Annotated in this window: 41 protein-coding genes, 1 tRNA gene, 2 rRNA genes and 2 pseudogenes (1 of these 46 running past the window's edge); 14 read left to right on the top strand and 32 right to left on the bottom strand. The window is 61.1% G+C overall.

The genetic code is table 11. The features are described from left to right. A pseudogene (locus AD665_RS00260) lies at positions 1 to 3,278 on the top strand (LapA family giant adhesin); its annotated part reaches 4,542 nt to the left of the window's first position; the annotation flags it as partial. A gap of 121 nt (positions 3,279 to 3,399) precedes the next feature. After that, positions 3,400 to 3,738 carry a hypothetical protein gene (locus AD665_RS00255; protein ID WP_024780723.1) on the top strand — a complete coding sequence of 113 codons (339 nt, stop codon included), beginning with the start codon at positions 3,400 to 3,402 and terminating at the stop codon, positions 3,736 to 3,738. Positions 3,739 to 3,874: 136 nt separating this feature from the next. Here the strand turns inward: AD665_RS00255 and AD665_RS00250 are convergent. The 3 genes and pseudogenes from AD665_RS00250 to lapG all read right to left on the bottom strand — a co-directional run bounded on the left by AD665_RS00250 (position 3,875) and on the right by lapG (position 7,458). Beyond that, positions 3,875 to 4,206 (bottom strand): annotated as a pseudogene (locus tag AD665_RS00250) (DUF6124 family protein). Positions 4,207 to 4,873: 667 nt separating this feature from the next. Continuing rightward, positions 4,874 to 6,820, bottom strand: a complete 1,947-nt coding sequence (lapD, locus tag AD665_RS00245; protein ID WP_053190498.1) for a cyclic di-GMP receptor LapD — start codon at positions 6,818 to 6,820, stop codon at positions 4,874 to 4,876. A gap of 14 nt (positions 6,821 to 6,834) precedes the next feature. Beyond that, entirely contained in the window at positions 6,835 to 7,458 is a 624-nt protein-coding gene (gene lapG, locus AD665_RS00240; protein WP_231995073.1) for a cysteine protease LapG, read from the bottom strand. A 296-nt stretch (positions 7,459 to 7,754) separates the two neighbouring features. On the opposite strand from lapG, the gene AD665_RS00235 reads away from it, so the two are divergent. The 5 genes from AD665_RS00235 to AD665_RS00215 all read left to right on the top strand — a co-directional run bounded on the left by AD665_RS00235 (position 7,755) and on the right by AD665_RS00215 (position 14,880). Then, the gene (locus AD665_RS00235) at positions 7,755 to 8,444 is read left to right on the top strand and encodes a GntR family transcriptional regulator (protein ID WP_024780879.1); all 690 of its coding nucleotides are present in this window, start codon (positions 7,755 to 7,757) and stop codon (positions 8,442 to 8,444) included. Positions 8,445 to 9,131: 687 nt separating this feature from the next. After that, the gene (locus AD665_RS00230; RefSeq protein ID WP_053190496.1) at positions 9,132 to 9,908 is read left to right on the top strand and encodes a DUF3050 domain-containing protein; all 777 of its coding nucleotides are present in this window, start codon (positions 9,132 to 9,134) and stop codon (positions 9,906 to 9,908) included. Continuing rightward, entirely contained in the window at positions 9,905 to 10,837 is a 933-nt protein-coding gene (locus AD665_RS00225; protein ID WP_053190494.1) for a diiron oxygenase, read from the top strand. Before AD665_RS00230 ends, AD665_RS00225 begins: the two co-directional genes overlap by 4 nt. A 10-nt stretch (positions 10,838 to 10,847) precedes the next feature. Then, positions 10,848 to 14,384, top strand: a complete 3,537-nt coding sequence (locus AD665_RS00220; protein ID WP_053190492.1) for a non-ribosomal peptide synthetase — start codon at positions 10,848 to 10,850, stop codon at positions 14,382 to 14,384. 31 nt (positions 14,385 to 14,415) lie between these two features. Continuing rightward, positions 14,416 to 14,880, top strand: coding sequence for an SRPBCC family protein (locus AD665_RS00215; RefSeq protein ID WP_024780875.1), 465 nt, complete (start codon positions 14,416 to 14,418; stop codon positions 14,878 to 14,880). A 194-nt stretch (positions 14,881 to 15,074) separates the two neighbouring features. Here the strand turns inward: AD665_RS00215 and AD665_RS00210 are convergent, their stop codons facing one another. Next, on the bottom strand, positions 15,075 to 16,955 hold the full coding sequence (locus AD665_RS00210; RefSeq protein WP_053190491.1) for a methyl-accepting chemotaxis protein: 1,881 nt from the start codon (positions 16,953 to 16,955) through the stop codon (positions 15,075 to 15,077). Between the two features lie 293 nt (positions 16,956 to 17,248). Beyond that, positions 17,249 to 18,322 carry a fatty acid desaturase gene (locus AD665_RS00205; protein ID WP_024780873.1) on the bottom strand — a complete coding sequence of 358 codons (1,074 nt, stop codon included), beginning with the start codon at positions 18,320 to 18,322 and terminating at the stop codon, positions 17,249 to 17,251. A gap of 100 nt (positions 18,323 to 18,422) precedes the next feature. Here AD665_RS00205 and AD665_RS00200 point away from each other — a divergent pair, with 100 nt between their 5' ends. After that, on the top strand, positions 18,423 to 19,427 hold the full coding sequence (locus tag AD665_RS00200) for an AraC family transcriptional regulator (RefSeq protein ID WP_024780872.1): 1,005 nt from the start codon (positions 18,423 to 18,425) through the stop codon (positions 19,425 to 19,427). Positions 19,428 to 19,539: 112 nt separating this feature from the next. On the opposite strand, the gene AD665_RS00195 is transcribed toward AD665_RS00200, so the two are convergent. Beyond that, on the bottom strand, positions 19,540 to 20,226 hold the full coding sequence (locus tag AD665_RS00195; protein ID WP_024780871.1) for a Crp/Fnr family transcriptional regulator: 687 nt from the start codon (positions 20,224 to 20,226) through the stop codon (positions 19,540 to 19,542). An 85-nt stretch (positions 20,227 to 20,311) separates the two neighbouring features. Here AD665_RS00195 and AD665_RS00190 point away from each other — a divergent pair, with 85 nt between their 5' ends. After that, complete coding sequence (locus AD665_RS00190) at positions 20,312 to 20,836, top strand: Mpo1 family 2-hydroxy fatty acid dioxygenase (protein ID WP_053190489.1); 525 nt, start codon at positions 20,312 to 20,314, stop codon at positions 20,834 to 20,836. A gap of 69 nt (positions 20,837 to 20,905) precedes the next feature. Here AD665_RS00190 and AD665_RS00185 read toward each other — a convergent pair whose 3' ends face one another. From AD665_RS00185 to dibA, 9 genes are all read right to left on the bottom strand, one after another. Beyond that, positions 20,906 to 23,125 carry a GMC family oxidoreductase gene (locus tag AD665_RS00185; RefSeq protein ID WP_024780869.1) on the bottom strand — a complete coding sequence of 740 codons (2,220 nt, stop codon included), beginning with the start codon at positions 23,123 to 23,125 and terminating at the stop codon, positions 20,906 to 20,908. Beyond that, complete coding sequence (locus tag AD665_RS00180; RefSeq protein ID WP_053190487.1) at positions 23,122 to 23,640, bottom strand: sorbitol dehydrogenase; 519 nt, start codon at positions 23,638 to 23,640, stop codon at positions 23,122 to 23,124. The genes AD665_RS00185 and AD665_RS00180 overlap by 4 nt, the downstream gene beginning before the upstream one ends. Further along, entirely contained in the window at positions 23,637 to 25,001 is a 1,365-nt protein-coding gene (locus AD665_RS00175; protein ID WP_024780867.1) for a hypothetical protein, read from the bottom strand. The genes AD665_RS00180 and AD665_RS00175 overlap by 4 nt, the downstream gene beginning before the upstream one ends. 281 nt (positions 25,002 to 25,282) lie before the next feature. Beyond that, positions 25,283 to 26,272: a sulfate/molybdate ABC transporter ATP-binding protein gene (locus tag AD665_RS00170; protein ID WP_024780866.1), complete on the bottom strand. Its 990-nt coding sequence runs from the start codon at positions 26,270 to 26,272 to the stop codon at positions 25,283 to 25,285. Between the two features lie 3 nt (positions 26,273 to 26,275). Continuing rightward, positions 26,276 to 27,145, bottom strand: a complete 870-nt coding sequence (cysW, locus tag AD665_RS00165) for a sulfate ABC transporter permease subunit CysW (RefSeq protein ID WP_024780865.1) — start codon at positions 27,143 to 27,145, stop codon at positions 26,276 to 26,278. 12 nt (positions 27,146 to 27,157) lie between these two features. Then, positions 27,158 to 27,976 carry a sulfate ABC transporter permease subunit CysT gene (gene cysT, locus AD665_RS00160; protein WP_024780864.1) on the bottom strand — a complete coding sequence of 273 codons (819 nt, stop codon included), beginning with the start codon at positions 27,974 to 27,976 and terminating at the stop codon, positions 27,158 to 27,160. A 176-nt stretch (positions 27,977 to 28,152) separates the two neighbouring features. Next, positions 28,153 to 29,166 (bottom strand): sulfate ABC transporter substrate-binding protein, encoded by a 1,014-nt coding sequence (locus AD665_RS00155; protein ID WP_053190485.1) that lies wholly within the window; start codon positions 29,164 to 29,166, stop codon positions 28,153 to 28,155. Between the two features lie 81 nt (positions 29,167 to 29,247). Continuing rightward, complete coding sequence (gene oscA, locus AD665_RS00150) at positions 29,248 to 29,430, bottom strand: sulfur starvation response protein OscA (RefSeq protein ID WP_053190482.1); 183 nt, start codon at positions 29,428 to 29,430, stop codon at positions 29,248 to 29,250. A gap of 237 nt (positions 29,431 to 29,667) precedes the next feature. Further along, entirely contained in the window at positions 29,668 to 31,575 is a 1,908-nt protein-coding gene (gene dibA, locus AD665_RS00145) for a phosphodiesterase DibA (RefSeq protein WP_024780861.1), read from the bottom strand. Positions 31,576 to 31,721: 146 nt separating this feature from the next. Here dibA and desA point away from each other — a divergent pair, with 146 nt between their 5' ends. Then, positions 31,722 to 32,906, top strand: coding sequence for a delta-9 fatty acid desaturase DesA (gene desA, locus AD665_RS00140; RefSeq protein WP_024780860.1), 1,185 nt, complete (start codon positions 31,722 to 31,724; stop codon positions 32,904 to 32,906). A 200-nt stretch (positions 32,907 to 33,106) separates the two neighbouring features. Further along, entirely contained in the window at positions 33,107 to 34,096 is a 990-nt protein-coding gene (locus AD665_RS00135; RefSeq protein WP_053190481.1) for a GGDEF domain-containing protein, read from the top strand. A 126-nt stretch (positions 34,097 to 34,222) separates the two neighbouring features. Here the strand turns inward: AD665_RS00135 and AD665_RS00130 are convergent, their stop codons facing one another. The 3 genes from AD665_RS00130 to gabD all read right to left on the bottom strand — a co-directional run bounded on the left by AD665_RS00130 (position 34,223) and on the right by gabD (position 38,480). Beyond that, entirely contained in the window at positions 34,223 to 35,440 is a 1,218-nt protein-coding gene (locus AD665_RS00130) for an HDOD domain-containing protein (protein ID WP_024780858.1), read from the bottom strand. 141 nt (positions 35,441 to 35,581) lie between these two features. Continuing rightward, complete coding sequence (gene gabT, locus AD665_RS00125; protein WP_024780857.1) at positions 35,582 to 36,859, bottom strand: 4-aminobutyrate--2-oxoglutarate transaminase; 1,278 nt, start codon at positions 36,857 to 36,859, stop codon at positions 35,582 to 35,584. 178 nt (positions 36,860 to 37,037) lie between these two features. After that, entirely contained in the window at positions 37,038 to 38,480 is a 1,443-nt protein-coding gene (gene gabD, locus AD665_RS00120; RefSeq protein ID WP_053190479.1) for an NADP-dependent succinate-semialdehyde dehydrogenase, read from the bottom strand. A gap of 349 nt (positions 38,481 to 38,829) precedes the next feature. On the opposite strand from gabD, the gene AD665_RS00115 reads away from it, so the two are divergent. Then, positions 38,830 to 38,906: transfer RNA gene (locus AD665_RS00115), tRNA-Arg, on the top strand. A gap of 62 nt (positions 38,907 to 38,968) precedes the next feature. Here AD665_RS00115 and AD665_RS00110 read toward each other — a convergent pair. The 4 genes from AD665_RS00110 to AD665_RS00095 form a co-directional block, all read right to left on the bottom strand. Beyond that, positions 38,969 to 39,583 (bottom strand): hypothetical protein, encoded by a 615-nt coding sequence (locus AD665_RS00110; protein ID WP_053190477.1) that lies wholly within the window; start codon positions 39,581 to 39,583, stop codon positions 38,969 to 38,971. Then, the gene (locus tag AD665_RS00105) at positions 39,580 to 40,152 is read right to left on the bottom strand and encodes an RNA polymerase sigma factor (RefSeq protein WP_053190476.1); all 573 of its coding nucleotides are present in this window, start codon (positions 40,150 to 40,152) and stop codon (positions 39,580 to 39,582) included. The genes AD665_RS00110 and AD665_RS00105 overlap by 4 nt, the downstream gene beginning before the upstream one ends. Positions 40,153 to 40,390: 238 nt before the next feature. Then, complete coding sequence (locus AD665_RS00100; RefSeq protein WP_024780367.1) at positions 40,391 to 42,070, bottom strand: vWA domain-containing protein; 1,680 nt, start codon at positions 42,068 to 42,070, stop codon at positions 40,391 to 40,393. A gap of 180 nt (positions 42,071 to 42,250) precedes the next feature. After that, entirely contained in the window at positions 42,251 to 43,252 is a 1,002-nt protein-coding gene (locus tag AD665_RS00095; RefSeq protein ID WP_053190474.1) for a zinc-dependent alcohol dehydrogenase family protein, read from the bottom strand. Positions 43,253 to 43,359: 107 nt separating this feature from the next. On the opposite strand from AD665_RS00095, the gene AD665_RS00090 reads away from it, so the two are divergent. Beyond that, positions 43,360 to 44,238 (top strand): LysR family transcriptional regulator, encoded by an 879-nt coding sequence (locus AD665_RS00090; protein ID WP_024780369.1) that lies wholly within the window; start codon positions 43,360 to 43,362, stop codon positions 44,236 to 44,238. A 38-nt stretch (positions 44,239 to 44,276) separates the two neighbouring features. Here AD665_RS00090 and AD665_RS00085 read toward each other — a convergent pair whose 3' ends face one another. Together AD665_RS00085 and AD665_RS00080 are read right to left on the bottom strand one after the other, a co-directional pair. Further along, positions 44,277 to 45,590 (bottom strand): MFS transporter, encoded by a 1,314-nt coding sequence (locus tag AD665_RS00085; protein ID WP_024780370.1) that lies wholly within the window; start codon positions 45,588 to 45,590, stop codon positions 44,277 to 44,279. A gap of 175 nt (positions 45,591 to 45,765) precedes the next feature. Further along, positions 45,766 to 46,326 carry a YbhB/YbcL family Raf kinase inhibitor-like protein gene (locus AD665_RS00080; RefSeq protein WP_053190472.1) on the bottom strand — a complete coding sequence of 187 codons (561 nt, stop codon included), beginning with the start codon at positions 46,324 to 46,326 and terminating at the stop codon, positions 45,766 to 45,768. Positions 46,327 to 46,464: 138 nt separating this feature from the next. Here AD665_RS00080 and AD665_RS00075 point away from each other — a divergent pair, with 138 nt between their 5' ends. Then, positions 46,465 to 48,000: an FAD-dependent oxidoreductase gene (locus AD665_RS00075; protein WP_024780372.1), complete on the top strand. Its 1,536-nt coding sequence runs from the start codon at positions 46,465 to 46,467 to the stop codon at positions 47,998 to 48,000. Between the two features lie 105 nt (positions 48,001 to 48,105). Here AD665_RS00075 and pgaD read toward each other — a convergent pair whose 3' ends face one another. The 8 genes from pgaD to rrf (AD665_RS00035) all read right to left on the bottom strand — a co-directional run bounded on the left by pgaD (position 48,106) and on the right by rrf (AD665_RS00035) (position 57,547). Then, positions 48,106 to 48,633, bottom strand: coding sequence for a poly-beta-1,6-N-acetyl-D-glucosamine biosynthesis protein PgaD (pgaD, locus tag AD665_RS00070; protein ID WP_053190471.1), 528 nt, complete (start codon positions 48,631 to 48,633; stop codon positions 48,106 to 48,108). Then, positions 48,630 to 49,985, bottom strand: coding sequence for a poly-beta-1,6-N-acetyl-D-glucosamine synthase (gene pgaC / locus AD665_RS00065; RefSeq protein WP_024780374.1), 1,356 nt, complete (start codon positions 49,983 to 49,985; stop codon positions 48,630 to 48,632). The genes pgaD and pgaC overlap by 4 nt, the downstream gene beginning before the upstream one ends. Position 49,986: 1 nt before the next feature. Then, the gene (pgaB, locus tag AD665_RS00060) at positions 49,987 to 51,984 is read right to left on the bottom strand and encodes a poly-beta-1,6-N-acetyl-D-glucosamine N-deacetylase PgaB (protein ID WP_024780375.1); all 1,998 of its coding nucleotides are present in this window, start codon (positions 51,982 to 51,984) and stop codon (positions 49,987 to 49,989) included. A 12-nt stretch (positions 51,985 to 51,996) separates the two neighbouring features. After that, a complete protein-coding gene (gene pgaA / locus AD665_RS00055; RefSeq protein WP_053190469.1) occupies positions 51,997 to 54,477 on the bottom strand; it encodes a poly-beta-1,6 N-acetyl-D-glucosamine export porin PgaA in 2,481 nt (826 codons plus the stop codon). A 236-nt stretch (positions 54,478 to 54,713) separates the two neighbouring features. Continuing rightward, entirely contained in the window at positions 54,714 to 56,219 is a 1,506-nt protein-coding gene (locus AD665_RS00050; protein WP_053190467.1) for a YdgA family protein, read from the bottom strand. 159 nt (positions 56,220 to 56,378) lie between these two features. Next, on the bottom strand, positions 56,379 to 57,014 hold the full coding sequence (locus AD665_RS00045) for a hypothetical protein (RefSeq protein ID WP_024780378.1): 636 nt from the start codon (positions 57,012 to 57,014) through the stop codon (positions 56,379 to 56,381). Between the two features lie 194 nt (positions 57,015 to 57,208). Then, a 5S ribosomal RNA gene (rrf, locus tag AD665_RS00040) occupies positions 57,209 to 57,324 on the bottom strand. Between the two features lie 107 nt (positions 57,325 to 57,431). Beyond that, positions 57,432 to 57,547, bottom strand: a 5S ribosomal RNA gene (gene rrf / locus AD665_RS00035). Positions 57,548 to 57,671: the final 124 nt, after the last annotated feature.

Raw genomic sequence — 57,671 nt, 5'->3', positions numbered from 1 at the left:
GTCCGGGAGTGTCGATTGGCGATACCGATCTGAACATCACCGACCCGGACAGCACCATGCTGACCGGCGCTACCGTTGTGCTGACCAACCGTCAGCCGGGCGATGCGCTGAACCTGGGCAACAGCGTCAACGGCATCAGCATCAACGCCAACAGCACCAACGGCACCGTCACGTTGACGTTGTCGGGCAACGCGTCGCTGGCCGACTACATGCAGCAAATCAAGAACTTCACCTTCACCAACAACAGCGACGACCCGAGCAGTGTGCCGCGCATCATCACCGTGACAGTGACCGATGGCAGCAACGTCTCCAACACCGCCACCACCACTGTGAACGTGGTCGGGGTCAACGATGCGCCGGTTGCCACGGGAGGCGCGGTGACCGGTACCGAAGACACCTCGCTGGTCCTCGGCTGGTCGACCTTTGGTGTCAGCGATGTGGACAGCGCCGCCGCCAGCCAGGGCGTGAAGATCACCGGCCTGCCAGGCGATGGCAAACTGCAGTATCTGGACGGTGCGACCTGGAAGGATGTAACCAGCAACCAAACCTTTACCAAGGCTGACATCGACGGCGGCAAGCTGCGCTTCACACCGGACACCAACGAATCCGGCGCCAACGGCAATCCGACCGGTGTGGGCGATCAGAAGTCCGATTACGCACAGATCCAGTTCCAGCCCACCGACGGCCAGACACTGGGCAACACCGGCACCGTGAAGATCGACATCACCCCGGTGGCGGATGCACCGAGCCTGAGTGTGGCCGACAACAACGTGACCTCCACCGGGTTGATCAAGGAAGTCTGGACCAGCCTGTCGGGCCTGGGCACCGACGGCAGCGGCGCGCCGTCCGGCACGCTCAAGTCGGTGATCGATGCTGCCGGCACACCGAACAGCACCAGCACCGTGACCAACGTGCAGTCCGACAGCAACGTGAACGCCGGCACGGCCTCGAAGACATCGGGCCTGATCTATCTCGAAGCGGGCAAGACCTACACCTTCAGCGGCACCGGCGACGACAGTTTGCTGGTTACCGTCGGCGGCAAGGACGTGGCAGCCATCACCTGGGGCGCAGGCGGCCAGCTGAACGGTTCGTTCACACCGACCGCCAGCGGTTACTACACCCTCGATATCTATCATCACAACCAGAGCGGCCCGGGCAGCTATGACGTGAACCTGTCGGTCAATGGCGGCACGCCTATCGACCTGAGCGGCGCGGGTGTGCCGCTGTACACCAGCGTGACCGATTTGGCGAACGCCGGCGTAACCGTCTCGGACCTGCACGGCACCAACGGCGAAGGCTACTACGACGGCTACAAGCTCAACGAAGGCGCCGAAGGCACCAGCGTGCATCTGTCGAAGATCACCACCGCCCTGACCGACACCGACGGTTCCGAGAAACTGAGCGTGAAGATCGGTGGCATGCCCGAGGGCAGCGTGCTGACCGATGGCGCGGGCCACACCGCGACCGTGGGCAGCAATGGCGAAGCCACGGTCAGCGGCTGGAACCTGGGCAGCCTGACCCTGACGCCGCCGGCTTACTACAACGGTCACCTGGACCTGACCGTAACCTCCACGTCCACGGAAACCCTCGGCGGGTCGGCGGTGACCACCGCACACATCCCGGTCACCGTGTACCCGACGGTCTACAACGCCGTGACCGGGACTTCAGGCAATGACAACGTCACCGGCACCGATGGCAACGACATCATGGTTGCCGACATCGGCGGACTGACCGTCGTGCCGGGCGTCAACTACAACATCGCGTTCATGGTCGACAGCTCCGGCAGCATGAGTTCGTCGTCCATTTCCGCAGCCAAGAACTCGTTGACCCAGGTATTCAATACCCTCAAGCAGAGCCTGGGCAGCAACTCCGGGACCGTGAACATCTTCCTGGCGGACTTCGACAACCAGGTGAACAAGAACGTTGCGGTGAACCTCAATGACCCGAACGCGCTCACGCTGCTCAAGGGCGTCCTCGATTCGATGGTCTCCGGCGGCGGGACCAACTACGAAGACGTGTTCAAGACCACCGCGAACTTCTTCAACAGCACCCAGGCCCTGAGCAATACCGGCGCGAAGAACCTGACGTACTTCATCACCGATGGCCAGCCGACGCTCTACCAGTCCGGCGAACAGACCAACCCGACGCTGTACGGCACCGTCAAGCTCGATGACGTCTTGAGTGCGGCCAACTACTCCATTGGCAAGTACTACACCCAGACGATCGACAGCACGCACAAATACACCATCTACGAAAACGGCGACATGTACCTGTCGACCAAAAGCGGCAAGCATTGGGATGACAATTATGTCGGCACAGTGCACGCCGAGGGCAACGGCACCTTCGAGTTCTCCTACGTGGACGGTAGTGGATACGCCGACTCTTGGGCAGCGGCGGGTTCGAGCGCCAGCTTCACGCTGCTCAAAGGCTTGAGCAACGTCGAGGCCATTGGCCTGAACAATGACGTCACCCTGAACGACCTCAAGCCGTACGACTCGGATAGCACGCCGCAGACCAACATCGACCCGAACAACCTGGCCAACTCGATCATCGGCCACACCGAAGCGACCCTGCCGGGCGCGGATACGGTCAACGGTGGCGAAGGCAACGACATCCTCTTCGGCGACCTGGTGAGTTTCAACGGCGTCACCGGCGAGGGCTACCAGGCTCTTCAGGCATTCGTGGCCCAACAGAGCGGCGTGGACGTCAGCAAGGTCACCACCAGCAATGTGCACCAGTACATCACCGAGCATTACACCGCGTTCGACGTGTCCGGCGCCCATGACGGCAACGACACGCTGTTGGGTGGTGGCGGCAACGACATTCTCTTCGGCCAGGGCGGCAACGACTCGCTCAATGGCGGCAAGGGCAATGACATCCTGCTCGGCGGCACTGGCAACGACACACTGATCGGCGGTCAGGGTCATGACACGCTGATCGGTGGCCTGGGAGGCGATACCTTTGTCTGGCAGGCGGGCGACACCGGCAACGACGTGATCAAGGACTTCAAGGCTGCCGATGGCGACCGGATCGACCTGCGGGATCTGTTGCAAGGTGAATCCGGCAGCACCATCGACCACTTCCTGCAGATCAGCACGGTCGATGGCGTGTCGTCGTTGCAGGTCAGCACCACCGGCCAGTTCAACGGGGCCAACGGTGCATCGGCCGCGCCGGACGTGACGATCAAGCTGGAAGGCAACAACTGGTCGAACGTCAACCTGAACACGTTGATCGCCGGCAGTGACCCGACCATCAAGGTCGATCACAACAACAGCTGAACCTGATACAAAAACGGTGGCGAGGGAGCTTGCTCCCTCGCCACCGTTTTTGTGTTCATACTCGCGCTCAGTTGGCCTATGCTGCTCGGCATGACGCCGCTTAATCCATGAGGGATGCCCGATGTTTTATGTGCAACGCGATGCACAAGGCCTGCTGGTGCGCGTAGAAGCCATCGCCTATGCCGAAGCCACCGAAACCCTGCCGGCCGACAGCCACGAGATCCAGGACTGGTTCGCCAACCAAGCCGTGGAAAACAGCCTCAAACAACTCAAGCAAAGCGACCTGGAGATGATCCGGGTACTCGACGACCTGATCCAGGTGCTGACCAGCAAAGGCGTCATCCGCGTCACCGACCTGCCGCCTGCCGCCCAGGCCAAGCTGATGGACCGCAACCAGGCCCGGGAAGCTCTGGGCGGGCTGAGTCGATTGATCGATGATGATGAAAAGGGCTTGATCTAGGCGCCTGGACTGACGCCATCGCGAGCAGGCTCGCTCCCACAGTTGATCGGTGCTCACCGCAATAACCGGGGCAACATCAATCCCTTGTGGGAGCGAGCCTGCTCGCGATAGCGATCTTCAGTCCACCGAAAACCTCTCAGCCCGACGCCCGGGCTTCCAGCCGGTCCATCGCTCGCTCCACCAACAGATGCACCCCATCGGCCATCCGACTGATCGCCAGAATCACGCTGCGCCGTGAACTGTCGACATCGTCGGCAGGTCAGCGGCAATGGCGCTGATGGACAGCAAGTCTTCGGAAGCGTTGGCCAGCAGGGTTTCGGTATCGATGTCCGGAGCGACGACGAAGAGCTGACCGGATGGAGACTCGTCGACGGGTTTGGGCTTGAGGTAGTAGTCGAGGGCGCGTTGGGCGGCTTCGTCAAGTGCGTTGGAACTGTGTGAAGTGTGTTTCGTTTCCGCTGTTGTCATTGAGAACTCCTAAACGACTAGTAAGGAGCCTTTGCTACACAGCGAGTCCAAATGAGATCGCTGAATCGCATGGGCCGTTTCGCCCTAAACAGATATTTCGGGCTTGCACGCCCATATCACCGTTTTTTCAGTGACAAACCCAGACTAGCCGCGAGCCCGGCGCCGGACAAGTTCACCAACTTCGCTACAACTTGAAGGAAATCTCCTAGGACCTGGCTGCTCTCTGCATGACATCAAGGGCTAGGTTGTCTGGGCTGGCGTCATCGCGAGCAAGCTCGGCTCCCACAGGCCCGCTCCCACAAGGGGATCGAGGTCAGCCGCAAGAACAGACCGGCCATAAGGCCGCCTCGCCTTGCTTTTGCTCTGCTTTTGCTCTGCTTTTGATCTGAAGGCCCCATTAACCACGCTGGCCGAACGCAGGCATTGCGTAGTGGGCAACCCGGCATGGATGCCGGGTTAGCCGCGCTGGGCCATGGATGGCCCTTCGCGGCGGGCCCACGGAGCAATGCCGGAGTGAGGGAACACCTCGCCTTGGCGAGGTGCCGAGTGGTGGGGCGAAGACCTTTTGGTTACTTTTGGCTGGGCCGACATTCCGGGCGTCTGCCAAAAGTAACCCGCTGTAAGAGCGGAACCGCCAGCAGCCATTACCGCAGCAACGGATATGTACTCAATCCCAACGCCGCGGCCCCCCCACCAACTGCCCCTGCACCCCAAACACCCCCATCTCCCGAATCACCGCCAGCTCCCCCTCCGTCTCCACCCGCTCGGCAATCAACGGCAGGTCAATGCTATGGGCTGCCCGCTGAATCGCCTCAATGAACAAACGCTTGTCGCTTTCCTGATCGATCGCCCGGATATAACTGCCATCAATTTTCAGATAGGCCAACCCCAACCGCGCCAGGTTGCCGATCATGCTGAAACGCCCACCAAAACGCTGCAGGCTCAAGGAAAAACCAAGCTCACGCAAACGTCGAGTCAGTTGCTCCAGCACCGCCTGCTCGGGCAACTGTTCTTCACCGATTTCCAGGGTCAGGCGCGACCCGAGGTTGGAATGGGCCCGCAGGATCTCAAAGATTTTGTTCAGCGCCTGCGGGTCGGCCAGGGTGGCAGAGGACAGATTCAGCGCCAGGGCCTCCTCGTGCCCGGCCATTTGCCGCAGCACCTGCTCGAGCATCAGGCGGTCCAGGCGCGCCGTCCAGCCGAAGCGCTCCAGCCAAGGCAGGAAACGCCCAGCGGGAATGGTCTGGCCCTGATCGTCGAGTAACCGGGAAAGCACTTTGTAATGCAGCACCAGTTGAGTGTCCTGAGCGGCCACAACCGGTTGGAAGTACAGCTCGAACCGCTGTTTTTCCAACGCCCGGTCGAGCAGCGTATGCCAGGCATGATGATCGTCACCGACACTGGCCGACGCGCTGTGCTCCAGGCAGGCCCAGCCCGGCTCGCCCTGGCTTTCAGCCTGGGCCAGGGCCTGGTCGCCAAGCTGCAGCACCGCTTGCGGCGAGTCACCATGGACGAATGGCGCCAGCCCGATAGCAGCCACCGACGCCACGTCGGTCGCACCTGTGGCATGCAGGCTCGCCAGTGCGGTTTCGAGATGCTGCGCCAGTTGCAGCGCCTCCTCGCGCACCAGTCCCGGCGCCAGCACAGCGAATTCCCCGCCACGGATACGTGTCACCAGATTCTGGGTTTCCGGGTATCGGGCACACTCGCGCAACAACTGCTCGCCCACGGCTTTGAGCAATTGGTCGGTGCGCTGCCCACCCAAGCGCTGGTTCAAACCGGCCAGGTCCTGGACCCGCAACAACAACAGATAGCCGGAGCTGGCCTGCTCAGGGTTGCTCACCCGGGCATTGAGCTGCATTTCGAAATAACGCCGATTGGCCAGCCCCGTGAGATTGTCCTGGTAGGACTCGACCCGAAGCTTTTCACTGCGCTCGGCCTGCTCCTGAAACAACGCCTTGAGCTTCTCGACCATCTGGTTCATCGCCTGCACCACGCGACGCAGTTCAGGGGTACGCGGCAGCTCCGGCAGGCTCAGGAATTCGCGCCGGGCGATGGCTTGGGATTGGAGCACCATGTAATCCAATGGCTTGAGCTGGCGACGTAGCAGCAAGGCCCCCAGCACCGCGCTCACGGCACCGCACAGCAGCAACCACCCCAAACTGCCCAGTGCGCTCTGCCACAGCTTGGCAAGCGCGAACATGGGGTGGCTGACCACTTCGACACGTGCCGCCTGTTCCCAGCCACGGCTGACGATCGCATCGCCACCGGCCGGCTCCAGGCCGATGAGCTTGACGAACCACTGCGGCACGCTACCAGCGTCTGGAGTACCGGTGCGCTCGACCAGAGTCTTGTCGGTAGCCACATCGACCACACGGATGCTGGCGTAGTAGCCGCTGTCGAAAATGGAACTGACCATCAGCTCCACCATCGCCGGATCATCGATGTTCGGCGTCAGGGATAACGCCAGCGCTGTGGCCGCGTCCTGGGCGTGGGATCGCAGCTGATTGACGTACTGGGCCCGCGAGCTCTCCAGGCTGACCATGAAGCTGCCGCTGAAGGCAACCACCAGGAACAGACAGATAGCGATCAACAGTTGTTTGAACAAAGACATCTGAGCGCGTGCTCCTAGTTAGTCGTCTCGACCGGAAAACCTTCGGCCTGCATTTTCTTCAACACATCCTGCCACCGGGACAGGCGCTTGGTGTCGCTGACTTTCTTGTTGCCCTTGGCGCCCGGTAGCCACAGCCCTTCGGCATTGAAAGAGTAGACCGGCAACAGGTCGGTTCGCTGGCTGGCCGGCTGGATAGCGTCGATCAGGCTGTCGAGCACCAAGGGCATGGCCTCGGGCGTGGCGTAATAGGTGAGCACCATGTGCGCCCGGTTCTGTCGCAATGCCTTGACGTAGGTGATGCGCAGCTTGTCACTGGACACCCCGAGATGCCGCAGGCTGAAGTACTTGGCGATGGCGTAGTCCTCACAATCGCCGGCACCCTTCCATAAAGCCTGGATCGGGGTTTCCCAGTAATCGACCTCATGCCACAGATCGATGTCTTCCACGTAGCGCACCTGTTTGTTGAAGAACAGATTCACCACCTTGAGCTGCTCCAGCTCAGGCGTCTGCTTCTCGGTAGCCAGCAGATGCTGCCAGGCATCGATCCGTTGCTGCCCTTCGCCCAGCGACCCATACAGTGCCTGCGCCCTTCGGCTGATCTGCGCGAAGTCCCAATCGGCGTGCAGGCCACCCAGCATGAGGCCGGCCAGCAATAATGCCGAACACAGCCAGCGCAGGAACCTGAAGGCAGGGAAAGGTGCAGCCAAGGGAATGCGTCCAGAAAAGACCGTTGAGGGTTCGTGGGATGGTGAAGCCTGGCCCGGCAAAAGACAATGGCAAGGTGCAATCACCCAAGGCACGCTAAACTTTAGTTCAGGAACACTTTCGTTCAGGAACACTTTAGTTCAGGGACGCCAGTCATGAGGCTTTGACTGGCTGGTAATCTGTCACTAATGTTGGCATGGATCCAATTCGCTATTCAGGGTGCGTGGTCGTGACTAAGAAGCCCAAGCCGTTAAGCACTATCCAGGTCAATGGGCCCATCCCCGCTGCCCAGGCCCGTTCGATCATCGAGGGCGCCCTGCGCGAGGCTATCCTCGATGGACGCCTGCCCTGCGGCACGGCACTGCGCCAGCAGGAACTGGCCGACCTGTTCGGCGTGAGTCGCATGCCGGTACGCGAGGCGTTGCGCCAGCTCGAAGCGCAATCGCTGCTCAATGTGGTTCAACACAAAGGTGCCGTGGTCGCCCCGCTGATCACCAACAACGCCATCGAAACCTACGCGCTACGCGCGGTACTGGAATCGTTCGCCTTGCGTTTGTCGGTCCCTTTGCTCGATGCCGATGACCTGGCGCTGGCCGCCCACTACATCGAGCAGTTGGAAGCACAGACTGATCACGCCGAGATCGGCAAGCTCAATCGGCTGTTCCACATGTCGCTTTATCACAAGGCACCCAACAGCAAGTTGTTGGACCTGATCGAGCGCGAGCTCAATGAAGAGGAGCGCTTCCTGCGCTTTCATCTGTCGTCCATGGGGCTGGGCAAGCTGACCCAGGATGATCATCGCGCATTGCTTCAGGCCGTGAGTGCCAAAGACATCGATAGCGCGGTGACCCTGCTGGAGGGTCATCTGGAGAAAGCCTGCGTCACTATTCGACGGTACCTGGAACAATCATCCAACTGATCGTCCGCCGGCGACCCGGCCGGCGTATCACTTTCTTACATATCCTTCCTACCCGTCTTCCCGCCCACCTGAAGCGGCTTGGCCGTGTCTGCGACGCGCCGCCAGTTCAGTTCCATGGCACTGCCGTCGATTTGGGCTCACTCTTGCGCTTGTCGATTCAAAAAAAGACCTGAAGAAGTCAGCGCCTGGCTACAAACCAGGCGGATCGAAGCCATCACGCAAGGAGCGTCGCCCACCGGCGGGAGAATCGAATGTCCGACCGACGTCCCGCCCATAAAACACGAACTTCATTATTTCCCGTTCCCTGAAGTGCTCCGGGTGAGGCATTCACTCGAACTATCTATTCTGATCACTATAAATCGGAAGGAGCAACTTCGCCTCAATAAAACTTATCCAATAAGTCTTATTAAGCCTCTTCACGCCCAATAAAACTTGAACTTCAAATAATTAAAAAATTGCTTGCCGCCGAGTTGTTCCGTGTATTAATTTTTTCTACGTCGAGTTGTTATCGACGATCTCAAATTTCAATAAACACTTATAAAACAAGGCAATCATGCCTTAGCAGTGAAATAGCAGCACACACTTGCATGACTTGGGTAATTCATGGATTCCGGTTCAGGCACCCGCTCGCCTTATTAAAAATAACGAGCGCCCTACCGGACAAACATCATTGATGAGGACGTTCAAATGCAGCCAACCAAAGAACAACTTTTTTTGAAAAAACGCGAACTTGGCCAACATCCTGTTTTTTCCGAAATAACATCAATTGACCTGTTACGCCGCTTTATGGAAAGCCACGTTTTTGCCGTGTGGGACTTCATGTCGTTGACCAAGCGGCTGCAAAGGGAGCTGACCTGCGTTCATCTGCCCTGGTTACCACCAGCCGACCCGCACGCGGCACGCCTGATCAATGAAATCGTGCTAGGAGAGGAGTCCGACGATCGCCCCGGCGCAGGGTATTGCAGCCATTTCGAACTGTACCTGGACGCCATGCGGGAAGTCGGCGCGGATACTCGGGCGATTGAACAATTCATCACCCTGCAACAGGAAGGTGTCAGCCCCGAAACCGCCTTGGACAGCGTCGAAGTAGAACCCGCGGCGGCCCGCTTCGTTCGTCAGACCCTGCACACCGCCCTGCATGCCCCAGCCCACAGCGTGGCCGCCGCGTTCGTGCATGGTCGCGAGAGCGTCATCCCGCAAATGTTCCAACGCATGCTGAATGCCTGGGGCATCGGCCTGGATCAAGCGCCGACGTTTCGGTACTACCTGCAACGGCACATCGAAGTCGACTCCGAAGACCACGGCCCTGCTGCGGAGAAACTGCTGGCCCGATTGATCGACGGCGACCCGCAACGCGAAACCGAGGTGCTGTCCGCCGCGCTCGCCGCCGTCCACAGTCGGGCGGCCCTGTGGGATGGCCTGCGCCAGAGCATGACCCAACCGATCGCGCAGGTGACGCCATGAACGCCATCCAATACCAGTCCTTCGCCGACACCTGGGAAAGCCGCGCGACGATCCGAACCCGGCCACGGCGGCGGATCGAAAATGACGACAGACTGATCTTTCCCATGAGCCGGCAGCCTCTGGTGCACAGCCAGACCTTTCTCAGCCATTGCCCGCAGCTGCGCGATTACGCACTGGTGCAGAGCCTCTACAAGTTCATCAACGATGTGGTGATCTTCGAGACCGAACTGGTGGATCACACCGCCCGGCGCATCGCCAAGAATCGCTTCGGCATCGAGTTCCCGTTCGCCTGCCGCTACGACGCGATGACCGTGGTGGTGGACGAGGATTACCACGCGTTGGTGGCGATGGACTTCATGCAGCAGACCATCGACATGACCGGCATCGAGCCGATTCCGTTACCGACGCAGATCGAACTCAGCCGTGCGATACCGGCGACGCTGGCCCAGGCGCCGGCACACCTGCAAAGCGCCGTGGAGCTGATCTGCATCGCGATCGCCGAAAACACCGTGACCAACGAAGTCGCCGCATTTGCCCGGGACGACTCGGTCAAGGCATCGATCAAGGGACTGATGGCCGATCATCTGATGGATGAGGGCCGACATTCGGGTTTCTGGACGCGGCTGGTACAGATGTACTGGCGTGCAGCACCCGAAGAAGACCATGAAGCGATTGCCCGGTTGATGCCCGGCTTTATCGTCCAGTATCTGGCCAGCGATCTGCAGCAGGCCTTCGATTTCGAGCTGATCGCCCATCTGCCCGTCGATGAATCGGTGCGCCAGTCCCTGCGCGAAGAAGCCAGTGCGCTGGCCTACCCCATCAATCGCTTCCATCCATTGGTGGGCAACATCACCCGTTTTTTCCGTAGCAGTTCGATGCTCGCTTCCCCCTGCGTGCGCGATGCCCTGGCCGACTACCTGACCGCATGAGGAGCTGCCAATGAGACGCCTAGAAATTGCAGTGCCTGGCACCAGCCAGGCCATGGCCGAACTGGCCCAGGAACTTGAACTGCACGGCCACGGTGTCGTGACGACTCAAGCACCGGCGATCGACCTGTTGATCGACGACGGTACGGCGCCATGCGCCATTGAAGCCCGCTCACGCCTTGAGGTCCGCGTCGCGTTACGGACGGTGCCCGGCGAAGCCTTGCCGCAACCGGTCATTGTGTTTCGCGACGGCGCGCAGCGGCTGTTAAGCCAGGAGACAATTGACCCGCAAAGCGGCAATGGTCAGTCCTTGCGACTGCAGGCCCAGGCCGTGCTGGTTGAGGTCGGTGCAAGGCTGGTCAGCCAGTTATCCCGGGATGACACCGGCCTCGATCACTGGCCGACGGTGCAGGCCGACGCTGCCGAACACCCTTTACAGGGGCTCGACGCACTGGACGCGCTGGCTTTCGAGCATGGCCTCAACCGGCCGCCAGTGCCCTGGCTGCTGGCCGCCGCCGAAGTGCCGGTGATGCACGGCATCGAACAGCGCTTGCTCGATGATGCGGTATGTCCGGCACTGTTGGTCGAAGGCCAGCTCACGGACTACAAGACCTTGCGCACCCAGGCGCTGGGTTTGCAGCAGGCAATACTGGAACGGCTGGGATATGCAGAGTCTGTGGAAGCAAAACCTGCGGGAGCAAAGCTTGCCCGCGATACGGACACAGCGGTACCCAACCAGACCGAGTCATCGTTCATCGCGGGCAAGCCTTGCTCCCACAGGACTTGCACTCACAAGCCTAGCTCTCAAATGGTGATTGCGGTGTGTCTGCCTAAATCCGCGCCGTTATATGCGGCGATCCTGGCCGTGCTGGGCTGTGGCGCCGTGTACCTGCCGCTGGACCCGCAACACCCCGTGCAGCGTCGACGCTTCATCCTGGAAAACGCCAAGGCCGACCTGCTGCTGCACGATGGCGACAGCGACTTGGTCGATCTGCCCGTGCCCGCGCTGAACGTGCATCGGCTGCCAGTGCTCAAGCCGGGCATCCCCGTCTCGCTGATCCGTCGCTCAGTGGACATCGACGAACCGGCGGTGGCGATCTACACCTCCGGCACCACCGGTCAACCCAAAGGTGTGCTGCTCAGCCATCGCAACCTCAGCCACTTCTGTGCCTGGTACAGCGACTACGTCGGGTTACAGCGAGACAGTCGGGCGTTGCAGTTCTCCACCATCAACTTCGATGCATCGCTGCTGGATATCCTCCCAACCTTCATCCAGGGTGCATTGCTGGTAGTGCCCAGCGAAGACCAGCGCCGCGACCCGCAGCAACTGGTGGCGTTGATTCACCAGCAGCATGTCACCCACGCCTTTCTACCGCCTGCATTGCTGAGCGTGATGCCGCTGGAGGCACCACTGGGCCTGACACACCTGATCACCGGTGGGGACGTCTGCGAGCCGTTCGTGATCGAGCGGCTTGCGCCCCAATGCCGGTTCCACAACATCTATGGCCCGACTGAAACCACCGTGCTTGCCACCACACGGCAGTTTGGCGTGGGTGATAACAACCGCAACCTCGGCGTGCCCATCGCCAACGGTCGGGTACTGATCCTCGACGAACGGCTGCAACCGGTGCCCCAAGGCGTACCCGGCGAGCTCTATATCGCGGGGCCGGGCGTCGGCCTGGGGTATCTGCACGACCCGACGCTGACCGCCACGCGGTATCTTGACCTGTCCCTGCCCGGCGGTCAGAGGCTGAGGGTCTATCGCACCGGCGATATCGGCCAGTGGAGCGACAACGGCATCGAACTGTGCGGCCGGCGCGACAATCAGGTGAAGGTCCGGGGCTTTCGGGTCGAGCCAGAGGAAATCGAACATTGCCTGCGGGAGAGCCAGCTGTTCCGCCAGGTGGCCGTGGGTGTGGACGAGCGCCGACGGATCCTGGCGTTCCTGGTTCATCCCCGGGAAGATCGGCCCGGTGCCGCGCTCCAGGCGCTGCGCGAGCATGTGCAGGACACGTTGCCCAGCTACATGCACCCTGGCGCCTACATCGAGCTGCCCAGCCTGCCCTACACCAGCAACGGCAAGGTCGATCGCCGCGCCTTGCTCGCTCTGTCGGTGCAGGTCCAGGTCGGTGGCCAACGACGCCAGCCGCAGAATCCGCTGGAAACCCAGTTGCAGCAAGTGTGGGCCGAGCTGCTGGAACTGCCGGCCGAAGACATTGCCACCGACGAGAGTTTCTTCAACCTGGGCGGGCACTCGATCCTGCTGTCGCAACTGTTGCTGAGCATTCGCCAGACCTTCGGTCGCAGCCTGTCGATCAATCGCTTCATCGAAGCACCGACACTGATGACCTTGGCGAAGCTGCTCGACAGCAATGAACACAGCGACACATCGGCACTCAGTCCCCAGGCTCTCATCGATGCCGAAACCGAACTCCACATCGATCCACTGCCCATCAGCCAATGCGGTGACGTGCATAAAGTGGTGGTGACCGGAGCCAACAGCTTTCTCGGAGTGCACATTGTCGAGGCACTGCTGGCCTGGGGCGCCACCGAAGTCGCCTGCCTGGTGCGCGCGTCCGCCGGACAAAGCGCGGCGGAACGCTTTTCCCAGGCACTGCAGGACAATCGCCTGACTCATCTGGACCTGAGCCGGGTCAGCGTCTATGCCGCCGACATCACCCAGCCACAATTGGGTTTGCCGGACGACGTCTATGCCCGTATCGACCGTACCTTCGGCGCCCTGGTGCACAACGCCGCCCACGTCAATCACGTGCTCGACTACGAGTCCCTGGCGCGGGACAACGTGGAGCCGATCTTCGAATGCCTGCGTCTGTGTGAAGGCCGCAGCAAGAAGATCTTCAACTTCGTCTCCACGCTTTCAGCCTCCAGTGCCTTGGGCATCGACGGCCAGGTACTGGAACAACCCGCCGCACCGACGCCACCGATCTACATCAAGAACGGCTACAACCTGTCCAAATGGGTCGGCGAACGGATCCTGCAACGGGCACGGGATCGCGGGGTGTGGGTCAACCTGTTCCGCCCGGGCAACATCAGTTTCAACAGCCTGACCGGAGTCTGCCAGCCCCACAAGAATCGCTTGATGCTGATGCTCAAGGGCTCGATCCAGCTGGGCCAGGTGCCGGATCTGTCGCTCAATTTCGACCTGATGCCGGTGGACTTCCTGGCCCGTTTCATCGCCTTCCACGCCAGCCGCTACCAGCCGACGCAAGCGGTGTTCAACCTGCACAACCCCGAGCCGTTGAGCTGGGACGCCTATGTGGCGTCGTTCCGCGACAGCGGCCGGGAGTTTTCCCTGGTAAGCGTCGCGGACTGGCAACGGCAACTGGGTCGAGTCGATGCCAACAACGCGTTGTTCGGCGTGCTGGGGTTTTATCTCAACGGGTTTGAAGAAGACATCGGCGACATCTCGATGATCCGCCATGACAACGCCCGGACCGGGGTGCGGCAGATGGGCGCCTGCTACCCGGAAAAATCCCCGGCCCTGCTGCGGCGCGGTGCCGACTACCTCAAAGCCATCGACTTCATCTGAAGCAATCCAACCCGAAGCAAGGAGCAAGACCATGAATGCATTTCAACCCGACACCCTGATCAGAAATCCTCAAGCCTGCCAAGTCGAAACCTCGGTGGAGGTAGCGGCCGACGCGGCACAGGTCTGGGCACTGGTGGGCGACTTTGGAGGTTTCAACCGTTTCATCCCGGCGCTCGAGCGTATCGAAATGACCGGCGAGGGCGTGAGGTCCCTGCGCAAGAAGTTCTTTGTCGACGGGCAGAACCTGGTGGTGGAGCAGCTCAACAGCCGTGACGACCAGGCCATGCACATGACCTGGACACTGATTTACAACACCTTGGGCATCGACAACCTGTGGGCTGCCATGCGCGTCGAGCCCCTGGCAGACAACCGTTGCCGCGCCACCTGGACCATCATCGCCGACCACACCGACGCCCATTCACCATCGGGGTTCAGGGACTTCCTGCAAGGCTTTGCCGATGAGGCGATGGGGAATGTGCAGAAGATGTTCGCCTAGGTAGTCCCCTTGTGGGAGCGAGCCTGCTCGCGATAGCGCCGGGTCAGTTGGCGATGAGGTTGGCTGTGCCGCCGTCTTCGCGAGCAGGCTCGCTCCCACACTGGGTTCCGAGCGGCTGCAAAATCCAGACTCACCCCAAATCCCCTGTGGGAGCGAGCCTGCTCGCGATGGCGGCAGTACAGCCCCCGCGCCTGTCAGATCTTGAAGCTGTCCACCAGTTGCTTCAGCCGGTTGGCCTGTTGGGACAAGGCGTCGCAATCCTTCAGGGTTTCATTGAGGTTGGCCACGCTTTGCTGGTTCAGCAGGTTGATATGGCTGACGTCCATGTTGAGGGTTTCCACCACGGCGCTCTGTTCTTCGGTCGCGGCGGCCACCGACTGGTTCATGCCATCGATTTCGCCGATACGCTGCGTCACGCTGACCAGCCGCAGACCGGCCTGGTTGGCAACTTCCACGCTTTCTTCGCTGGACGCCTGACTGGCGTTCATCGTGGTTACCGCTTCACGGGAGCCGACCTGAAGCGAAGTGATCATCTTATGGATTTCTTCCGCCGACTCCTGGGTGCGGTGCGCCAGGTTGCGCACTTCATCGGCCACCACCGCAAAACCACGTCCGGCTTCACCGGCACGAGCGGCTTCGATGGCGGCGTTCAGGGCCAGCAGGTTGGTTTGCTGGGAAATACCTTTGATCACATCCAGAATGTGCCCGATGTTATCGGTGCTGGCGTTCAGGGTTTCGATCTGGGTGCAAGAAAGGCTGATTTTCTGCGACAGCTCGGTCATGGCCTGAATGGTTTTTTCCACCACCTGACGACCGTCATCGGCCTGCTCGCTGGCACCACTGGCCTGTTGCGATGCGTCCGCGGCATTGCGGGCGATTTCCTGGGTCGCGGCGCCCAACTGGTTGATGGCCGCCGCCACGCTGTTGGTGCGGGCGCTCTGTTCATCCGAGCCGACGAGTGAAGCGTTTGACGACGTCATCACGCGCTGCGACAAGTCATGCACATGTCGGGTGGCGGAAGACACTTCGGAGATCGAGGCGTGGATCCGCTCCACGAACTGGTTGAACGAGCCGCCCAACACCGCGAACTCATCTTTGCCCTGCACGGCCAGACGTCGGGTCAGGTCGCCTTCGCCCTGGGCAATGTCCTGCATGGCACGCCCCATGGTGGTCAGCGGACGCATCAACACCTGAATCAACAGGCTCAGCAGCAACGCGATGGCCGCGACCGCGACAAACATCGCAATCAGCGCCGAAGTGCGGAACTGGCTCAGCGGCGCATAGGCCTTGTTCTTGTCGATCGACAAACCGATGTACCACTCGGCGCCCGGCAGGCCGGTAACCGGTGTGAACGAGAGAATACGATCCTGCCCGTTCAGCTCGACGTCCTGGATACCTTTGCCAATGCGCACAGGCGTATCGGGATAAATATCCTTGAGGTTCTTCATCACCTGGTCCTTGTCCGGGCTGACGATCACCTGACCGTCACCGCTGACCAGGAAAGCATGGCCGATGCCACCGAAGTCCACCGAATTGATGATTTTCACCAAGGTATCCAGGCTCAGGTCACCGCCCACCACACCCAGCAACTCACCGCTTTTTTTCACCGGCAGGGCAATAGTCACCACCAGCCCGCCAACGGCAGCCGAATAGGGCGGGGTCAGCATGGTTTTATCGGCGGTCACCGCCTGTTTGTACCAAGGGCGCTGACGCGGGTCGTAGCCGTCGGGCATTTTTGCGTCGGGGCGCTGGGTGAAGACACCGTTGGCCTGGCCCACGTAGGTGAACTGGAAATTCGATGTCAGCGCCGGCTGGTCGACCAGCCCCGCCAGATCGGCGGTAGCCCCCTGGTGTGCGATGTTCTGCGCCAGGTTTTCCAGCACCAGGATGCGACCGCTCATCCAGTTCTGGACGCTGCTGGCCGTCAGGTCACCGGATTGTTCGATGGAGGACTCAAGGCTGCGGCCGATGGTGTTTCGCTGCAGATAGTCGTTGTAGAGGGTGAACAGGGCAAAAGCCAGAACTACCACACCAGAGGCGGCTAGAAGGATTTTATGGCTGAATTTCAAATTCATCGAAGAGGCTTCTTATGCAGGGAGTGGGGGTGCATTCCGGTTGCAACGTTCACATGACAGCGCGGGCAGGACTTGTGGTCTGCTCCACTTTGGTGCACGCATATCAGTCTGTCGGCAAGCCCCGGGAAAAAATTAGGCTTTTTTGGGATGGCCCGACGAGAGGATGAGCGTAGTCGTTATGCACCCGCCCGCCAGGGCTGCTGCATGGCCAACAGGCGCGACCTCAGTGGCAAAGGGAATTGCTCCCTCGCCACGGACTATGGGTCTATCGACGACGTGTGAAAAAAGCCACCTCAACCCTGAACAGCACTCACCGCTTCCTGCCTCGGTTTATCCTCGCCTACAAACCGGTTCGCCCGGCCAAAGGTGCCGAAGTCATTGAACCGCACACCCATCTTGCGCATCACCTTGTGAGCCACCGGCACCGTCAGTTGACGGATGTAGAACGGCTCCTTCACCGCAAAATGATGAATCCCGTGACTGCTGCCGAAGTTGAAGCAGAATGCCTGCAACGGCCACAGCCACCACGGGTTGAGCACCTGGGTTTGCTGGATGACATTGCCCGGTTCGACGTCGCCGTAGTAATGCATGTTGGAACTGATGAAGTGCAGGCAGAAGGTGCGCAACACGTTTGGGCCGATGATCACCACTGCCGCGATGTCGATCACGTGCATCATCGCCAAGGTGTTCGCCGACCAGTCAATCGACGTGCCAAACAGGCCGGCGACGCCATTGGCCCCGTGGAACCCGAGAAACACGTACCAGGCCCCCCAGTGCAGCAACGCCAGCGGGAAATACACTTTCAGCGTGCGTTTGAGGATGCTGCGCCTGTGCGCCCAGGTCCTGGCGCGCAACAAGCGGATGAAGGCCGACATCACGTTATCGCCAACCATCAGCAACCGTGCCAGCCCCCAGGGTTCGCCGTTGGTGATGGCCCGTTCTTCCAGGTCGGCCTCGGTGCCGGACATCTTGTGATGATTGAGGTGCAGATGACGGCGGATCCACGGGTTGATGGTGCTCGGCCGCGCCAGCCACACCAGCCCCATCATCACGTTGTGGGGCAGGCGCTGCTTGCGAAAATACATGCTGTGGATCAGGTCATGCTCCAATTCGTGGGTCAGCGAGGCAAAAAAGGCGTTGAGCAGCAGGCACGCCCAGCCGACCAGGTGGCCATTGATGTAGAGCAGCGCCGATCCGATCATCCCCGCCAGGGCGAACGTCAGAATGCCCGCACCCAAGGCATCCTGATGGAGCAGAATCGGGTAGCGTCTGCGCAATTCTTCGCCATGGGCCAATACCACTTGGCGAATATGGGCGGATCGTTGTTGTGCATTCAATCGCTCGGGACTTGCGCTACGGCCATGCATGGCTTAAATCCTCTGTTAGAGATGTGCTCATCCTGACCAGCGTTGCTGCGCAGGGTGGTAGCCGCAGACGCCAACCTGTTGACCGCAAGCGCCAATCGCCATGACTGAACCTACCACCCTCGCCAGCTGGACCCGCGCCCTGCGCAAACAGCTCGATGCGCTGGGCCTGGATGGCCACGCCTTGTGCCTTGAGGCCGGGCTCGACCCACAGTTGATGGACGATCCGAACGCCCGCTACCCGCTTTCAGCCACCACCCGTCTATGGGCATTGGCGGTGCAAGCCAGCGGCGATCCGGCAATCGGCCTGCGGGTGTCACGCTTCGTAAGTCCCACGACATTTCACGCATTGGGTTACGCCCTGGTGGCCAGCGGCAGTCTGCGCGAAGTATTCGAGCGCATCGTGCGCTATCACCCGGTGGTCAGCGACGCGCTGACGCTGCAACTGACCCGTTGCGAGGACCGCTACCGTTTCACCCTTGATGTGCCCCAGGGCCGCCCTATGCCGGCTTTCGAAGCCATCGACGCGTTCGCTGCGATTTACGTGCGCACCTGTCGCAATCGCCTGGGTCGCGACTACGCACCATTGGCGGTTTACCTGCGGCGCCCTGAACCGGCAGACCCTGCACCGTGGCATAAGGTGTTCCGCTCGCCGGTGCATTTCGCCGCCGAACACGATTATCTGGAGTTCAGCCTTGCCGATTTCGACAGCCACCTGGACGATGCCAACCCGGAGCTGGCCGAACACAACGAAGCGGTGCTCAAGCGCACCCTCGCCCACCTCCAGCCACTGACCTGGGAGCGCAAGGTGCGCGCAGCCATCGAGGCCCAATTACCCGAAGGCGAACCCAGCGCCGAACGCATCGCCCAAGCCATGCACCTGAGCCTGCGCAGCCTGCAACGACACCTGGCTGATGAAGGCTGCCGCTTCGACGCGCTGCTCAACGAGTGCCGGGAAAACCTGGCACTGCTGCACCTGCGCGATCCCCAATGCTCGTTGAGCGAAGTCGGCTACCTGCTGGGGTTTGCCGATGCCAGCAGCTTCAGCCGCGCGTTCAAGCGCTGGACCGGAATGACGCCCGGGCAGTTTCGGGAGGGGTTGCGCTAGCAGGGCTGGCCTCATCGCGAGCAGGCTCGCTCCCACAGAGATGCACGGCCAATACAGACTCAATGTGGGAGCGAGCCTGCTCGCGAAAGCGATGGATCAGTCGATACCGCACTCAGACCAGTGTCATCTCCCGCAACCGCCCCATATCAAGGATCTCGATCTCGCCATAACCGAGGTGAAGAATGCCTTGGGTCTGCAGATCCTTGAGGATCTGGTTGGTGGTCTGGCGTGACAGCGAGAGCATCAGGGCCAGTTGTTCCTGGGACAGTTGCAGGACCTGTCGCGCCGATTCGATCTCGCCGTAGCCCTCGGCGATCAGCAGCAGGCGATGGGCCGCGCGTGCCGGAGCAGGCATCAGGCTCAGCTGTTCGAGGTTGATGAAGGCCAGGCGCAGCTTGTGGCTCATCAGTAGCGCGAGGTACCGCCAGTAGACCGGGTGTTGTTCCAGGAAGGCCAGCAACGTCGCCTGGGGTGCGTGCAGTAGCGTGCACTGCCCCACGATAACTGCATCGTGGGTACGCGGCTGGCCATCGAACAGGCAGATTTCACCGAACCAGTGAGGTGCCTCTACCACGCTCAACAGCGCCTCCTTGCCTTGCTCGCTCACCGAACCGACCCGCACCGAACCTTCGAGAACAGCATACAGACCGCACGGTGGATCGCCGCGCTGGAACAGCCGATGTCCTGTCGACAGGCGCCGCACCCGTGACATGCCCAGCAGGCTATTCTGCAATTCAACAGGCAGATGGCTGTACCAGTGTCCGGCCATCAGGTGCGAATGCCAGGGGTGCGAATTCATGGAAACTCCGGGAAGTGTCGGCTAACTGACAGAACACCTTATGGGACCTGGGCATCATGCAGGCATCACCTCAGGAGGAACAACAATGAAAAGCCTCGTCGATCATCTCAGTCAATACGCCGCCTATCACCGCGACCCGCGCAACATCGCCAGCCATTTCATTGGCATCCCGCTGATTTTCGTCGCTGTCGCCGTGCTGCTGTCACGACCGGGCTGGCCAGTGGGTGCGCTACTGCTTTCGCCAGCGTTACTCGTCGCGGCGGCCAGTGCCTGGTTCTACCTGCGCCTGGAGATACGCCTGGGCGTGCTGATGACGGTTCTACTGGGCCTGGCCGTGTGGCTGGGGCAGGTATTGGCGGCGCAAAGTACATTGGCGTGGCTGGGCAGTGGGCTGGGGATGTTTGTGGTGGGCTGGGCGATCCAGTTCGTCGGTCACTATTACGAAGGTCGCAAACCGGCATTCGTCGATGACCTGACCGGGTTGATCGTCGGGCCCTTGTTCGTAGTGGTCGAGGCAGGCTTCCTGCTCGGGCTTCGCGGCGAACTGAAGCGGGCCATCGAAGAGCGCGCCGGGCCGATGGCCTTGCGCAACCAGCGCTCGGCCGCCTGAAGGGTTGTGCCGGGATTTGTGTCGAGGGAGCTTGTTCCCTCGACACATTGACCCGAATAAAACCTGGGGTCACACCGTACCGAACTCGACCCCCACCGTCAGCGCACCCTGGTTGTCACTCAAGCCCGCGCCATACCGACCCATTAGGTCATCGTTGATACACAGCTGCAGTTCCCCACTCTGCCCAGCCGGAATCTGCGCCAGATCACCGATCAGGAATGGGGTACCGCTGTCGCCGACACGGCCGATCAAGGCACCTTCGGCGGCACCCGGCAAGGTATAACCGGACTTGGCGGTGTAGTTCGGATTACCTTTTCCGTCCACCCATCCACTGTCCGGGCTGGCGTTCCAGAAGCCCAGAATCCAACGGGCACGACGCGGCACGACACCGTCGATCTGCACGCCAGTTCCCTGCCAGCCCTTGTCGGCCACAACTACTGCCGCCGCGGCCTTCAAGTCATTGGCCAGCGTATCGCCGGCCTGGAACGACAACGCTGCAATCGTCAGGCTAGGATTCGAGGTCCCGCTGCTGGGGAAAACCCCATCGCCCACCAGGAACAGATTCTTGTGATCCCAACTGCGCTGGTCCTTGTCGACCACCGATGTGGCCGGGTCACTGCCCATGCGATAGGTACCCATCAAGTGCCCGGCCCCTTGGAAGCTGAGAGGTTCTTTATCGTAAATGAACTTCCCCGGTTTAAGAGGCTTGGTCAACTCCTCTGCGCCGAGCAGGTCCTTGATAATGTGGGTGGCCAGTCGTTTTGCCTCCAGGAAACCCTTCTTGGTGTACTCGGACAACTCATAGTGGATTTCCGGCCGGGGAATACCGAGCCGGTCCTTGAAGTCGGCGGACGGCACGATGTAGCACTTGGCGTTATCGGGATCGTCTTCTACCTGCTCCACCAGGAACGCGATGCGGAACTGGCGGACGAAGATGTCGTTGAGTTTTTGCACCAGCGCCGTCCCATAAAGCGCTTCGGTGGGGGCTTTGGGGTCCTGATTCGACGACAGCGGGTTGACGCGGTTGTTGTTCGTGCCGTCGATGAAGTCGGCCACCGTGTCGTAGGGATCGTTGGCCGGCCAGTTCCAGCCCTCGTTGCCGATTTCAATGCGCCACGCCGCTCGTTGGCTGCGAAAGGCACCGTCTCGCAGACTCTCGATACCCGCAGTGGACAAGGGGCCACGGTACGGAAAAATCGCCTTGCCCTCAGGCATCAGGCCCCACGCCAGGTAGATCGGGTGGTCGGCCAGGCTACGTCCCACCTGACCGCTGCTGTTGGCCACCCCCTTGGGCCAGGCGGGCGTTGCGGAGTTGAGCAACAGCTTGGGGGTTTCGATGGCATGGGCGGCGATCACATAACGTTGGCCAAGGGCCACGCCAGTGCCAGTGACCGGTCCGTCACCCAATTGATACTGCATGAACTCCACACCGCTGACATTGTTGTCCGCGCCCACGGTCACTTTGCTCGCCACGGTTCGGTACAGCACCTTGACCTTGCCGGTGGCCAGAGCCTTGGTCATCGTCACGGTGGCGTCGTACTTGGCCTGGATCGGACAGATCGGGGTGCAATTGGTATTACCGGCACACACCCGGCGCCCCGCGTAGGGCTCGGAATTGCGCCCGGCCGGTGTCGGACTGACCACCAGCGGCAAGCCGTCGAAGCTCTGCCCCGTCACCGCCGTGACAAAACTGCCATCGACCAGTGACAGCGGAATGCTGTGCATCGGGAAGGCATAGCCTTCGGGAAAGGTTATGCCCAGGTACGCCTGGTCGGCGACGTTGGCCGAGACGCCGATTTCCGCCTCGGCCCGGCAGTAGGCGCTTTGCAGATCGTCGTAGCCAATGGGCCAGTCCACCCCGACGTTGTACAAGGATTTCAGGCGAAAATCGTTCGGCACCATACGCAGGCTCGTTCCGACCCAGTGCCAGGTGGTCCCGCCACCCACTCGTTCATAGGTACTGGTGAAGGGCATCGGGCCCTTCTGCACCAGGTAACTGACGGCTGGATTGTCCCATCCCAGAATCAGGTCGGCGATGGTCGCACGCGGGGCGTTCTGCCCGGCCGGGTCGCGGGGCGGGTCCAGGCTGGTGACCGGTGGATAGGGCGATTCCGGGGTTTTCAGTGTGGTGGTGTAGAACCGTTCCAGATATTGAGCCCGGTTGACCGGGATCTCTGGCCCCGACTCAAGCACCAACACCTCCACCCCAGCCATGGCCAGTTGATAGGCCACGATGCTACCCGCCAGCCCGGCACCCACGATCACCACTTCGGCTTGTTCAGTACTCATGACCGGTCTCCTTGTTGTGCATCAGAGGACGCGGTAGCGGGGACGCCGGTCAAGTCCTCGAGGCTCGGCGGCTGTTCGTTCCAGTAGCCGAAGAACGATTCGCTGTAGCCCATGGGGTGAGCCTGGGCCACTTTCCAGGCCCAGCTGTAGATGTAGGCCTGGTCGGACACCACCGCCGAGTCATCCTTTTTGTAATTCCCTGCGTCATAGGGTTGGTACCAGACACCCAGAAACCACAGTTTCATGATCGAACGCGCCGCCAGCACGGAGTTGGGAGTCGGTTGCACAGTCGTCAGCACCTGCTGGGCGATCTTGTCCGGGGGCACGTTGTCGGCCGCGAGTGTGGCGTACAGCGTCAACAACGGGTTGAGCACATCGGTGGTGATTCGTGGGGTGACGTAATCGAGAAACAGCGGCGGCAGACCTACCGGGTCGAGCTGCGGCGCCAGACGCGCGATGGGAATACCGGTCAGGGCCGATGACAGGCCGACGAAGTTGTCCAGGTCAGTGCTCATTGTTTGGCTCCTTGTCCGGAAGTGGACTGCGCGCGTTCGAGCAAATAGGTGAAGTCCGCAAAGCTGGTACGCGGGGATTCGGTGACATGGGTGGCGGCGTTGCCATGACAAGCCATGCAACTGGAAGACGCCTGGGGCGTGGTGCCTTGGATGTAGGTTTCCAGGGTGGCGTTGGCCAGGAACGGTGGCGCGGGATTACCCAGCGGATTGGCGGCCGAAATCTGGCAGTTCGGCGGCGGCGCGGCGCTCGGCCACTGAGTACTGACCAACTGGTAGTTGGCCCAGACGCTCTGCGGGTTGACCGTGCGCAACAGGCCCTGATATTTGGCGTTCAAGGCATTGGTAGGTCCGGTCAGCGGCACTTCGCGCACGATCTGCGAGGGCGTCGCCTTGACGGCCGGGTTCCATGGCCGTGGCGGTGGCCGATTGACCGCGCTGTCGCTGGCGGCGTTGTAGAACAGGTACGGGCCTTTGCGCTGCGCCACCGGTGTGGATTGTTCCGGCACGTTGTTCACATGCTCGAAGGTCGACCAGACCCACTGCGGCGCGCTGGCGGTCTTGTGGACGATGTGCAAGCCCACCAGCCCGACCGATTGCGATGCGCACGACTCCTCGACTATCGGCCCATGACTCGGGTCGCTGTTGCCCGGCGTATAGACCAGCGCGTCGACCGTGTGGAAATCCTGGGGACGGTCGTTTGCGCCCAGCACCTTCCAGGATGCCTTCACCATGACCGAACCGACCTGGCTCGTGTCGTTGGAGCCGCAGCTGAACGCAACGGTGTTGGTCTTGTTCGCGGCAAAGAATTTCCGCTGACCTTCGATGCTGTACAGGCCGTTGTCGACGATCCCGTTGAACATGGACTGGTTGACCACGATTTCATTGCGCGTATAAGCGCCGTTCTGATCCACCAGCGGACCACTATCAAAGGGCTGGATAAACTCATCCAACATGTCGGGGACCTTGCCCATCTGCTGCAGCAACCGCCCGGGCTTGAGCTGCTTGCACACCTCGGGAAGCGTCGCTGGCGCATCCCAAGGCAAGGGCGCCTGGCCCTTGGCTCGGAAAATCTGGTAACTCTCTTTCCAGCTTTCCCAGACCGTGGCCCCGTCCTGCTGGCCGATGGTGGTGCCGGTATTGGGATTGCCGTTGTCCAGCGCCGGCCAGTTCAGGGCGATGAAGGTCTGCCACGACAGGTCATCGAAATTACCTTGCAGGCTGGACAGGGAGACAGGCTGGGTGGCCGTGACATCGAAGGGTATTTGCGGCGACAACGAGGGGTCGGCGCTGGCGAACGGGCACAGCAAAACGCTCAACAAGGCACAGCCCAGCGGGCCATGCCGACTGACTTCCATTCTCATGCTTGATCTCCTTGGCAATCAGGGCCAGGAGATCACACCGGTCCGTCATGGACTCTCACTGCCTCCTGGCACGTCAGAGTCTAGGTAGGGTTTGAATCAAGAAGAGGGGTGGAAGTAGAACCAATCGAAGCAAAGCGTGACGGTGTTATTCGGATACAGACGGTGTGACGGAGGACGCCATCGCGAGCAGGCTCGCTCCCACAAGGGTTCAGCGTCGTTCACAAATCAGCTGATCGACGCTGCCCACTGTGGGAGCGAGCCTGCTCGCGATGCTTTTGATCCTAGAGGTTGGCGACCTTCTGCCAGACCTTCGGCTTGAAGAACAGCGTCTCACCCTTCGCCAATCCCACCAGGCTGTCGTGATCCTTCACTACTTCAGCCTCGATCAGCTCACTCTGACCTTCCACCTTCAACGTCACCCGGGTCGTTGCGCCCAGCGGACGGATGTCCCGCACCTCGGCGGCGTGGTGGTCTTCCAGCTCCGAACGCGACAGCGAGACCTCATGGGGACGGAACAGCACATGCCGGTCTTCGCCCAGATGCAGGCGGTTCGAGTCGCCCAGGAAGTGGTACACGAAGTCGCTGGCCGGACTCTCGTACACGTCGCCGGGCGAGCCGATCTGCTCGATAACGCCCTTGTTCATCACCACGATGCGGTCGGCGACTTCCATCGCTTCTTCCTGGTCGTGTGTCACGAACACCGAGGTCAAGTTGATGTCCTCGTGCAGCCGCGCCAGCCAGCGGCGCAGTTCCTTGCGGACCTTGGCATCGAGGGCGCCGAACGGTTCGTCCAGCAGCAACACCTTGGGCTCTACCGCCAGCGCACGGGCCAGGGCGATACGCTGGCGCTGGCCACCGGAGAGTTGCTCGGGATAACGGTCGGCAAGCCAGTCCAGTTGCACCATGTTCAACAGTTCGTGAACCTTGGTCGCGATCTGGCTCTCGCTTGGCCGCTGGCCCTTGGGTTTCATGCGCAGACCGAAGGCGACGTTGTCGAACACCGTCATGTGGCGGAACAAGGCGTAGTGCTGGAACACGAACCCGACGTTGCGATCGCGCACGTCATGGCCGGACACGTCCTCGCCGTGGAACACGATGCTGCCCTGATCCGGGTTTTCCAGGCCGGCGATGATCCGCAAGAGCGTGGTCTTGCCGCAACCCGACGGGCCCAGCAGTGCCACCAACTCGCCGCTCTGGATGTCCAGGCTGATGTTGTCCAGCGCCTTGAACGCGTTGAAATTCTTGCTGACGTTACGGACTTCGATCGACATGACTTATTCCTCCGAGCTGCTGTCGCGCAGGCGGTTGATTCGGTTCTCGCTCCACTGCTTGAGCAGCAGGATGAAGAGCGCCAGGATCAGCAACAGGCTCGCCACGGCGAACGCGGCCACGTGGTTGTATTCGTTGTAGAGAATCTCGACGTGCAGCGGCAGAGTGTTGGTCACCCCGCGAATGTGTCCGGACACCACCGACACTGCGCCGAACTCGCCCATGGCCCGGGCGGTACACAGCACCACGCCATAGATCAGCCCCCACTTGATGTTCGGCACGGTGACATGCCAGAACATCTGCCAACCGTTGGCGCCCAGCAGGCGCGCGGCTTCCTCTTCCTGGGTGCCCTGTTCCTGCATCAGCGGGATCAGCTCACGGGCCACGAACGGCACCGTGACGAAAATCGTCGCCAGCACGATGCCCGGCAGCGCAAACACGATCTGGATATCGTGGTCCGCCAGCCAAGGACCGAACAGGCCCTGGGCACCGAACATCAGCACGTAGACCAGGCCCGCGATCACCGGCGAGACCGAGAACGGCAGGTCGATCAGGGTCACCAGCATGCTCTTGCCACGGAACGAATACTTGCTCACGCACCACGCGGCGCTGACCCCGAACACCAGGTTCAGCGGCACCGAAATCAGCACCGCGATCACCGTGAGTTTCAGCGCCGACAGCGCGTCGGGTTCGAAGATCGCGCTAAAGAACGCGCCCAGACCGAGCTTCAGGCCCTGGGACACCACGATGAACAGCGGCAACAGCAGGAACAGCGCAAAGCACAACCAGCCAAAGCCGATCAGGATTCGGCGCGACGTCGCGCTGCCGCGGCGGGCAGCGTTGGTGGAGGCTGCGGAAATAGACGATTGGGACATGTTCGCGCCTCCTTATGGGGTTTCGATACGCCGCTGCAGCAAGTTGATCAGCAGCAACAGGACGAAGGAGACCACCAGCATCAGCACGCCGATGGAGGTGGCGCCGGTGTAGTCGTATTGGTCGAGCTTGACCATGATCAGCAGCGGCAGGATCTCGGTTTTCATCGGCATGTTGCCGGCGATGAAAATCACCGAACCGTACTCGCCCACGCCCCGGGCAAACGCCAGGGCGAAACCGGTCAGCCAGGCCGGCAACAACGCTGGCATCAGGATATGGCGGAACACTTGCCAAGGTTTGGCACCGAGGCAGGCGGCAGCCTCTTCGACCTCACGAGGGATATCCGCCAGCACCGGCTGCACCGTGCGCACCACGAACGGCAGCGTCACGAAGGTCAGCGCCAGGGTAATACCCAGCGGGGTATAGGCGATCTTGAAACCCAGGTCGGTGGCGAACTGGCCCACCAGGCCGGTCGGAGCATACAGCGCCGTCAAGGCGATACCGGCCACGGCGGTTGGCAGGGCGAACGGCAGGTCGATCATCGCGTCGATGATCTTGCGGCCAGGAAAGGTGTACCGCACCAGCACCCAGGCCAGCAGCGTGCCGATCACACCGTTGATGATCGCGGCGCACAGTGCGGTGCCGAAGCTGAGCCTCAAGGCAGCCAGCACCCGCGGCGCCGAAATGATCGTCCAGAACTGGTCCCAGGTGAGTTGGGCGGCATGCACGAACATCGCCGCCAGCGGTATGAGCACAATCAGGCTCAGGTACACCAGGGTGTAGCCCAGCGTCAGCCCGAAGCCGGGTATGACAGGAGAGATGCGACGCGACATAAAAGTCCTTGATTGAAAACACACTGTGGGAGCAGAACTGGGTAGGAGCAAGGCTTGCCCGCGAAGGGGGCGACTCGGTTTCTAAAGGACCGCATCGCCTTCATCGCGGGCAAGCCTTGCTCCCACAAAATCCCCTTGCCACAGATTCAATGTTCGGTTTTTCAGATCAGCCCAGCCTACTGCGCCTGATAGATCTGGTCGAACACCCCTCCATCATTGAAAAATTTCGGCTGGGCGGTTCTCCAGCCGCCAAAATCCTGGTCGATGGTCACCAGCTCCAGTTTCGGGAATTGCCGGGCGTACTTGGCGGCCACGTCCTTGTCGCGCGGGCGATAGAAGTTCTTCGCGGCGATTTCCTGTCCGGCCGGGCTGTACAGATGCTTGAGATAAGCTTCGGCGATCCCAAGGTTGCCTTTCTTCTCGGCGTTCTTGTCCACCACCGCCACTGGTGGTTCGGCGAGGATCGACAACGACGGCACGACGATGTCGAATCTGTCGGCCCCACCTTCCTCTTTCAGCGCCAGGAAGGCTTCGTTTTCCCAGGCCAGCAGTACGTCGCCCTGACCGTTGTTGACGAAAGTAATGGTCGAACCACGGGCGCCGGTGTCGAGGATCGGCACGTGCTTGAACAGTGCCTGCACGTACTCCTTGGCCTTGGCCTCATCACCCCCATTGGCCTTGAGGCCATAGGCCCAGGCCGCGAGGAAGTTCCAGCGCGCTCCACCGGAGGTCTTCGGGTTCGGGGTGATGACCGAGACGTCACTCTTGATCAAATCGCCCCAATCCTTGATACCCTTGGGATTGCCCTTGCGCACCAGGAACACGATGGTAGAGGTATAAGGGGTGCTGGCTTCCGGCAGGCGCTGCTGCCAGTCCACCGGCAGGGTTTTGCCCAGCTTGGCGATTTCATCGATGTCACCGGCCAGGGCCAGGGTTACGACGTCGGCCCGCAACCCGTCGATCACCGCTCGACCTTGCTTGCCCGAACCACCGTGGGATTGCTGAATCTTCACGTTGTCATCCGGGTGCGCCTGCTTCCAGAAACTGACGAATTCGGCGTTGTAATCCTGGTACAGCTCGCGGGTCGGGTCGTAGGACACGTTGAGCAGTTCGTAATCCTTCGCGACGGCGGAACCTGCGAAAACAGCGCTGGCCAGGACGGCCAGGGCATAACGGCGAATCGACGACATGATGAAAGCTCCTGGAACTCTGGCTTCTTATGGTTTCCGGCAGATCGGATGGTCTTGAAAACTCCCCACGGCCAAACTGTTTCAGCCCGGCTTATGGCTCGGCTGCTGCAGGCGGAATTTTTCCTTGCGTTCGATCTGGACCACCTGCGCGTTGTGCACAGTGATTTCCACAGCGCCAAAGCGCAGATCACGCAACGCGCTCTGAATTTCGCGCAAGATGCCTGCTTCGTCCTGGCCGTCAACGCTACGTAGGGATACGCTCATGCTGCTGCTCCTTGGATGAGTGCCCGGCAGTGGGCGATACTGCCCGGGGCGTGGAGCAATACTAGATAAGCCGGCATATTCTTAAAAAGACTATTTAAGAATTTTTATATAACCAAAAACATCACCAGCAAACCCTGTGGGAGCAAGCCTGCTCGCGATAGCGGTGGGACAGTCAACATTTTTGTCTCTGGCAGACCGCATCGCGAGCAAGCACGCTCCCACAGGTTTTTTTGCCTGTCAGGTGATTGCCGGGGCCCGCTCCCAATCCAGCTGCTGCGCCGGCACCGGCCGCCCGAACCAGTAGCCCTGTCCCATCCCACAGCCCTGCTCCAGCAGGAATCCCGCCTGCTCGCGTTGTTCGATGCCTTCGGCATGCACCTGCATACCCATGCTATGGGCCAGGGCGATGATCACCCGGACGATTGCTGCATCGTCCTCGTCCCACGGCAACCCAGCGACAAAACCCTGGTCTATTTTGAGCTTCTGCACCGGCAGGCGTTTGAGCCGCAGCAGCGATGAATAGCCGGTACCGAAGTCGTCAATCGCCAGCCGCACACCCAGCTCCCGCAAACGATGCATCTGCTCCAACGCCACTTCCGGATCCTCCATCACTGCGCTTTCGGTCACCTCCAACTCCAGGAACGCTGGATCCAGCCCGGTTTCATGCAGCACCCGGGCGACCTGCTCATACAACTCGCGATGGGCGAACAGTCGGCTGGAAACGTTCACCGCAACAAACGCCAGCGCAACCCCGGCCTGCTGCCACTGGCACATCTGTCGGCAGGCCTGGGCCAGGACCCAACCATCGATCTGGGCGATCAGCCCGGTGCGCTCGGCGACGGGGATAAATTCGGCCGGCGAGATCAAACCACGTACAGGATGTTCCCAGCGCACCAGCGCTTCGACCCCGATCAGGCGACTGGACGTCAGGTCGTGCACCGGCTGGTAGTGCACCCGTAGCTCCTGCTGGGCGAGGGCACGACGCAATTCGGAGGCTATCTCGACCCGTTGTTGAGCGTGGGCGGTCAGTTCTTCGGTGTACAAGGCGTAGCCGTCACGTCCGGCGCTCTTGGCCTTGAACAGGGCCGAGTCGGCGTTACGTAGCAATTGCCCAGCGCTGAGGGCGTCGCCCGGAAACAGGCTGATGCCGATGCTGGCGTTGATGAACAGGGCATGACCATCAAGCCGCAACGGCTCTTTCAACGTGTCGAGAATACGTTGGGCCAGGACCGCTGCCTGCCCCGGCTGCGAGCAGTTTTCCACCAGCACGGCAAACTCATCGCCGCCCAGGCGAGCCAGGGTCACCCCCGGCACGAAGAGTGCCTGGAACCGCTCGGCCACGCTTTTGAGCAACTCGTCGCCCACCGCATGTCCGAGGCTGTCATTGATGTTCTTGAAGTGGTCCAGGTCCACCAGCAGCAAAGCGCAACCGCGCTTGTGCAGCTGCGCCGAGGCCAGGGCCTGCTCCGCGCGGTCGGAAAACAGCATGCGGTTGGGCAGGCCGGTAAGCGGATCGTGATGGGCCAGATACGCCAGTTCGTGCTGCGAATCCTTGATCGCACTGATGTCGGAGAACACCGCAACGTACTGGCTGACCTGGCCACTGTCGTCGGCGAGCACCCGGATCGTCTGCCACTGCGGGAAAATTTCACCGCTTTTTCGTCGATTCCAGATTTCACCGCTCCATTCACCCCGCCCGCTCAGTGAGGCAAACATGTCACGGTAGAATTCCGGTCCGTGGCGGCCGGATTTGAACAGGTTGGGACGCTGGCCCAGCACCTCGTCCCGGTCATAACCGGTGATCGCCATGAAGGCACGGTTCACGTGCACGATCAGGCCGCTGCGATCCGTCACCAGTACCCCCTCGCGGGTGCAATCGAAGACAGCGGCGGCCTGGCGCAGACGTTCGCGATCGGCCGTGTGCCCGCCTTCGCCGAGCGACTGGCACATGCGCGCCCGCGCGAAGAAGATCAACCCGGCGCTGATCAACATCCAGACATAACCGTTGATCAGTTGCCAGTTCTGCCTGACGGCGGATTGATCGAAGAAATTGCTTAATAAATAACCAACCAGCTGCAGCCAGGCGACTGACAGCACGAGATAAAACAGCGCTTCTCGCATGGCAATGCGGTGATGGGCAGTCATTCGGTCGTCCATGTCCTTATAAATAGGCCGGGATTATAGAGGAAGAAACATCCTGCCACTCTTATCTGAAAGGCCGACTGGTTTTATCTGTAGGGCTGGTGATAATGCAGCGGCTGTTTCTATCTTTATCGAGGGCCCTACAGCCTATGTGGTACGAAGGTTTTCTTGGCTTGTCACCTTGGTCACTGGTGGCAGTCACCCTGCTGATGACCCATGTCACGATCATCAGCGTCACGGTCTACCTGCACCGTTACTCGGCTCACCGCTCCCTGGAGCTCAACGCCGGTCTCAAACATTTCTTCCGCTTCTGGCTGTGGCTGACCACAGGGCAGAACACTCGCGAGTGGACGGCCATCCACCGCAAGCACCACGCCAAATGCGAAACCGTGGACGACCCCCACAGCCCGGTTGTCAAAGGCCTTTCCACGGTATTGCGCAAAGGTGCAGAGCTATACCGAGCCGAAGCGGAAAATCCGGAAACCCTGCGCATCTACGGCAAGAACTGCCCTGAAGACTGGATCGAACGCAATCTCTACAGCCGCTTCCCACTCCTGGGCGTGGCGATCATGGGCGTAATCGACCTGCTGCTGTTCGGCACCATCGGCATCACCATCTGGGCCATCCAGATGATGTGGATCCCGGTCTGGGCGGCCGGCGTGGTCAATGGCCTGGGCCATGCCGTGGGCTACCGCAACTTCGAGTGCCGCGATGCGGCGACCAACCTGGTACCGTGGGGCATCCTCATCGGTGGCGAAGAGCTGCACAACAACCATCACACCTATCCCAACTCCGCCAAACTGTCGGTACGCAAATGGGAGTTCGACCTGGGCTGGGCCTGGATCCAGGTGTTCCGCTTCCTGCGCCTGGCCAAGGTCCAGCGAGTCGCGCCGATTGCCCACCGAATCGAAGGCAAGGGTCATCTGGACATGGACACCGCCATCGCGATCCTGAACAACCGGTTCCAGATCATGGCCCAGTACCGCAGGCTGGTAATCGCCCCGCTGGTCAAGCAGGAGCTGGAAAAGGTCGATCATTCGGTACGCCACCAGTTCCACCGGGCCAAACGCCTGCTGTCGCGAGAAACCAGCCTGCTGGACGACCGTCATCACCTGCGCATCCAGAACATGCTGGAACACAGCCAGGCGTTGAAGGTGATCTACGAAAAACGCCTGGCCCTGCAGCAGATCTGGGCAAAGACCAGCAGCAACGGCCACGACATGCTGGCGGCCATCAAGGAATGGGTCCACGACGCGGAGATCAGCGGAATCCAGTCCTTGCGGGACTTTGCCGACCAACTCAAGACCTACTCGTTGCGGCCTGCTACGGCTTGATAACCAAGCCCCGCCACCCGGCGGGGTTTTTCTTTCCTGCACGCTCCCACAGATTTGGCTGCCGAAACCCCGCCCCTTCGTCGCCTGAAAAGGAACTTCACCCCGAATCCCTTATCTCAAGAGCACTTCGCCATCCAGGCGGGCTTTGGAGCAAGCGCGTGCGAACCTTCAACAGTGCACGCTCTTTGAGATTTGTACCAATGGTCGACAAGAACCTGCAGGATTCAACCCAACCTCATTGGCCCGAGGCGGCCCAGACACTCATGGCGCTGATGCACGCCCAAGGCGAAGTGGCGCGCCTGAGCGAACGTGAACAGCTCTTCAGCTCATTGCTGGTCAGCGTCAACGCGGTGCTCTGGGCGTTCAATTGGGAAACCCGGCAACTGCTCTACGTCAGCCCCGCCTACGAACGTATCTTCGGCCGGCCCGTCGGCCTGGTACTGGCCGACTTCAACGAATGGCGCGACGCGATTTACCCCGACGACCTGGACTATGCCGAGCGCAGTCTGGCCGAAGTGCTGGTCAAGGGTGCCGTGGAAGATCGCGAATACCGCATCATCGCCGCCGATGGCCAGATCCGCTGGCTGAGCGACAAGTGTTTCATCAACCGCCAGGCCGAATCGGGACAGCCGGTAATCGTGGTGGGCATCGCCGAAGACATCACCGAAAAGAAGCTGCTGGAAAGCGAACTGCAGCGACTGGCAACCACCGACGTGCTGACCCAGAGCAGCAATCGCCGCCACTTTTTCGAATGCGCCCACCGCGAATTCGAACAGGCACGAATGCAAGGTACGCCCATGGCCTTCCTGCTGCTGGACATCGATGATTTCAAGGTGATCAACGACACCTACGGTCACCAGGAAGGCGATAGCGTGCTGCAGAAAATCGCCGAAAGCGGGCGGACCGTGCTCCGGCGAGGCGACCTGTTCGGGCGGATCGGCGGCGAAGAATTCGCCGCCGTATTCCCCGGCTGTGCCCCGGACATGGCCATGCAGGTGGCCGAGCGCCTGCAACGGGAAATCCAGCGCCTGACCTTCCGCAGCGGGGATCAGGGTTTCGGTATCACCGTCAGCCAGGGGCTGACCAGTATTACCGACGAGGATCAGACCCTCGACAGCCTGTTCTCGCGTGCTGACGCCGCCATGTACGAAGCCAAGCGCCAGGGCAAGAATCGGATCATCGTCGCCTGATCGACGTCCTATACAAGTACCTGTGGGAGCGGGCTTGCTCGCGAAGCGGTCTGACAGTCACTGCATCGTTGAATGCAAGACCGCTTTCGCGAGCAGGCTCGCTCCCACAGGGTTGAATCGACGTTCTTACTTCCTGCGCAAACGCATCAACTCCGGCAAGCCAATCTTCAGCAACCGCGCCGTGCGCCCCCGGGCCAGCTCCTCAAGGCCCTCACGCTCGGTCAGGTGGGCCATTTGCCCTGCCATGTTCATCACCAGGGCCTCGCGGGAGTAAACCCCGCCGCCAAGGCCGTAGACCGCCGCAATCAACTCCCGTAGTTCCAGCGGCAAGCGCCAGCGCGTACGCAACGCCGAACCAAAACCGGCGCCCTGCTGCTCCAGGAAGTTTCCCACTTCCTCAAGCTCATCCAGTTCGCCACCGGCCTGCTTCCATTCTTCCAGACAGCGCAACACCGCCAGTTCACCCAAGCGATGCAGCAGCCCGGCGCAATAACAGCGCTCCGGTTCCAGATCCAGCAAACGAGCTATCGTCCGGGCGTATTCGGCGGTATGCAGCGACAACAGCCAATAACGCTCGGCATAGTCTGCCAGGCAGGGATTGCTGAGCCGGGCACAGCGCTTGAGGGTCAACCCGAGGATCAGGTTCATGCTCTGCCCGGTACCGAGCTGGTGCAGCGCCTGGGCCACGGTCTGCACCGAACCGCCGCCCTGATGCTGGGCTGCACTGTTGGCCGCGGCGATCAGCACGGCGGTGATCTGCGGGTCGGTGCGGATGTCCTCTTCCAGTAACTTCAGGTCCAGGCCGCCGGGGTTGAGGCTGCGCTTGACGGCCAGTTGCACATCGGTCATCAGCGGCGCGCCTTCGGACAGTTCGCGCCGACGCTCAAGATACGTCGCCAGGGTCTGGGCGGGGCCAGGCGTCGGCGCATCGCTGGCGACGTCCTCAGAGCCACTCAACAGCAAGCCTTGCAGACGCTGGGTCAGGCTTTCCCGGTTCAAGGGTTTGGTCAGATAAGCGGCCGGCGCCAGTGGCAATACCTCTCGTACACTGGCGCTGTCATTGCGCCGGCTCATCAGGATGAATGGCAATGGCGGGGTGCGCTGTTGATGGCGAAGGCCCCGCAGGATACTCAAGCCATCGACACCCGGCAGCTCCCAATCGGCGATCACCAGGTCGTAAGGATGATGCGCCAGCAACTCCAGCGCCTGTTTGCCTTCACTGCACGTGTCCACCCGCGCATCGCAGCGCAAGCCCGATAACACCTGTTCCAGCAACTCACGGGACGCCGGGTCGGCCTCGGCGATCAACACACGGGGTACAGCGGGCAAATCCACAGCAGTCATGCGGCATCGCTCCCTTGCAATAGCTGCACCTTAGACAATGGCCGCCGTTGCAAACAGCTCAAACTCTCAGAATAGGTGCCCGAACATGAAAAAACCCGCTAAAAAGCGGGTTTTTCATGGATCAACACACAGCTCGCAACGTCAGAGCTCGGAGAAGCATTCTTCGATGATTGCCAGGCCCTTGTCCAACTGTTCGTCTGGCGAGGTCAACGGCACCAGCACACGCAGGACGTTGCCATAAGTGCCGCAGGACAACAGGATCAAACCCTTGTCGCGTGCCTTGGCCACGATCTGGGCCACGGCAGCGGCGTTCGGCTTATGGGAATCACCGTTTTCGAACAGCTCCACGGCAATCATCGCGCCCAGGCCGCGGACTTCACCGATTACCGGGTATTTCTTCTGGATGGCCTTGAGGCCGTTGACCAGGCGCTCGCCCACGGCCTTACAGCGATCCAGCAGGTGCTCTTCTTCGAACACTTCCATCACTGCCAGCGCCGCCGCGCAAGCGATCGGGCTACCCGCATAGGTGCCACCCAGGCCACCCGGGGCGATGGCGTCCATGTACTCGGCCTTGCCGCAGACACCGGCCAGCGGGAAGCCGCCAGCGATGGATTTGGCGAAGGTAGTCAGGTCGGCGGCAACGCCCATCTGCTCCATGGCAAAGAAGGTACCGGTACGGCCTGCGCCGGTCTGCACTTCGTCGGCGATCAGCAAAATACCGTGCTGGTCGCACAGAGCACGCAAGCGCTTCATGAACTCCTTCGGCGCCACATAGAAACCACCCTCGCCCTGCACCGGCTCGATGATGATTGCAGCGATGTCACGCGGCTCGGCGTCGTTCTTGAAGATGCGCTCGATGCTGGCGATGGAATCGTCGATGCTCACGCCGTGCAGTTCGTTCGGGTACAGCGCGCGGAAGATACCACCCGGCATCAGGCCCATGCCGGCCGAGTACGGCACGACCTTGCCAGTCAGGCCCAGGGTCATCATGGTGCGACCGTGGTAAGCGCCGGTGAAAGCAATCACTCCCGCACGACCAGTGGCGGCACGGGCGATCTTCACGGCGTTTTCCACCGCTTCGGAGCCGGTGGTGACCAGCAGGGTTTTCTTGGCGAAATCGCCAGGGACCTTGGCGTTGATTTTTTCGCACAGTTCCACGTACGGCTCGTAGGCCAGGACCTGGAAGCAGGTGTGGGTCAGCTTGTTCAGTTGCTCGGTCACGGCGGCGATGATTTTCGGGTGCACGTGGCCGGTGTTCAGTACGGCGATGCCGCCGGCGAAGTCGATGAATTCACGGCCTTCAACGTCGGTTACCGTGGCGTTCTTCGCCGATTCAGCGAAGATCGGGTGGATTTGTCCGACGCCACGTGGAACGGCAGCGGTACGGCGGGCCATCAGATCAGCGTTAGTCTTGCTCATTACAGTCCTCATTCGCCGCTCATCGGTCGGCGTGGCTCAAGGATTTGCACGGCGGGCATTCAACGGCGGCAGCATGCGATGATCGACTGCCACGGCGTTCCCGGCCGCAGGAAAAAAGTGCAGTTTTGAAACGGCGCAAAGGGACAGCGCTCTCGTGCCCTTTGCGCTTGCAACAGGATCAGATACCCAGGCAGAGGTATTTGATTTCCAGGTAGTCCTCGATGCCGTACTTGGAGCCTTCACGGCCCAGGCCCGAGGCCTTGATGCCGCCGAACGGCGCGACTTCGTTGGAAATCAAACCGGTGTTGACGCCGACCATGCCGTATTCCAGGGCTTCAGCCACGCGGAACACACGGCCCAGGTCACGGGCATAGAAGTACGAGGCCAGGCCGAACTCGGTGTCGTTGGACATCGCGATCACTTCGGCTTCGTCTTTGAAGCGGAACAGCGGCGCCAGCGGGCCGAAGGTTTCTTCCTTGGCTACAGCAGCGGTTTTCGGGACGTTGGTCAGGATGGTCGGCTCGAAGAAGTTGCCTTGCATCGGTTTGCCACCGGCCAGCACGGTCGCGCCTTTGCCAACGGCATCGGCGATGTGTTCCTGGACCTTGGCGACGGCTTTCTCGTCGATCAGCGGACCGGTGGTGGTGCCGTCCTCCAGACCGTTGCCGATCTTGAGCTTGGCCACCGCGGCCTTGAGTTTTTCCGCGAACGCGTCGTACACCGAATCCTGGATGTACAGACGATTGGCACAGACGCAGGTCTGGCCGTTGTTGCGGTACTTGGAAATGATCGCGCCTTCGACGGCCTTATCCAGGTCCGCGTCGTCGAACACGATGAACGGCGCGTTGCCGCCCAGTTCCAGGGAGACTTTCTTGATGTCCTTGGCGCATTCGGCCATCAGTTGGCGACCGATCTCGGTCGAACCGGTGAAGGACAGCTTGCGCACGATCGGGTTGCTGGTCAGCTCGCCGCCGATGTCGCCGGCGCTGCCGGTGACCACGCTCAGCACGCCTTGCGGGATGCCGGCACGGTGCGCCAGTTCCACCAGGGCCAGGGCCGAGAACGGGGTTTGCGAGGCCGGCTTGATGACCATGGTGCAACCGGCGGCCAGGGCCGGACCGGCCTTGCGGGTGATCATCGCGGCCGGGAAGTTCCACGGGGTAATGGCGGCGGTCACGCCGATCGGCTGTTTGATCACGATCAGGCGCTTGTCGGGCTGGTGGCCGGGAATCACGTCACCGTAGATGCGCTTGGCTTCTTCGGCGAACCACTCAATGAACGACGCAGCATAGACGATCTCGCCCTTGGCTTCGGCCAGTGGCTTGCCCTGCTCCAGGGTCATCAGGCGACCGAGGTCGTCCTGGTTTTCGATCAGCAATTCATACCAGCGGCGCAGCTTGTTGGCGCGCTCCTTGGCGGTCAACGCACGCCAGGCCGGCAGCGCCTTGTCGGCGGCTTCGATCGCACGGCGGGTTTCGGCAGCGCCCATTTTCGGCACGGTACCCAACACTTCGCCCGTGGCCGGGTTGGTGACCTTGATCGTCTGACCATTGTCCGCATCGACCCAAGCGCCATCGATGAAGGCTTGCTGGCGGAACAACTGGGTGTCTTTAAGCTGCATGTCGGCTTTCCTTAACAGCACCGCGCGCACGCGGAGCGAATTAGAGTTGTAGAAAGGCGCCTTATGGGCTGCCGTCAGGGAAATCATTCACTGGGCTGAAGCACAGAAATAACGCACAACAAGCATAGACGTGCGGTTCAGCACCCAGACAAGAGCGTTTGAAATCTCAAACGAATCCTAGGGCCGATGGGGGTGAAGGACAATAGGCTGTTCGAAAAAAAGAACGAAAAAGACGAAATTGACCGTTTTTTCTGATCAGCGTAGCCAGCACCTGCCCCAAGGCCGGAAAACAACGGCAAATCAGCAGCATGGACGCCCGCGATGCATATGAGTATCATGGCGCCGCGTTGCACCAGTAGCTCAGCTGGATAGAGTACTGCCCTCCGAAGGCAGGGGTCGTGGGTTCGAATCCCGCCTGGTGCGCCATACAGATGATCAAAAGCCCCAAGTCGCGAGACTTGGGGCTTTTTTGTGGGCCATTGATTCACTCAACGCTTGCGCAACGCCTCCAGCCGCGCCGGCAAGTCTTCCTTGGGAAACCGCTTGTGCAGACCAAGCAACTTCTCATCCGCCGCCTTGGTCTCCCCCGCCTGGCGCAACCGCAGGATTTCCAGCAACCCCTGCTCCAGCGAAGAGGGGGCGGCGGACACGGCCTTGCTCTTTTTCGCCATGGGCTCATCCGCCTGGACTTGCACAGGCTGCTCCGGTTCCCGGCTCAGTTCGCCCAGGGGCGCCATGCGCGCCATCGGCGCCGGGGCAGCAGGGGCTGCCGGCGCGGGGGCAACGGCAAGCTCCTGCCGGGCCGCGGAATAATCCAGCGCTGCCGGTGCAGCCAGTTCGTCCTTTGGGACTGGCGAACGCAGCACCAGGCCGATCATCAGCGCCACGCCCGCCACCGTGGCGAACGCCATTTGCCAGCGCGGCCGTTGGCAGGCCTGCAACCAGCGGCTCCACAGGCTTGGCTTGGGCGCCGGCGCTTCGCGGCGGGCGGTGGCCAGGATGAAGGCGTCCAGGGAGGCAGGTGGCTCGCCGCTGGCGTGTTGGCGGAAATGCTCGATCAGCGCTTCGTCAGCGGGATCCGGGGTCTGTCGGGAGTCAATCATGCGGGTACCTCCTCGGCCAGCAGCCGGTGCAACTTCTGCTGGGCGTAACGCAAACGGCTCTTTACTGTTTCCAGCGGGACGCCGGTCAGGGCGGCGATCTGTGGCAGCTCCAGGTCGCCGTGCAGGCGCAGCAGGAAGACTTCGCGCTGGTCTTCGGGCAAGGCTTGCAAGGCGACGTCCAGCCGGCCCTGATCGCGGCTCAGGCTCAACTGTTGCTCCGGGCTACTGGAATCGTCGGACTGGACATGAAGTTGTTCGTCGTAGCTGTCATGCAATGGATTGTGAACACCGTGCCGGCGCCAGTGATCAATCAAACGGTTGCGGGCAATCTGGAACAGCCAGGTGCGAAAACTCGCCCGTCCTTGTGGCTGGGTGCTGCTGCGGATCAGGCTGAGCCAAGTGTCCTGGAAGATTTCCTCGGCCAGCTCAGCCTTGTTGCTCAAAGACACGAGGAAACGATAAAGCCCCTGCCGATGCCGCGCATAGAGGATTTCAAAACTGGCGCCATCACCGTCGCGGTAGCGGGCCAGCAGCGTTTCGTCGCTGACGGAGTCAATCGGGGTGGGCATTTGGGCGGCGGACTCCTTCCAAGAGAAATGCGATTCTGCAAACAACATCGATCCACTGTGGGAGCCGGGCTTGTTCTGATGCCGGTCAGTTAAGGATCAAACGGCGCAACACCTGTGGGAGCAAAGCTTGCTCGCGATAGCGATGGACCGGTCAACATTGTTGCTGACGGACTTACCGCCATCGCGGGCAAGCCTTGCTCCCACAAGCCCGGCTCCCACATTTTGATCCCATTAATCTTCAGGAACCGTGTTTGGCCTCGGGCTTGAGGCTCTGTGCCAGCTCGACCATCTGCACGAACTCGGCACGCAGCCCGAACGGGTCATCGCCCCGCGCAGAACGGGCCAACTGAGCGGTGTCCTTCAAACTCATCGACCCAGTGTAGCGCCCCTCGCCCTTGAGCTGCTGCGCAAAGGCCGCCACCGCCGCCGAGAAACGCAGGTCATCGCTGGCCTTGCCTTCGCCCTGCGCACTGGCTATCGGATGTTCGATCAGTCGGCTGCTGCCACCTTCAGCGGGTTTGTAGCGTACCCGCACCATTGCCAGCTCACCGGCCTTGCCCTCTTGCTTGGGCTGCGGGCTGGCATAGCGCAGCGGCTCCAGCCAACCCTGCTCCCCTTTCGGCACGATTTCATACAACGCCGTCACCGTGTGCCCGGCACCGATTTCGCCGGCGTCGATCTTGTCGTTGCTGAAATCCTCACGTTTCAGCCCGCGGTTCTCATAACCCAACAGGCGATACTCGCTGACCTGGGCGGGGTTGAACTCCACTTGCAACTTCACATCCCGCGCCACCACCGCCAGGGTCGAGCTGAGCTGGTCCACCAACACCTTGCGTGCTTCGAGCAGGTTGTCGATATAGGCGTAGTTGCCGTCGCCGGCATCGGCCAGTTGTTCCATCAGGTGTTCGTTGTAGTTATCCACACCGAAACCCAGGGTCGTCAGGGAGACGCCACTTTTACGCTGGTCCACCGCCATCTGCTTGAGGCTGTCGAAATCACTGACGCCGACGTTGAAGTCGCCGTCGGTGGCCAGCAGGATGCGGTTGATGCCTTTGTCGATGAAGCTTTCCCGGGCCATCTGGTAGGCCAGTTCGATACCCGAGGCACCTGCGGTGGAACCTCCGGCATCGAGCTGATCGATGGCATTGCGGATTTTCACCTTGTCGCGACCCGAGGTCGGCTTGAGCACCACCCGCGACTCACCGGCGTAGGCCACCAGGGACACCCGGTCCTGATCGCGCAATTGGTCAACCAGCAATTTCAACGTGCCCTTGACCAGCGGCAGGCCTTCGCGACGGTCCATCGAACCGGAAACGTCCACCAGGAACACCAGGTTGGCCGGCGCCAGGTCCGCCACGGCGCGGTCGGAAGCCTTGATGCCGATACGCAGCAACCGGGTGTGAGGGTTCCACGGTGACGGCGCCACCTCGGTGGTCACGCCAAAAGGCGAACCATCGGTGGGCAGTGCGTAGGTGTAGGGAAAGTAGTTGACCATTTCCTCCAGCCGCACAGCCCCTTCGGGCGGCAGGCTACCCTGGTTGAGGAAACGTCGCACATTGGCGTAGCTGCCGGTGTCGACATCCACGCTGAAAGTCGACACCGGTGTTTCGGCAACGCTGTGGATGGGATTGTCCGGCAGTTTTTCATATTGTTCCCGCGGCTCGGAGCGGTAGTCCCCAACGATCGAGTCGTTCATCACCTTCGACGAGGCCATCGGTGCCGGCGCACTCATGGGCTGTACCGCAGGCTGGGCCACATAGGCCACTTCGCCCTTGAGTTCGGAGCTGGGCGCCGCAGCTACCGGCTCGCCCGGCTTGGCGGTTTCCCCGTATGGCTGGCTACAACCGGCCAGCGCCACCAGTAGGGTCACGGCGAAGCCCTGGGCAGCAGGGCGTAGGAATGGGAGCGGGCGGGACATGGGCTGACCTCGTGAGTGGATGATCCGTTCACAAGCTCAGACGAGGAGGATCTGCGGTTCGGGTTAACGACAGCAAAAATTTTTTGGAGGCGCTGAAACAGCAGCGCCTGGTCACCGTGGATGTCCAGGCGCAAAAGGCGGCCAGCGAGACGACACATGACTCGCAACGGGGAAATCCAATCATTCGATCCCGATTTCCACCACCGTTTTCCCTTGCCCGCGCCCATCTGCCACTTGGCCAAACGCGTCATTGACCTCGCCCAGGCCAAACCGCCGTGGATCGACCTTGATCCGCAGTTTCCCGGCCTCAACCAGCCCTGCCGCCTCCCGCAGGATCTGGCCATGGCGCTCTCGCCCCTTGCCGGTCAGCAAGGGCATCAAGGTAAATACGCCGGAATAACTCGCGCCACGAAACGACAATGGCGCCAGACTGTGCTGTCCCCAGCCCAAGCAACTGAGGACATGTCCGGTGTAGGTCTTCACGGCGTTGAACGACGCGTCCAGGGTCGGGCCGCCGACCGTGTCATAAACGATGTCGAAGCCCTCGCCATCGGTGTGCAGGCGTACGTAGCTGTCGGTGTCTTCGGATCGGTAGTCAATGGCCGTCGCGCCCAGTTCGCGAATGAAATCCAAGCTGCCGATCGAGCCGGTGGCATAGACCTCGGCGCCTCGAGCCCTGGCGATCTGCACGGCCATTTGACCGACACCGCCCGCACCACCATGGATCAGCACTTGCTGGCCGGCCCGGACATTGGCACGATCCACCAGCCCTTCCCAGGCCGTGATGAAGACCAGCGGCAACGCCGCCGCTTCCCGCATGCTCAGTGAAGCGGGCTTGGGGGCGATCAGACGAGCATCGACGGCAATGTACTCGGCAAGTGCACCCTGGGCGCCGCCGATACCGCCCGCCATGCCGAATACCTCCTCGCCGGGGGCAAAATCATTCACACCCTCACCCAACGCAACGACGGTCCCCGCCAGGTCAATCCCCAGTACGGCGGGCAGGGGCTGACGAGCATGGGCACCGCCACCTGCCGCAATCTTGGTATCCAGCGGGTTGACTCCTACAGCGTGGACCTTGATCAAAACTTGTCCCTCACCGGGAACCGGCCGGGGAATGGGGCGGACAACCAGTGGAGCCTGAGCAGCTTCAGCGATAGCAGCGGACATGGTGATGGTCATGACAGTAAACCTCCAATGAGTGGGCAGGTTCATATTGCGAGCAACGACGTATTCCGATAAGTAAGCAACAATGGATAGGATTTATTCCCCACACAGGCCAAATCCCTATGGATCTGTTCGATGCAATGCAGGTGTTCGTACGGGTGGTGGAACGCGGTTCGTTCTCGGCCGTCGCCAGGGAACTGAACCTGGGCCAACCGGCGGTGAGCAAGCAGATCCGCGGGTTGGAGAAACATCTGGGCGGAGCGCTGTTTGCCCGCAGCACCCGCCATCTGGCGTTGACCGACCAAGGCCAGCGCTTCTATGCCCAGAGCAAGGAAATTCTCGCCAGCCTGGACACTGCCCGACTCAGTTTCGCCAGCGGCCAGGAACAGGTCGCCGGTCCTCTGCGCGTAGCGGCTCCGGTAAGTTTCGGGCGGTTGTGTATTGCGCCTCTGGTAGGTGACTTCCTGGCACGTCATCCACAGGTTCGGATAGACCTGAGACTAAGCGATCAACATGAGGATGTGCTGAAGGAAAATATCGACGTGGCCATTCGTATCGGCGGGGTCCAGAACGAAGGACTGGTAGCTTTGAAGCTCGGCGAGAGCACGCGCCAGGTATATGCCTCCCCCACGTACTTGCAACGACACGGCACACCACTCGAACCGTCTGACCTGTCCCGTCACAACTGCCTGGGGTTTACCCTGCTGGAGCACTATGACGTTTGGCAGTTCGACTGCCATGGCGACAAACATCACGTGACGATCAAGGGCAACGTCACCAGCAACAGCAGCGAAGCGATCCGGGAAATGGTGCTTTGCGGGTTAGGTATTTCGCTTTCGCCACAGTGGCTGTTCGCCGCCGATGTTCGCCAGGGAACCGTGACCAGCGTGCTCGCTCCATACCAGCCGACAGCATTACCCCTTCACGCGGTATTCAGCCAGGACCGACGCCGCTCGGCACGCACCCGGGCTTTTGTGGACTTCTTGCGCGAACGCCTTTGAAGACCGGCCACCGGCCCCGCAGAGGCGCCTGAGCGGAACTAGGCGTCACACGCCAACGAAGGCTGCGCCGACTTCACGGGGCGTCGCGAAAAAAACATCGCCGCCGCGACCCCCACCGCCCCCATCACCACGCTATACCCCACGCACACCCAAGGACTCCACGGCACCAGCGCGATCAGCACCAGCGGCGTGACACTGGCCCACAACGCGTAGGCAATGTTGTAGGTGAACGAGATGCCGGAGACGCGAATCTTTGGCGGGAACAGGTTGACCATCACCGAAGGCACCGCGCCGACCACCCCGCAACCCAGCCCGGCCACGGCGTAGGCCAGGCCCAGCCAGGCACCGCCATTGATCAGGCTGGCGTAGAGCACGGAGATGCCCAGGGGCAGCAACACGCTGTAGAGCATCACGGTACGCCAGGCACCGATGCGGTCGACGATGAGGCCGGCCAGGACACAGCCGATGTTCAGGAAGACGATGCCCAGGCTGCTCAAGGCGAAGGTCTGGCCGGGCGTCATGCCGAAGCTTTTCTGCATCACGGTCGGGGTAATGACCACGAACACCACCACGGCGGAGGTCAGCACGCAGGTCAGAATGGCGGCGGGCAGCAAGGCATGGCGATGGTCCCGCAGCACCGTGCGCAGCGGCAGTTCCGCAGCGTCTTCGCGGTTGGCTTGCAAGGCCATGAAGATCGGTGTTTCGCTCAGCCAGCGACGCAGCCAGACGCCGATGACACCGAAGACGCCACCCAGCAGGAAGGGCATGCGCCAGGCGTAATCGAGAATTTCCGTTGGGGTGTAGATACGGGCCAGCGCCGTGGCGGTCAGCGCGCCGAGCAAGTAGCCGAAGGTCAGGCCGGCCTGAAGGAAGCCCAGGGCATAGCCGCGATGGTGGAGCGGGGCATGCTCGGCCACGAATACCCAGGCACTCGGCACCTCACCACCCACCGCCGCGCCCTGCAGGATACGCAGCGCCAACAGCAACAACGGTGCGAAATAGCCGATTTGCGCATAGGTCGGCATCACGCCGATGAGCAGGCAGGGCAAGGCCATCATCAGGATGCTCAGGCTGAATACCCGTTTGCGCCCCAGCCGATCAGCGAAGTGCGCCATGAGGATGCCGCCCAGCGGCCGTGCCAGGTAACCAGTGGCGAAAATCCCGAAGCTTTGCAGCAAGCGCAGCCAGTCGGGCATTTCCGGTGGGAAGAACAACTGGCTGAGGGTCAGGGCGAAGAAGACGAAGATGATGAAATCGTAGATCTCCAGCGCCCCGCCCAAGGCGGCAAGCCCCAGGGTCTTGTAGTCGGACCGGCTGAACCGGTCGCCTGGCGGATGGGTGATGGCTGTCATGGGCAAATTTGAATATCAGGTTATTGAGTGGCGGGGGCCGCACCTTGCAGGAGCTGCCGAGTGCAACGAGGCTGCGATCTTTCCACTACCGACTGAGTCGAGAGCGAAAGGTCGAAATCGAAAGATCGCAGGCTTCGCCAGCTCCTACAAAGTCCAGCAGGGTTCATATGCTGAGTCAGCGATGGTAACGCCGCACGACGCTGCTGTTGCGCAACACGTGGCCGTTGATCTTTTCCATCAGTTGGGCACGGGTCAGCCCTGCGGGCAACGCATTCGGCGGCAGGTCCAGGGCGAAGAGCTGGATCAGATAGTGATGAGCGCTATCGCCGATGGGTGGGCAGGGACCGATATAACCGTGGGTGTTCTTGCTGTTGATACCGCTCACGCCTTCCAGCGTGGTCTTGCTGCCCGCCCCCACTGGTATCTGCCGCGTGGTGGCCTTGATACCGTAATGGACCCAGTGGTCGACGCCCTGGCCCCTTTGGCCATCCGGGTCCAGCATGACGATGGCGTAGCTGAGGGTACCCGGCGGGCCGGCGTTCCAGCTCAAGGCCGGGGAAATGTTCTTGCCACCGCATTTGTTGGCATCACTGGCAGCCGCAGCGGTGAAAAGGCGGTTATCCGACACGCCGGGGATGTTGAGGGTGAAACGCTCCTCGGCCTGAACAGCCCCTTGGGCGCACAGCACCAGGGTGAAGGCTGCCAGCCAGGGGGTGAGGGAGGTCAATCGGGTCATACCGGGCACCTTATGCGGGTCAAGCCATGGACGGCCTGCGCACTATAGCCCCAGCTCCGCCCGGGTTGCAGTGACAATTATGCTGAACCTCGCTCCAGTCAGCCGACTCTAAGGAGAAACGCCTGCCGGAGACTGACCATGCCCCTGCATAAAGTCGCCCGCTTCACGGATGTACGCGAAGACCGCGGCCTCGAAGTCAAGATCAACGAAACGACCCTCCTGCTGCTTCGCGCGGGCGACCAGATACGCGCCTTCCAGGGTAAATGCCCGCACGCCGGCGCGCCGTTGGCCAAGGGTGCGGTGTGTCACGGAAGGCTGATCTGTCCCTGGCACAAGGCTGCATTTCGGGCCGAAGACGGCGCCCTGTGCGAACCTCCGGCCCTCGATAGCCTGGAGCGCTATCACGTCGAGGTGCGCGACGGCGACATCTGGGTCGATGACCAACCGTTGCCCGCCGAGAAGATCCCGCCGGCCGACGACCCACGCACCTTTGTCATCATCGGTGCCGGGGCAGCCGGCACCGCATGCGCTGCGGCATTGCGCGATAAAGGCTTCGGCGGCCGGATTCAGCTGATCGATCGCGAAACCGACGCAGGATATGACCGCACGGTGCTGAGCAAATACGTCCTGGCCGGCGACATGACAGTCGATGAGACACCCGCGTTGCGGGATGAAACTTACTTCACCCAGCAACGTATCGATCGGATTCACGGCGAAGTTGTGGGCCTGGATAGCACCTCGCGGCAGATTCGCCTGGCCGACGGGCGGACACTGGACTACGACGCAGCGCTGATCGCCACTGGCGCAACGCCCAGGACTCCGGACCTGCCGGGCATCGATCTGCCGCAGGTCTTCGTGCTGCGCTCGATGGAACACACAAGGCACATCCTCGACTGCGCCCGGCCCGGGCAACGAGCGGTGATTATCGGTGACAGTTTCATTGCCATGGAAGTGGCCTCGTCGCTGCGCAAACGGGAGCTGAGCGTCACTGTCCTGGCCCGTCACCCCGTGCCGTTCGCGGCTCAGTTGGGCGACAGTGTCGGCCAGGCCATCCTGGCCCGGCATCGAGCCAACGGCGTGGTTTATCACACCGATGGCGAAGCGGCGCGCATCGAAGGTGCCGGTAAGGTGGAGGCCGTGGTGCTGGATAATGGCCAGCGCTTTGCGGCGGACCTTGTGATTGTCGGGATCGGCGTTCGTCCAGCCACCGAACCATTCGCCGATTTGCCGCGGGAAGAGGACCAGTCAATAACCGTCGACGCCGGCATGCGCGTGGCCGACGGGGTATGGGCCGTCGGTGATATCGCGACATTTCCCCTCAGCGGCCAGCCCCGGCGAATCGAACACTGGCGCCTGGCCCAACAACAGGCCCGAATCGCAGCAGCGAATATGCTCGGCGGTGAGGAACATTACTTGGATGTGCCGTTTTTCTGGACCTATCACTTCGGCAAACGCTACGACTACCTCGGCCATGCCGAGCAATGGGACGAGGTGCAATTCAAGGGCACTCCCGAGCATCCGCCCTTCATTGGCCTGTTGGGCAAGGATGGCCTGGTTGCCGCGGCTGTGGCCTGCGATGAAGGCCGGGCCATGGCGGCGCTGGCCCAACGCATGAAGCAACCGCTGCCGGTGGATGAGGCGTGGCGGTTGATCCGGGATTTTTCAAGCGCCTGACCTATCGCCTTCGCGCGCAGGCTCGCACACGCTGCGTTGCCTACAAACTTGGGCTCACACCAATCCCTGTGGGAGCGAGCCTGCTCGCGAAGGCGTCGGCGGCCTCTACATCGAATGATCGGCCGGCAGCTGGATAACCCGCGCCGGCTCCAACGGCGCCAGGGGCGGCGGTTGCAGTTCCTTGCTCAGCACATGAAAGTGCGGCACGACATGGCTGATGTCACCCTCCTGGACATGGCTGATGTCACCCTCCTGGTTGTTGTGGATGATCTTTGAGCCCGGCCGGCGCAGGGTGTCCAGGCGCTCGTCAGTCAGTTTGAAACTATCGCTCAAACCCTGATCGTCGACGACCGGCGCTGGCAATCGACGCTGGGAGAAGCTTCGACTCTTGCGCTGCTGATAACGCGCCCAGGCAATCAGGATGACCGCGTTGACCAATGCCACCCAACCGTAGATCTGCAACGTCCCGAGCGTATCCAGCCATGTGCCGCCGAAGCGCGGCCCGGCGTGACTGCCAAACAGCGGCCAGAGCCCATTGATCAACAGGTACAGCAGCCCAACCCAAGCCAGCACCGTGAAGAACACATCGATGAACACCAGAAAAGGCCTTTGCCGGGTCCTGATAATTTTCATCGGATCACTTCCTCTTCTTCATCACCAAACGGTTTGATACCCCGATCCGGGCTGACCCAGCGCGCACGCTGCTGATGCTGCCCGAACAAGACCTTCGGAAAACTCACCAGGGTGGTGAACAGGCTGATCAGCCAGAACACCAACGGGTACCAGACCACCCAGAACATGATGTGCCACAGGCCTTTTTCGTAACGGCGATCAATCAGGATGCTCACCGCGAACTGGAACAGGCACACCACCGCCAGCAACAGTCCGGTAAAAGCCGGCGGCATGAGATGCTCGACCGCAATGGCCGCCGGCATCTCGACGAATTTCCCCGCGCCCCAGAACACCACCGACAGCAGGAACGTGAACGCCCAGCCTGTGGACAGGCAATATTCGAACAGCAGCGGCCACAGGTAGCGATGGCGGTACTGCCAGATGCCACGGATATTCTTGAACAGCACCTCGGCACCGCCCTGGGCCCAGCGCAGCCGCTGACGCCACAGGCCGCGCAGGGTTTCGGGCATGAGGATCCAGCACAGCGCACGGGGCTCGTAGAAGATGCTCCAGTGGTCCAGTTGCAGCTTCCAGCTGATATCGATGTCTTCGGTGATCATGTCCGGGCTCCAATAGCCGACCCGGTGCAGGGCCGTGCGACGGAAGGCGACGATCACCCCGGAGACGGTAAAGATCCGCCCGAAGACCCGCTGGGTGCGCTTGATCAGGCCAATGATGGAAGAGAACTCGCCGACCTGGACCCGACCCACCAATGTCGAGCGGGTGCGGATACGCGGGTTGCCGGTCACCGCACCAAGACGGGCATTCTCCAGCATCGGCGCGACCAGATAGGCACAGGTATTGGGCGCCAGCAGTGCATCGCCATCGATGCACACCAGATATTCGCTACGGGCCGCGATGGCGCCCATGCGCAGGGCCACGGCCTTGCCCTGGTTCTCCGCCAGGTGTAGCACCCGCAGGCGCGGATCTTCCAGCGCCAACAGATCGAGGACCTGCCCGGTGTTGTCCTTGGAGCCATCGTTGATGGCGATGACTTCGATGTTGGGGTAGTGCTGTCCCAGCGCCGCGTGAATGGTATCGGCGACGTTATCGCCTTCGTTGAAACAGGGCACCAGGATGCTGATCAGCGGCTCGCCGGCCAGGGGCGGCGGCAACGTGTCGTCCTTCCACGGCCAGTGGCGCTCCCAGTGCAGCCAGAAATACAGGCCACCGGCAATCCACAGGCCGGACATGAACAGCGGGTAGAAGAACACGAAGTCCATCAGGAATTGCCCGGTGACCAGGAAGATCAGGCCCAGGGGCACTCCAAGGACGATCGCCAGCACCAGCAGGGCGAGCAGTCTGTCGAGCATGTCAAGGATTCCACTTGTTGGAGAGCGCCGGCCGCACGGTTTTCACCGCCGGCTGGTCTTCGATGAAATTGTCCGGGTAGTAGCCGAAACTGGTCACACCCTGGCGCTTGAGGCGTCCCATCCAGTCGGCCAATTGCTCACCCTCGATATCACTGGCCGGCTTGCTGTCCCAGTCACGGGCCTGCAATTCGAACACCGTGCGCTTGAGAGCACCGGGGCGGGCCTTGACGGTCTGGACCAGGCGCTCCAGCCACGGGCCGGATTGCGCAGGGGTCTGTTTCTCCATCAACGGCATGGCCATCGGTGCCGTCCAGTCATAAGCTCCGAGGAAGTCATCGAGGTTCTGGGCGAACCAGGCTTCGCTTTCGGGATTGAGCATCGGTTCGGCAAAGATATTGCGCGCCGTCAGCACCTGCGGGCCACGAATCGCCCGGACCTTGGCGGTGAGCTCACGGGTGAAGTCGATCAGGTAGCGGCTCTTGAAGCGGGTCCAGCGTTGCATCGCTGCCGGGTCCTCGCGCAAGGCGGCGATGGACGTCGGCAGGCCGTTGGCCGCATAGACTTTCAGGGCGGCGGGGCCGGCATCCTCGAAGTCGGAGAACACGGCGTCGTCGTGGTACAGAACCCCGTCCAACGAGCTCATCCGCGCCAGGTCTTCGTAGATTTCACCGATGACTTTGCGCACGTTCGGATCGAACGGCGACAAGCGCACGTACTGGTCCGGGGCGACGCCGGTCTTGCCGGTTTCCGGATCCCAGCGCTGCACTCGCGGCAGCTTCGCATCCAGGGCAAAGCTGAGCACCGGCATCCAGGCATAGACCTTGGCATTGGTCCGCGTACGCAATTGCCACGCAACCCGATCGAACAGGTCGGCCCGTACCGGCAGGTGACGGTTGGGGAAGTACAGCGAACGCACCAAGCCATCGCCTTTTGGATCGGCGAACGCCTGCAGGAATACCGTGTTGGCGCCCAAGTCATAGATGCGCTGGATCAACTTGCCGACGTTGGCTTCCTGCTGCACAGGGTCCGGATCGTAGACATAATCCAGGTCGACATGGACCACGCGCATCGGGTCGCTCGCCTGTACGGAAACGATGCTTTCGGCGAAATGTGCGCCGTCCGGATCGGAGGCAACCAAAAACCGCGGCCCGCTCATCAGGTTATCGAGGCTGTCGAGACCGTCCTCCAGGGTCAGGGCCATCTGATAACCCTCGCTGCCGATCACCTGCAGCGCGGTGCCATCGGCTTCCCCGTATGGCCAGACCCAAATTCGCGGACGGTAGCCGGTGACCTTGCGGATTTTCTCGGAGATCGACGCCACGTCCTTGCGCAAGCGCGCCTGGAAATCGGCCTCGGTTTCATAGCGGCCGGTGGCGGGATCGTAGCGCCGGGTGGTGGCCGCGGGTTGCTGGTTGCCCTGCGGGTTGGCGAGTATGCCTTTGTGATTGGCGTCGGTGTGGGCAGCGATCTCCACCAGACCCGACTTCGACACCTCGCGAATCTGCTCCCAGGTCAGGAAATCGGAGCGCTTGCGCGCTACCCCGGCAAAATCCACCGGTTGGTTCAGCGGCGTATCGATCCAACTGCCCACTGGCGCCAGGATCGCCGGCCAGTTATAGGCACGCAGGATCGGCATTACACGGGTGTAGAAACTCGCATAACCGTCGTCGAAGCTCAGCAACACCGCACGCGACGGCAGCTCGGGGCCGCCATTACGGGCGTTGATGATCTGGTCCACGGTGACCGGTTGGTAGTTGTTTTCCCGCAGCCACGCCAGTTGCTCGATCAGTCGCTCGGTGCGCACGCCTACCAGTGCCTGGTCCGGATCAAGGTCCTCGACGTCGTGATAGGCGATGCCGAGCACATGGTTCTTCGGCCACGGCTCGTCATTGGCCGCCAGGGGCCGTTGCGAGGGCGGCGTGAACGCCGGGGCCTGCTGGGCACACGCGCTGATCAGCAAGACCCCCAGCAGAAGGATGAATCGCGAAATGACAGGCATCTTCAAACTCTTCTAGAAGCGGTAGGTGAGGTCGACAAGCAGGCGCAGATCGCTTTCACGATCGCCGTCGTAAGGGCGGTTGAGCCAGCTCAGCGTGGCGCCGGCCTCGAGCACGTCGTTCCAGAGGAAACGCTGGCCGTAACCGAGCAGCCCCATGGCGCCGGTGCCGTGGTCGCGCTGGCTGTAGCTGCCGGCACCGACCTGGAATTGCTGGCTCCATGCGGTTTCGTACCGGCGATACAACACATGGTTGGCCGTGACGGTCGGCATGACGCCGAGGTCCGACTTGGGGTTGAAATAGGGCACTTCGTTGGAGCCACTGTTGCGGCTGGCCGCTACCTCCAGACCCATTTCCACCTGCAGGCGCGGGGTGCTGTAGAGACCTTCGCGGCCGGTCAGCAGGGTTTCGAGACGGTTGTTGCCATCACTGAAATGGGACGGACTGACCGTCAATCGCCACTCGCGACTTTCATGGGCTCGCCAGCGGATGAAACCGCTGCCGCCATTGGCGCGAATGCCGCTGTTGAGGGCACGCAGCGGCGTGTTGGCCGAGAGGTAATCCAGGCTGCCGCCGTACTGCCAGTGATCATCGATATCCAGGGCCAACGCCACGCGCGCGCCCTGTTTGTCACCGGAACCGTAAGCATGGTTGGAGACTTCCGCTTCCAGGGTCATGTCACGGCTGCGACGCTCCACACCCAGGCGCTGCCAGCGATGATGGCCGGTGCCTTCCTCGAAGTCGCCCGTGGCGTAACCGACGCCGCCGAACAGCCGCCAGTCCTCGTCGACGGGTGGGCTATAGAGCAACGTTTCGATACCGAAGTCCCGACTGCCGGTCACCGCACCGGCATCGCCGTTGCTGCCGCCATAACTTTTGCCGGTATAGGCCTCGATGCGCAGTTCAGCCATGTCGTGCACATCGCGCAGGCGCTGCAAGCGTTTGACGTGGGCGTTTTCCGGGTAACGAGCAACGACATCGTCGGTCAGGACATCCAACTGCCGCCATTCCTGCAAATCCAGGGCGGCGCGGGCCTGGGCGATTTCCAGGTCCCGGTTGCGCGGGGTGGTCGCCTCGACTTCCTTGAGCAGGTTTTCCGAACGGCGCGGCCAATCCCGGGCCTGATACAGATCTGCCTGGGCCAGCCGCAGGCCGATATTGCCGGGCCCTTGATTGACCAGCGTTTCCAGGCGCGCCTCCGCGGTAGGCAGATCGGCACCATAGGTCCCGGACTGGGCGGCGAGCAGTTGAGCATCCATCCATTCGTCGTTGGGGTTGCCGATTGGCAAGCCCTTGAGCTCGACCCGTGGATGCTGGGACTTCGCCAGGTCCTCGGCCAAGGCACGGGCCTCTTCGGATCTTTCGCTTTCCAGCAACGCATAATAGAGCGCGGTACTGTCCTCGAAGCGATCCGCGACATCGGCGTCCGGTGCGCTCAGTACCCGTCGGTACAAGTCGACGGCGATCTCCGGCTCACGCTGCTCCAGGTAGGAGGACGCCACCCAACGCAAGGCATAGGTGGGAATACTCACGCCTTCGGCGATCAACTTCTGGTACTCGGCAATCACTTCCGTCCGACGCGCCCGGGCGTTGAGCGCGCCCATGCGGTCGATTCGCCAGCGGAGTACGTCATCATAAGCCTCGGCTACTGGGGTCCAGGTGGCGAGCAATTTATCGTAATCGGCCAGGGCACGATCAGCGATGACAAAGCGTTCCTTTTCGCTGCGACTGGCCATGTCCGCCAGGCGAACCCGCTCGGCCGCCACGTCGCCCTCCAATCGCCGTTGCACACCACGGTCAATCAGACCCGGCTGAAGACGAGCCAGGCGCAATGCTGGCTCTGGCAGGCGGGCGCGCTGCAGGGCATTGATGTATTCCGCGGCGATTTCGGGCCTGCTGCCAGCGCGGGAGAACGCCTGGTCATATTCGAACAGCGCTTCGTGAGGGCTCCCGGCACGGGTCAAGGCATAGCCCAAAGCCATCCGACGCGTCGGGTCTTCAGGCTTCGCAGCGACCATGGCCCTTGCACGATTGACGGCTTCATCAGGCTTGCCGGCATCGGCCTGGGTCAAGGCCAGGCCGAGTTGCAGGTCGGGATTCTCGGGATCGATCAGCAGCGCCTGCCGGTACAGCTCGGCAGCAGAATCCCAACGCTTGAGGTTGCGGTAGGCGCGAGCCGTAGCGCTCAGCGCTTGCACCGGCAGATCGCGATAGCGACCCTGGGTTTCATAGACCTTCACCACTTCGGTATCAAGGCCGGCCCAACTGGCAACCTGCAGATAGTCACTGGTCTGGGTGACACTGGCCTGTCCAGCCGGTAGCTGACGCAACAGGGTCAACGCAGGCGTGTAATGGCCCGCACGGGCGTCGAACACCATCTGATCATAGGCGGTATCGGCAAATGCGAAGGCCGGCCAGCACAACTGGCTGCACAACATGACGCCAAACAACGGGCGCAAACCGCATTGAATAAGAGGACCCACAGTACGCGGCATTCGTCAGCATCCTTACATGGCCAGCCGGGTCGCAGTGCCCCCTTGCCCATCAAACAGGAAGCCGGATCAAAGGAATCCAGCCAAGCTCTAATGGGCCTAGTCTTGCATTGCGCGGCGGGGCATCTTCGAGAACGCCACAATTCTTCAGAATCGGTACAGATTCAGCCCTGCTCCAAGGGCAAAAAAAACCGGCCCGTGCGTAATGCACGGACCGGTTCTGGATGTTGCCAAAGCGGTTACTGAACGGCGACGCCACCACCCACCTTGTTCATCACAAACGTCATGAATTCTTCGACGGTCATTTTCTTACCGTTGAAATCAACCTGATTGTTGGCGTAGCGCAGCTTGGTGACTACATCGTTGCCTTCCAGGGTCGCCAGCTGCGTACCCACTGCCATGGCGCTGAACATGTCGCTGGTGGCAAGGGCCTGATCCGCGATCAGTTTGGCGTCAGTCTGACCTTCCATCTGGGCTTGCACAGTCGCCAGGTCCACCAGCATCGGCTTGGAGACTTTCACGTTGAAGTCCAGCAAGGCGAGCAACTGACGGCCCAGCTCATCAGGCGGCAGGTCCATCGATTGCGGCTTGGCCAGATTGACGACCAGGCTCGCACGGCTTTCACCGCTGGCGGTACTGAACGACAGATTCTCCAACGCGATCTGCGGGCCAGCAGCCAGGAGTTTCTCCAGGTCGGCCTTGACCTGAGCCTCTTCGGCCTCGGTCAGGTTCAGCTCTGGAGCAGGTTCGCCAGCTTCGGCGGCTTCGGCAGCGGCTTTTTCATAGGGCTGCAGCTTGGCCTGATAAACCTGCATCAGCGACATGGTGGCGGGGATGTCGAGGTTCTTAGCGCTGATTGCCATCTGCGCGGCGCCAATGGTCTTATCGTTGAACGACAACTCACCGATCTTGTAATCGGCACGCCCCGAAGCGCTGGTGCCGCTTTCGGTGCTGCTGTTCTTCATCTCGATATTCTTCAGACCCACCACCGACTTCTGCTCACCGAAGCTGGCCTTGAGGTTGTTCAGAATCAGGGCGTTATCGCCCATGTAATAGCCGTAGGTGCTCTTGTTGAGGTTGCTGGCAAGGGTCAGGCCATTCAGCTCAACCAGCACCGGGCTCTGATCTTCCGCGACGCTGGTCAGCTTGAGGCTGTCCATGTAGCCGTCCGCCTTGATCTTCTGTGCCTGGGCATTGGCGGCCAGGTCGAGTTTCAGACCGGAGAAGACGACCTGGGACTGCTCATCCAGCTTGGCGTCCAGCGGCAGCAATTCCAGCGTGCCGTTGACCGATTGGTCGTAACCCAGGTTGAACACACCTTTGACCGGCGATTTGTCCTTGGCGGCAGCGAACCATTTTTCGGTCAGTGGGGTCCGTTCGATTTCGGCATGACTGGTGGCCATGACCGGCAGCCACTTGAGGGTCATCAGACGCGAAAAAGGCAGCGGACCGTGTTCGATATTGTCCACGACCAGCAGCTCCACCGTTTCGCCACCGAACATATCGCCTTCACCCTTGAGGCGATAATGAGCGGTGCTGCTGAAGATCCCACGATCCAGCGAAACCAGTTCGATAGAGGACGAGCTGTTGGAGCCGGCCAAGGCAGTCACCATCTGCTTGTTACTTTCGGCAATGGCAGTTTGCAGCACGCCCTCGAGTTTGGTCCCGGTGTACCAGGCGCCGCCCGCACTGACAGCTCCAACTGCTACAACGATTCCCAAGAGTACGCTTGCTGATTTATTCATGAGTGACCCGATCGATATCCATGGTTGAAAAAGCCGTCGTCTTCCCTGACACCGCGAAGGGTGTGGCTTGACGCCGTAAAAAGGTGGGGGGAGATTACCATCAGGCACCCTTGGAGGCCCAATGTTTAAAGGGGGGAAAGAAAATTCTTGAGAGACGGTCTACGAATATTGGACTTCAATTTCGTCCAGTTGATGGTCGAAAGTCCTGAGCCGCGCCGTCCAGGTGTATACCAACACCTCGAAATCGCGGTTGATGACCGCTGCGCCCGATGATTCAGCACGGGGGTCGCAGAAGTCCAGTTGATAACGTTCACGGGCCATGGCATTGGCAACATCGCACAGCTCACGGGCATTGTTGAGCCAATGCCAGCCGTCCTGGGCAACCTGTTTGTCCAAAGCGGCGCATTGGATCTTCAGGGCCTCGAGGCTTTTTTCCAGCGGAGTGCCTGTGAGTTCGCCCATGACCTCCTGGAAGGTGCGCCCAGGTTGCCAGTAGCTGCCCCAGAAATAACGGTCAAACACCGTCTCGACCCGTCTCAACGCGACCTTGGTATCCCAGATCAGCACCAGGGTTTTACCTTGCCCTAAATGTTTCTTCTTGATGCGTTGCCCTTGCAGCGATGCCCAGGCCACGATGGCGATGGATATCACGCCGATCAGCGCAGACGCACTGTCCAGAAATATCAGCGCTTTTTCAATCTGGTGAGTCAGCATGACGCCATAGAAATAAGTGGCCGAGAGCAGCACCAAGGCCGCGATGGCACACCAGAAACCGGGAGCATAAGGGTTTTTCATTATTGGAATCCCCATGACCAGTGACGCATTGACGTCGCGGGCTCCGTTTTTTCGTCAGTCCCCGACACTCACAGCATAGCAACGGCCCCGGGGTTTGCTGGGGTGACGACAGCAAAACAGGGTGCGATCCGATTACCGGCCCAAAACGACAAAACCCCTGTCTGCGTCAGCAGACAGGGGTTTTGGGAATTCGATCTTGACGATGACCTACTCTCACATGGGGAAACCCCACACTACCATCGGCGATGCATCGTTTCACTTCTGAGTTCGGGATGGGATCAGGTGGTTCCAACGCTCTATGGTCGTCAAGAAATTCGGCAGCCAGCCCGTTCAACAGCAACGTGCCGGCGAAAATCGAGAACTTCTACTAAAACAAAACCCCTACCTGCGTCAGCAGATAGGGGTTTCGGAATTTAATCTTGACGATGACCTACTCTCACATGGGGAAACCCCACACTACCATCGGCGATGCATCGTTTCACTTCTGAGTTCGGGATGGGATCAGGTGGTTCCAACGCTCTATGGTCGTCAAGAAATTCGGTAGCCAGCGCGTTGCATGGGCAACGTTCCAGCGAATGGGTATGCGATAGTTTGTGTGTTGCTGCTGAGTCAGTTCGAACTTTCGGTTCGTTTCGTCTTCACACACCGCAATCTGGT

Origin of the sequence: Pseudomonas corrugata (genome assembly GCF_001269905.1) — a bacterium.
Classification (GTDB): Bacteria; Pseudomonadota; Gammaproteobacteria; order Pseudomonadales; family Pseudomonadaceae; genus Aquipseudomonas; species Aquipseudomonas corrugata.
This window is presented reverse-complemented; position numbering and strand designations above follow the sequence as displayed.

Bases quoted from the DNA above. Each gene is read 5' to 3' on its own strand.
- AD665_RS00255 (WP_024780723.1), top strand. From the start codon at position 3,400: ATGTTTTATGTGCAACGCGATGCACAAGGCCTGCTGGTGCGCGTAGAA.
- lapD (WP_053190498.1), bottom strand. From the start codon at position 6,820: ATGTCTTTGTTCAAACAACTGTTGATCGCTATCTGTCTGTTCCTGGTG.
- lapG (WP_231995073.1), bottom strand. From the start codon at position 7,458: ATGCTGGGTGGCCTGCACGCCGATTGGGACTTCGCGCAGATCAGCCGA.
- AD665_RS00230 (WP_053190496.1), top strand. From the start codon at position 9,132: ATGCAGCCAACCAAAGAACAACTTTTTTTGAAAAAACGCGAACTTGGC.
- AD665_RS00225 (WP_053190494.1), top strand. From the start codon at position 9,905: ATGAACGCCATCCAATACCAGTCCTTCGCCGACACCTGGGAAAGCCGC.
- AD665_RS00220 (WP_053190492.1), top strand. From the start codon at position 10,848: ATGAGACGCCTAGAAATTGCAGTGCCTGGCACCAGCCAGGCCATGGCC.
- AD665_RS00215 (WP_024780875.1), top strand. From the start codon at position 14,416: ATGAATGCATTTCAACCCGACACCCTGATCAGAAATCCTCAAGCCTGC.
- AD665_RS00210 (WP_053190491.1), bottom strand. From the start codon at position 16,955: ATGAATTTGAAATTCAGCCATAAAATCCTTCTAGCCGCCTCTGGTGTG.
- AD665_RS00205 (WP_024780873.1), bottom strand. From the start codon at position 18,322: ATGCATGGCCGTAGCGCAAGTCCCGAGCGATTGAATGCACAACAACGA.
- AD665_RS00200 (WP_024780872.1), top strand. From the start codon at position 18,423: ATGACTGAACCTACCACCCTCGCCAGCTGGACCCGCGCCCTGCGCAAA.
- AD665_RS00195 (WP_024780871.1), bottom strand. From the start codon at position 20,226: ATGAATTCGCACCCCTGGCATTCGCACCTGATGGCCGGACACTGGTAC.
- AD665_RS00190 (WP_053190489.1), top strand. From the start codon at position 20,312: ATGAAAAGCCTCGTCGATCATCTCAGTCAATACGCCGCCTATCACCGC.
- AD665_RS00185 (WP_024780869.1), bottom strand. From the start codon at position 23,125: ATGAGTACTGAACAAGCCGAAGTGGTGATCGTGGGTGCCGGGCTGGCG.
- AD665_RS00180 (WP_053190487.1), bottom strand. From the start codon at position 23,640: ATGAGCACTGACCTGGACAACTTCGTCGGCCTGTCATCGGCCCTGACC.
- AD665_RS00175 (WP_024780867.1), bottom strand. From the start codon at position 25,001: ATGAGAATGGAAGTCAGTCGGCATGGCCCGCTGGGCTGTGCCTTGTTG.
- AD665_RS00170 (WP_024780866.1), bottom strand. From the start codon at position 26,272: ATGTCGATCGAAGTCCGTAACGTCAGCAAGAATTTCAACGCGTTCAAG.
- cysW (WP_024780865.1), bottom strand. From the start codon at position 27,145: ATGTCCCAATCGTCTATTTCCGCAGCCTCCACCAACGCTGCCCGCCGC.
- cysT (WP_024780864.1), bottom strand. From the start codon at position 27,976: ATGTCGCGTCGCATCTCTCCTGTCATACCCGGCTTCGGGCTGACGCTG.
- AD665_RS00155 (WP_053190485.1), bottom strand. From the start codon at position 29,166: ATGTCGTCGATTCGCCGTTATGCCCTGGCCGTCCTGGCCAGCGCTGTT.
- oscA (WP_053190482.1), bottom strand. From the start codon at position 29,430: ATGAGCGTATCCCTACGTAGCGTTGACGGCCAGGACGAAGCAGGCATC.
- dibA (WP_024780861.1), bottom strand. From the start codon at position 31,575: ATGACTGCCCATCACCGCATTGCCATGCGAGAAGCGCTGTTTTATCTC.
- desA (WP_024780860.1), top strand. From the start codon at position 31,722: ATGTGGTACGAAGGTTTTCTTGGCTTGTCACCTTGGTCACTGGTGGCA.
- AD665_RS00135 (WP_053190481.1), top strand. From the start codon at position 33,107: ATGGTCGACAAGAACCTGCAGGATTCAACCCAACCTCATTGGCCCGAG.
- AD665_RS00130 (WP_024780858.1), bottom strand. From the start codon at position 35,440: ATGACTGCTGTGGATTTGCCCGCTGTACCCCGTGTGTTGATCGCCGAG.
- gabT (WP_024780857.1), bottom strand. From the start codon at position 36,859: ATGAGCAAGACTAACGCTGATCTGATGGCCCGCCGTACCGCTGCCGTT.
- gabD (WP_053190479.1), bottom strand. From the start codon at position 38,480: ATGCAGCTTAAAGACACCCAGTTGTTCCGCCAGCAAGCCTTCATCGAT.
- AD665_RS00110 (WP_053190477.1), bottom strand. From the start codon at position 39,583: ATGATTGACTCCCGACAGACCCCGGATCCCGCTGACGAAGCGCTGATC.
- AD665_RS00105 (WP_053190476.1), bottom strand. From the start codon at position 40,152: ATGCCCACCCCGATTGACTCCGTCAGCGACGAAACGCTGCTGGCCCGC.
- AD665_RS00100 (WP_024780367.1), bottom strand. From the start codon at position 42,070: ATGTCCCGCCCGCTCCCATTCCTACGCCCTGCTGCCCAGGGCTTCGCC.
- AD665_RS00095 (WP_053190474.1), bottom strand. From the start codon at position 43,252: ATGACCATCACCATGTCCGCTGCTATCGCTGAAGCTGCTCAGGCTCCA.
- AD665_RS00090 (WP_024780369.1), top strand. From the start codon at position 43,360: ATGGATCTGTTCGATGCAATGCAGGTGTTCGTACGGGTGGTGGAACGC.
- AD665_RS00085 (WP_024780370.1), bottom strand. From the start codon at position 45,590: ATGACAGCCATCACCCATCCGCCAGGCGACCGGTTCAGCCGGTCCGAC.
- AD665_RS00080 (WP_053190472.1), bottom strand. From the start codon at position 46,326: ATGACCCGATTGACCTCCCTCACCCCCTGGCTGGCAGCCTTCACCCTG.
- AD665_RS00075 (WP_024780372.1), top strand. From the start codon at position 46,465: ATGCCCCTGCATAAAGTCGCCCGCTTCACGGATGTACGCGAAGACCGC.
- pgaD (WP_053190471.1), bottom strand. From the start codon at position 48,633: ATGAAAATTATCAGGACCCGGCAAAGGCCTTTTCTGGTGTTCATCGAT.
- pgaC (WP_024780374.1), bottom strand. From the start codon at position 49,985: ATGCTCGACAGACTGCTCGCCCTGCTGGTGCTGGCGATCGTCCTTGGA.
- pgaB (WP_024780375.1), bottom strand. From the start codon at position 51,984: ATGCCTGTCATTTCGCGATTCATCCTTCTGCTGGGGGTCTTGCTGATC.
- pgaA (WP_053190469.1), bottom strand. From the start codon at position 54,477: ATGCCGCGTACTGTGGGTCCTCTTATTCAATGCGGTTTGCGCCCGTTG.
- AD665_RS00050 (WP_053190467.1), bottom strand. From the start codon at position 56,219: ATGAATAAATCAGCAAGCGTACTCTTGGGAATCGTTGTAGCAGTTGGA.
- AD665_RS00045 (WP_024780378.1), bottom strand. From the start codon at position 57,014: ATGAAAAACCCTTATGCTCCCGGTTTCTGGTGTGCCATCGCGGCCTTG.